Raw genomic sequence first — 57,671 nt, 5'->3', positions numbered from 1 at the left:
ATACAAGTTTCTGTATTTATGTCACCGATAAATGTACACGTTACACGTTATCCAATTAATGGAAAGGTTACCTTTAGTAAATATCATCCAGGTAAATATTTAGTTGCTTGGCATCCCAAGGCTAGTGAAGAAAATGAACGTACTACAGTTGTTGTTGAAAATGAAAGCTTTGGAAAAGTACTCTACAGACAAATTGCAGGAGCATTAGCAAAGCGAATTGTTAACTATGCCAAAACAGATGACATTGCTAAACAAGGTGCTGATTCTGGGTTTATTAAATTTGGGTCTAGAGTTGATTTATTTTTACCTTTAGATGCAGAAATCAAGGTAGCGTTAAATCAAAAAGTACGAGGTGGAGAAAGCATCATTGCAAAGATGAAATGACATCAGAAGAATTAAATAAAGAATTTGAAAACGCAGTTGAGCGTATTAATGCATATACCGAGCCATTCCCGGCAGACTTTTTACTTCGTTTGTACGCTTATTATAAAAAAGCAACTAATAATTACGGAAGGCCAAGTAGTCGCAAGCCGATAATAAATGCATTTAAAACTAATGCACTATTCCAAGTACAAGATATTTCTCAAGACGAAGCAAAGCAAGAATATATTAAACTTGTAGATAATTACTTTTTATATAGAGAGTAAAAAAGCTAATCTCTAATTAATGGCATTGTAGAGCAACGGAGTAAACCTTCTTGTTTGGCAATTTCAGAATATGGAACTTCTTCAACCGTAATACCATTTTTACGCAACCATTTATTTAAACGTGTAAAGTTCTTTTCAGAAATAACAACATGCTCTGATATAGAAAATATATTACTATTCATATCGTACATTTCATCTTTGGTAATCTCAAAAACATTCTCTTTTCCAAAAAAATTAACCAACCATTCGTATTCACTTTCTACTAAAAATCCATTTTTGTGAATAATGGCTTTGTCTTTACCTACTGGTTGAAAGCAACAATCAAGATGCAATGCATTTTCTTTTGGCTCAGTATTGGACTTTCGCAACTCAAATGATTTAACTATTTTATTGGGAAACAGACCTCTAATAGCCTCAACAGCTTTTACATTTGTTCGTGCAGTTATATAATTAGGGTAGTCTTCACCTGAATAAGTACCAATAAAAATATAGTTATTCCAAGGCATGACATCTCCACCTTCGACATGGCATTCTTCTGGTAAAATAATTCTGTTTTCTTTATCAACTTTACCCCATACATGTTCTACGGCTTCGATTTCTCGTTCTCTATCTGGTAAAATATTAGAGACAATAAATTTGTCTTCAATAACAAACGAGATATCTCTAGCAAAGATTTGATTATAGTCTTTAATTACCTTTGGTCTATATACCTCAACATCGTACTTTTTTAAAACTGCGGCTACTGCTTCCATTTCTGGAACCATATCTTTCTCCAATGGGTAAGTGCCTGCTAAAACATGTTGGCGGCTCTTTGGATCGTAGCAATCTTCTACATTTGGTGTTGGTCCATTGCTTTCAGCTGTACCTAAAATAACAGCTCTTAATCTTGATGTTTCGTTTTTAATATTGAGTTTCATACCTAAATTGAAGACATAAAAAAGCTTCATAATTTCTTATGAAGCCTTATAATGAATTATTATCTTTTATTAATTGGTACAAACGGTCTTTCATTTTCTCCAATATATAGTTGGCGAGGTCTTCCAATAGGCTCTTTACGTAAACGCATTTCGCGCCATTGCGCAATCCAACCTGGTAAACGTCCTAATGCAAACATTACAGTAAACATTTCTACAGGGATACCCATTGCTCGGTAAATTATACCTGAATAGAAATCTACATTAGGGTATAGTTTTCTATCAACAAAGTACTGATCTTCTAAGGCTTCTTTTTCAAGACCTTTAGCGATATCTAATATTGGATCTTCTATACCTAAATCACCTAATACTTCGTCTGCAGCTACTTTAATAATTTTTGCTCTCGGATCAAAGTTCTTATATACTCTATGACCAAAGCCCATTAAACGGAACGGATCGCTCTTATCTTTTGCTTTACCCATATACTTTTTAGTATCTCCGCCATCTTCTTTAATAGCTTCTAACATTTCTAATACAGCCTGGTTAGCGCCACCATGTAATGGTCCCCAAAGTGCAGAAATACCTGCAGATAAAGAAGCGAATAAACCTGCATGAGAAGAACCTACAATACGTACAGTAGATGTAGAACAGTTTTGTTCATGGTCTGCGTGTAATATTAATAGCTTATCTAGAGCATTTACTAAAATTGGATTTTGAACATAATCTTCATTAGGTTTTTTGAACATCATATGAAGTACATTCTCTACATAACCTAATTTTCGTGAACCGTAATCTAAAGGCAATCCTTGTTTCTTCCGCATTGTCCATGCTACAAGAACTGGAAATTTACCCATAATTCTCACAATAGCATTATACATGTCTTCTTCAGAATCTACATTGACAGAAGACGGATTAAACGCTGTTAAAGCAGAGGTAAGTGAGGATAAAACTCCCATTGGATGGGCATTTTTAGGAAATGCATCCAATATCTTCTTTACATCATCATCTACAATACAGTTATCTAATATGTCGTTATAAAACTTATCAAGTTGCTCTTGAGTTGGTAAGTTCCCGAAAATTAGCGCATAAGCTACTTCAAGAAAATCTGCTTTCTCAGCCAACTCTTCAATTGAATAACCGCGATATCTTAAAACACCTTCTTCTCCATTTAAAAAGGTAATACCACTCTGACATGAACCAGTGTTCTTATAACCTGGATCAATTGTAGTAACTCCACCTGTAGCAGCTCTTAATGCTTTTACATCAATAGCTACTTCATTTTCGGTTCCTTTTATTATTGGGAATTCGTGCTTTTCTCCGTTAATTTCTAATATCGCTTTATCTGACATATTTATATTGTGATTTTCTGAATTTAAGGTCAACAAAATTACGAAATCTACATCGATTTCGAAAGTGAATTTAGAATCGTTTTAACAATTGATTTATTCTTACTTTCTTTAGTAAATAAAGGTTATTGCCTTATTTGGTAATTGATTTACTAGTCGTAAGTGATATTAAAAACTTACTCTATTCAAAGTACTATTTTAGAAGAGGGTATTATAAGAAAAAACAATAGTCTATAAAAAAAGCCAACACTATTCATTGTTGGCTTTAAACTATAATTTGATAACTACATTATTTTACTTTAAAAGCATTTGTTCCTGGATAATATGCAACCTCACCTAATTCTTCTTCAATACGCAGCAATTGGTTATATTTTGCCATACGATCACTACGTGATGCAGATCCAGTTTTAATCTGGCCAGTATTTAATGCAACAGCCAAATCTGCAATGGTATTATCTTCAGTTTCTCCTGATCTATGAGACATTACAGATGTATATCCAGCATTATGAGCCATATTTACAGCTGCAATTGTTTCGGTTAATGTACCTATTTGATTTACTTTGATTAATATAGAATTGGCAATTCCTTCATTAATTCCTCTTCCTAATCGTTCAACATTAGTAACAAATAAATCATCACCAACTAGCTGAACCTTGTCTCCAATTTTCTCTGTTAAGTACTTCCAGCCTTCCCAATCGTTTTCATCCATGCCATCTTCAATCGAAATAATTGGATATTTGGAGCTTAATTCAGCAAGATAATCTGCTTGTTCTTGGCTAGTTCTTATTTGTCCTGATTCGCCTTCGAAAATAGTATAGTCGTACTTTCCATCCTTATAGAATTCAGCAGAAGCGCAATCTAATGCAATCATCACATCATCACCAAGTTTATAACCTGCATTATCTACTGCTTTAGCAATAGTTTCTAATGCATCTTCTGTTCCGCCTTCAAGATTTGGTGCAAATCCACCTTCATCGCCAACGGCTGTACTTAAATTTCTATCATGAAGTACTTTCTTAAGGTTATGGAAAATTTCAGTTCCCATTTGCATAGCATGTGTGAAGTCTTTAGCCTTAACTGGCATTACCATAAATTCTTGAAATGCTATTGGTGCATCACTATGAGAACCACCATTAATGATGTTCATCATAGGCACTGGTAATGTATTTGCAGAAACACCACCAACATATCTGTATAATGGCATGTTTAATTCATTAGCGGCTGCTTTTGCAACAGCTAAAGACACACCTAATATTGCGTTAGCTCCTAGTTTTGATTTGTTTGGTGTACCATCTAAATCAATCATTAACTTATCGATTGCATTTTGCTCAAAAACAGAAACACCTAGTAACTCTTGAGCGATTATAGCATTGACATTCTCAACAGCGTTCAATACACCTTTCCCCATATAATTATCTCCTCCATCTCTAAGTTCAACGGCTTCGTGTTCTCCTGTTGATGCACCAGATGGTACAGCAGCTCTTCCTAAAACACCATTTTCTGTGATAACGTCGACCTCAACAGTTGGGTTTCCTCTAGAATCTAATATTTGTCTTGCGTGAATGTTAATTATAATGCTCATTACATTAAGTTTTAAATTATAATTTTAAAGTTCAAATTTAGTAAAATTGGCTGTGGATTTCCTTAATAAACACCACTATTACGATTAATAATTACTATAATGTTTTCGTAACGAAAAAATGGCAACGAAATTTAGAATACGTTGCCATTTTTTCAAAATTTAATTAGCTAAATTACTAATGAACTCGTCAAATAAATAGGTTGAATCATTTGGTCCTGGGCTAGCCTCAGGATGATACTGAACTGAGAAGCAGTTTTTATGCTTTAATCGTATTCCTGCAACTGTGTTATCATTAAGATGCACATGCGTTATCTCAACATCAGAGTGAGCTTCAGTTTCTTCTCTATTAATGGCGAAACCATGATTTTGTGAGGTGATTTCTCCTTTTCCTGTTAATAGGTTTTTTACTGGATGGTTGATGCCTCGATGTCCGTTATGCATTTTATAGGTTGAAATTCCGTTTGCTAAGGCTATAACCTGGTGCCCTAAACAGATTCCAAATAATGGCTTGTTTCTTGCAATAATTTCTTTAGCAACTTGCTGTGCTTCAACCAATGGTTCTGGGTCACCTGGTCCATTTGACAAGAAATATCCATCAGGATTAAACGCTTCTAAATCTTCGAACTTAGCGTTATATGGAAAAACCTTTATATAGGCATCTCTTTTAGCGAGATTTCTTAAAATATTCTTTTTTATTCCTATATCTAAAGCCGCTATTTTGTATTTAGCATTTTCATCTCCAAAGAAATAAGGTTCTTTCGTAGATACCTTAGATGCCAGCTCTAAACCATTCATGCTTGGCTGCTCAGCTAATTGCTTCTTTAGTTCTTCAACATTATCAACATCTGTAGAAATAACGGCATTCATTGCACCATTATCTCTGATATAACTTACCAAAGCTCTTGTATCTACATCAGAAATAGCAATGGTATCGTTATCTTCAAAAAAAGTTTCTAAAGACTTATCCGCAGCAGGTCTTGAATATTCAAAACTAAAATTACGGCATATAAGTCCGGCAATCTTAACTGAATCAGATTCTACTTCATCTTGTTTTGTTCCATAGTTACCAATATGAGCATTTGTAGTGACCATTAACTGGCCAAAATAAGACGGGTCAGTAAATATCTCTTGATATCCCGTAGTACCAGTATTAAAACATACTTCTCCAAATGATGTTCCTTCTTTACCAATGGACTTACCATGGAAAATTGTACCGTCTGCTAATAGAATTAGAGCCTTTTTTCTTTGTTTGTATTTCATATAACCTTTAGAATGTATTCCTTTTATTAGGAATGGAGTTTTGCAAAAATCCAAAAAAAAAGGATAAACTTAAAAAGTCTATCCTCTATATTTATTAATCGTTATTAACAACCGATAATCGGTATTTATAACTGGCAAATAATAGTTTTGATATTCTATTTAATAGCAATTCAAAACCTATTTGCCTTTTTAAAATCATAATTTATTCTTCTTCGTTAGTAGCTTTAGTTTCTACTGGTGCAGCCGTTGTAGCTTTCTTTCCACCTCTTCTACTTCTACGAGTTGTTTTCTTAGCAGGTTTACCAGCATTGTATAGCTCGTTGTAATCTACTAACTCAATCATTGCCATATCAGCGTTATCTCCAAGACGATTACCTAATTTGATAATTCTTGTATAACCACCTGGTCTGTCTCCTACTTTTGCCGCAACATCTCTAAATAATTCTGCAACTGCTTCTTTTTGTCTTAACTTAGAAAATACAACACGTCGATTGTGAGTGGTATCTTCTTTAGACTTTGTAATCATAGGCTCAACAAACTGCTTTAAAGCTTTTGCTTTAGCTACAGTAGTATTAATACGCTTGTGCTCAATTAAAGAACATGCCATATTTGCTAACATCGCTTTTCTGTGCGCTGACTTACGACCTAAGTGATTGAATTTTTTTCCGTGTCTCATGACTTTTGTTTTATCATCTTGCTACCAAACCACATGTTTTAGTGGGAGCAAAATATGATTATTAATTTTACGTATTTGAATGAGATTCCTGCCTGAGCAAGAATAAGCATCATTTAATCTTTATCTAATTTATATTTGCTTAAATCCATTCCGAAATTAAGACCTTTAACATTCACAAGCTCTTCAAGCTCAGTTAAAGATTTCTTACCAAAGTTTCTGAATTTCATTAAATCGTTCTTGTTGAAAGATACTAAGTCACCTAAAGTATCTACTTCAGCCGCTTTTAAACAGTTAAGAGCACGAACAGATAAGTCCATATCAACTAACTTAGTTTTAAGTAACTGTCTCATGTGAAGTGATTCTTCATCATAAGTTTCAGTTTGAGCAATTTCATCAGCTTCTAATGTAATACGCTCATCAGAGAATAACATGAAGTGGTGAATTAATATTTTAGCTGCTTCAGTTAATGCATCTTTTGGATGAATTGAACCGTCAGTAATAATTTCGAAAACTAACTTTTCGTAATCCGTCTTTTGCTCAACACGGAAGTTTTCGATACTATACTTTACGTTTTTTATTGGTGTATAAATTGAATCTGTAAAGATAGTTCCCATTGGTGCTGAAGATTTTTTGTTTTCTTCTGCAGGAACGTAACCTCTACCTTTTTCAATTGTAATTTCCATGTTAATGTTAACCTTTGGATCTAAGTTACAGATTACTAAATCTGTATTTAATACTTGGAATCCAGAGATAAACTTTTGGAAATCACCAGCTGTAATTTGCTCTTGACCAGAAATAGATATTGTAACAGTTTCGTTATCTACTTCATCTATTTGACGCTTAAAGTTAACTTGCTTTAAGTTCAAAACCATCTCAGTAACATCTTCTACTACACCAGAAATTGTAGAAAACTCATGATCTACACCTTCTATTCTTACTGAAGTGATTGCAAAACCTTCTAAAGACGATAATAAAACACGTCTTAATGCATTACCAACTGTTAATCCGTAACCTGGCTCTAATGGTCTGAATTCGAATTTTCCTTCGAACTCATTAGAGTCTATCATGATTACTTTATCAGGCTTCTGAAAATTTAATATTGCCATTTTTTTCTTCGTTTTAATTGTTATTTAGTTGCGCGGTTAAAAGTTTGAAGAAGACTTATAAACCCTTTGGCTAAATACCAATAAGATTAATTTATTATTTAGAATAAAGTTCAACGATAAATTGCTCGTTGATTTGCTCTGGAATTTGGATACGTGCAGGAACAGAAACATAAGTACCTTCTTTTGTATCGTTGTTCCAAGTAATCCATTCGTAAACATTGCTAGAATTAGCTAATGAATTTTGAATAGCTTCCAAAGACTTTGATTTTTCTCTTACACCAACAACATCTCCAGCTTTTAATTGGTAAGAAGGAATATTTACCTTTTCACCGTTTACTGTAATGTGTCTATGAGATACTAACTGACGTGCACCACTACGTGTTGGAGCAATACCCATTCTGAAAACCACATTGTCTAAACGAGATTCACATAACTGTAATAATACTTCACCAGTAATACCTTGAGCTGCAGTTGCTCTTTTGAACATGTTTCTGAATTGACGCTCTAAGATTCCATAAGTGTACTTAGCTTTTTGCTTTTCAGCTAACTGAATTGCGTATTCAGATTTCTTTCCACGACGACGGTTGTTACCGTGCTGTCCTGGAGGATAGTTACGTTTTTCGAAGGCTTTATCTTCTCCGAAAATAGCTTGCCCGAATTTACGAGCGATTTTAGTTTTAGGACCAGTATATCTTGCCATTTTTAATTTGTTTTGAGAGTAATAATAGAATTAAGGTCTTAAGCTTATCCTTCTATATCGTTTGTCTCTCGTTGATACTTGTTTTAATTTTTCAGTTTGCAAAAATACATAAAAAGTTAATATCAAACATATTAGATTCGATATTAACTTTTAAATATTTCAATAAATTAAACGCGACGTCTTTTTGGAGGACGACAACCGTTATGTGGTAAAGGTGTAACATCAATGATTTCTGTTACTTCAATACCTGAATTGTGTAGAGATCTTATTGCAGACTCTCTTCCGTTTCCAGGACCTTTTACATATACCTTTACTTTCTTTAACCCAGCTTCTTTTGCAACACCCGCAGCATCTTCAGCAGCTAATTGAGCAGCGTAAGGCGTATTCTTTTTAGAACCTCTAAAGCCCATTTTACCTGCAGATGACCAAGAAATTACGTCACCTTTTTTGTTAGTTAAAGAAATAATGATATTGTTAAATGATGCAGATACGTGAGCTTCTCCAACTGCATCTACAATTACTTTACGTTTTTTTGTACTTGACTTTGCCATGTTTTTTAGTTTCTAGTGTTAGCTTTTAGTTTTGAGAATCCTAAACTTTTACATTTCGAACAGATTCATCTAACCTAATTACTAATGACTACTGTCGTTATTATTTAGTTACTTTCTTTTTGTTAGCAACTGTTTTACGTCTTCCTTTTCTTGTACGAGAGTTGTTTTTAGTACGTTGACCTCTTAATGGAAGTCCAGCTCTATGACGAATACCTCTGTAACAACCTATATCCATTAATCGCTTAATGTTTAATTGTGTTTCAGAACGTAATTCACCTTCGATCTTGTACGATCCTACAGCCTCACGAATAGCTCCGATTTGGTCATCTGTCCAATCTTGTACTTTTATGCCTTCTTCAACTTTAGCGGTTTCTAAAATTTCCTTAGCACGACTTCTACCTATTCCATAGATATAAGTTAAAGAGACTACGCCTCTTTTTTGTTTTGGTATGTCTACACCTGCAATTCTTGCCATATTTGTTTTAGTTTTTATCTCGAGTTTAATCGAGAATTTTTTTAGTTGTTAGAATCCTAAACCTTTCGATTTCGAACAGATTCATTTCAGTCTAATAACTAATACTTTTAGTGTTTTATCCTTGTCTTTGTTTAAATCTTGGATTCTTTTTGTTTATAACATAAAGTCTCCCTTTTCTACGTACCAATTTACAATCGGCACTTCTTTTTTTAACTGATGCTCTTACTTTCATCTGTTTTGGTTTTTAAATACTATTAGTATCTATATGTTATACGAGCCTTAGTTAAATCGTAAGGACTCATTTCTAATTTTACTTTATCTCCTGGTAACAACTTAATGTAGTGCATACGCATTTTGCCAGAAATATGTGCAGTCACAATATGACCGTTTTCTAATTCTACACGAAACATAGCATTAGATAATGCTTCTATAATTGTTCCGTCTTGCTCTATTGCTGCTTGTTTTGCCATTGTATAAATATTATGCTACTGCTTTTCTATTTTTACCTGATTTCATCAAACCGTCATAGTGCTTATTCAACAAGTAAGAGTTTACTTGTTGCATAGTGTCTATTGCAACTCCAACCATAATTAATAGTGATGTACCTCCAAAGAATAATGCCCATCCTTGTTGAACGCCCATTAACTTAACCACAAATGCTGGGAACACAGCGATTAATGCTAAGAAAATAGAACCTGGTAAGGTAATCTGAGACATAATCTTATCTAAATATTCTGAAGTTTCAGTACCCGGACGAATACCAGGAATAAAACCACCACTACGTTTTAAATCATCAGCCATTTTATTCGTTGGAACGGTAATCGCTGTATAGAAATATGTAAATACAATAATTAATAATGCAAATACTAAGTTGTACCAAAATCCGAAGATATCAGAAAAGTTAGCTTGCATCCATTGACCTGCATCCGTATCTTTTAACCATGATGAACCACCAATTAATCCTGGTACAAACATAATAGCTTGTGCAAAAATGATTGGCATTACACCTGAAGCATTAAGCTTAAGTGGTAAAAATTGACGAGATCCAAATACATTTTTCTCGTAACCACCAGAAGCAGTTCTGCGTGCATATTGCACTTGTATTTTACGAACAGCCATTACTAATAATACTGATGCTAAAATGATTAAGAACCAAATAACAAGCTCAATTAATATTAACATAAAACCTCCGTTACCTTCAGTTCTTGACGCCGCATTAAGTAAAAATGATTGTGGCAATGTCGCAATGATACCTACCATAATTAATAATGAAATACCATTACCAATACCTTTGTCAGTAATTTTCTCACCTAACCACATTGCAAAAATACATCCTGTAACTAGGATAACTATTGAAGAGAAATAGAAGATACCACCTGTACCTAATAAGAATGCACTAGAAGGTATTCCTAAACTCGGTAAACTTACAAGGTATCCAGGAGCCTGTACCAAACAAATTGCGATGGTTAACCAACGTGTTATCTGGTTAATTTTCTTACGACCACTTTCACCTTCTTTTTGAAGCTTCTGTAAATAAGGAATTGCAATACCCATTAACTGAACTACAATAGAGGCAGAAATGTAAGGCATAATACCTAATGCAAAAACCGATGCATTTGCAAAAGCACCACCAGTAAAGGCATTTAATAATCCTAAAATACCACCATCTGTTGTTTCTTGTAATCCACCTAATTGTGTCGCATCAATACCTGGTAAAACTACTTGTGCACCAAAACGATATACTAATAGTAACCCTAAGGTTAATATTATTCTATCCTTTAGTTCTGTAATTTTCCAGACGTTTTTTAATGTTTCTATTAATTTCATTCTCTATAATCTTATAAAGTTACAGCTTCACCACCAGCAGCTTCTATAGCAGCTTTTGCTGACGCAGTAAATTTATGAGCCTTAACTGTTAATTTTGCTTTTAATTCTCCACGTCCTAAAATTTTAACTAGCTCATTTTTTCCAGCTAATCTTAATTCTACTAGTGTTTCAAAATCAACAGTACCTTTAATTTTCTTAGCGTCTACTAACTCTTGTAAAGTATCTAAGTTTACACCTTGATACTCCACACGGTTAATGTTAGTAAAGCCAAACTTCGGAACACGACGTTGTAATGGCATTTGACCACCTTCGAATCCTAATTTCTTAGAATAACCAGAACGTGACTTAGCACCTTTGTGACCTCTTGTTGCAGTTCCACCTTTACCAGAACCTTGACCACGACCAACGCGCTTTCCTTGTCTTTTTACTGAACCTTCTGCAGGTTTTAAATTACTTAAATCCATTTTTAAGTTATATTTTTTAAGCTTCTTCTACAGAAACTAAATGTTCAACTTTTTTAACCATACCAAGGATGTTTGGTGTGGCATCGTGCTCTACTACTTGACCGATTTTTTTAAGACCTAAAGCTTCTAAAGTTAGCTTTTGTCTTTTAGTACGGTTAATAGCACTTTTTACTTTTGTTACTTTAATCTTTGCCATCTTATCCTAATGATTATCCGTTAAATACTTTTTCAAGTGATATACCTCTTTCTCTAGCGATAGTGTTAGCATCTCTTAATTGTAATAATGCATCAAAAGTTGCTTTTACTACATTATGAGGATTTGACGATCCTTGAGACTTAGAAAGTACATCATGTACTCCAACTGCTTCGAGTACTGTACGTACAGCACCACCAGCAATAACCCCTGTACCAGGCGCGGCAGGTATAATATTTACTCTTGCACCGCCGTACTTACCTTTTTGTTCGTGAGGTAATGTACCTTTGATAATAGGAATTCTTACTAAGTTTTTCTTTGCGTCTTCTACAGCTTTTGCAATTGCAGTTGCTACATCTTTAGACTTACCTAAACCATGCCCAACAACTCCTGCTTCATCACCTACAACAACTATAGCAGAAAAACCGAATGCTCTACCACCTTTAGTTACTTTTGTAACACGTTGTACGCCTACCAAACGGTCTTTTAATTCTAAACCTCCTGGTTTTACTAGCTCTGCGTTTTTATATTTTTGATACATAATGTCTTAAAATTTAAGTCCTGCTTCTCTAGCACCTTCTGCTAATGATTTTACTCTTCCGTGATATAAATATCCACCTCTATCAAAAGAGATAGTTTCAACACCAGCTTTTAATGCTTTTTCAGCAATTGCTTTACCAACTAAAGCAGCAACTTCGGTTTTATTACCTTTTGTACCACTTATATCTTTATCTCTTGAAGATGCAGCAGCAATAGTTTTACCTGTTACGTCATCTACGATTTGAGCATAAATTTCTTTATTACTTCTAAAAACAGATAATCTTGGTCTAGCTTCAGTACCAGATACAATCTTACGGATTCTGTTTTTTATACGTTGTCTTCTTTCGTTCTTTGTTAATGCCATAATCTTATACTATTAAGCTGACTTACCTGCTTTTCTTCTAATTTCTTCACCAACAAACTTAACTCCTTTTCCTTTGTAAGGCTCTGGCTTACGGAAGCCACGGATTTTTGCTGCTACTTGACCAACAAGTTGCTTGTCGTGTGACGTTAACTTTACAATTGGATTCTTACCTTTTTCAGAAATTGTTTCAATTTTAATTTCTGGAGCAATATCCATTACTATATTGTGTGAAAATCCTAAGGCCAAATCTAATTTTTGTCCTTGGTTAGATGCTCTATAACCTACACCTACCAATTCTAATTCTTTTGTAAAACCTTTAGACACACCCTCAATCATGTTATTGATTAAGGCTCTATACAAACCATGCTTTGATTTGTGATCTTTCTTTTCTGAATGACGCACTAATGTAATTGTAGCGTCTTCAATGTTGATATCAACACCTGAATAATCTTGAGTTAACTCACCTAATTTACCTTTTACAGTGATTACATTGTTGTTAACATCAATTGTTACACCTTCAGGAATTGAAATTGGACTATTACCTATTCTTGACATATCTTCCTGCTTTTTAGTATACGTAACATAATACTTCGCCACCAACATTTTCTCTTTGTGCTTGTTTACCTGTCATTACTCCATGAGAGGTAGAAACAATTGCAATACCTAAACCATTTAAGATTCTTGGCATTTCGTTGGCACCTGCGTACTTACGTAAACCTGGTGTACTAATTCTTTGAATTTTTTTAATGACAGACTCTTTAGTGTCTTTGTTGTACTTAAGTGCAATTTTAATTGTACCCTGTACAGAAGAGTCGTCGAATTTGTAACTTAAAATATATCCTTGGTCGAATAATATTTTAGTTATCTCTTTCTTTAAGTTAGATGCAGGAATCTCAACCACTCGGTGGTTAGCTTTAACTGCATTTCTAACTCGCGTAAGATAATCCGCTATTGGATCTGTATACATAGTTATTAATTTGCGGTAACGGTTTTCAGACACAATTGTCCAAACCTGAGACCAATTTATAATTCTTTAATTTTTACCAGCTTGCTTTTTTAACACCTGGAATTAAACCTTTGTTAGCCATTTCTCTAAACATAACACGAGAAATTCCAAACTGTCTCATGTAACCTTTTGGTCTACCTGTTAGTTTGCATCGGTTGTGTTTACGAATCGGTGAAGCGTTTTTTGGTAACTTTTGTAGTGCTTCGTAATCGCCAGCTTCTTTTAAAGCTTTGCGTTTCTCAGCATATTTAGCAACCATTTTTGCGCGCTTAACCTCACGGGCTTTCATTGATTCTTTTGCCATAATTAGTTCTTTTTAAAAGGTAAACCTAGTTCTGATAATAATGATTTTGCTTCTTTATCAGTTTCAGCTGTTGTAACAAATGTGATATCCATTCCAGAGATTTTATTGATTTTATCAATATCTATTTCTGGAAAGATGATTTGCTCAGTAACACCTAAGTTATAGTTTCCACGGCCATCAAAACCATTAGCTTTGATTCCGCTAAAATCTCTTACTCGTGGTAAAGCTGAAGTGATTAACCTGTCTAAAAACTCGTACATACGCTCACCTCTTAATGTTACTTTAGCGCCAATTGGCATTCCTTTACGTAACTTAAATGTTGCAACGTCTTTTTTAGACATTGTAGGTACAGCTTTTTGACCAGATATTTTTGTTAATTCTTCAACAGCATGGTCTACTAACTTTTTGTCAGCAACAGCAGCACCAACACCTCTAGATATTACAATCTTAGAAAGCGCAGGAACTTGCATTACATTTTTGTATCCGAATTCTTCTGTAAGAGCAGCAACAACTCTGTCCTTATACTCTTGTTTTAATCTTGAAACGTAAGCCATAACTAAATTACTTCATTCGATTTTTTAGAAAATCTCACTTTATTATCTCCATCCATTCTATATCCTACTCGTGTAGTTTCTCCTTTACCAGTTAATAATGATAAATTAGAAATATGAATAGATGCTTCTTTCTCTACAATTCCACCTTGAGGGTTTTGAGCTGATGGTTTCGTGTGTTTCTTAACCATGTTAATTCCCTCAACGATAGCTCTGTCCTTATCTTTTAATACTTTAAGTACTTTACCTTCAGATCCTTTGTTGTCTCCAGCAATTACTTTTACAGTATCTCCAGTTTTTATTTTAAGCTTTGTCATTTTACTACTATCTTAAAGCACCTCTGGTGCTAATGATACAATTTTCATGAATTGTTTATCACGAAGCTCTCTTGCAACAGGTCCAAAAACACGTGTTCCTCTCATTTCTCCTTGAGGATTTAAAAGTACACATGCATTATCATCGAATCTGATGTACGACCCATCTGGGCGTCTTACTTCTTTAGCTGTACGCACAACTACTGCTGTAGATACTGCTCCTTTTTTGATGTTTCCGTTAGGTGTTGCAGACTTTACAGAAACTACAATTTTATCACCTACAGAAGCGTAACGACGCTTTGTTCCACCAAGAACACGGATAGTTAATACTTCTTTTGCTCCGGTATTGTCAGCTACTTTTAATCTTGATTCTTGTTGTACCATAATTACTTAGCTCTTTCTATTATTTCTACCAATCTCCAACATTTAGATTTACTTAAAGGTCTTGTTTCCATGATCTTTACAGTATCTCCAATATTGCAGTCGTTTGTTTCATCGTGCGCAACATATTTCTTTGTTTTTAACACGAACTTTCCATACATAGGGTGTTTTACTTTTTTAACCTCAGATACAACAATTGATTTTTGCATCTTGTTACTTGTAACAACTCCTATACGTTCTTTTCTTAAATTTCTTTTTTCCATCTTTCAGCAGAATACAATTATTGATCGTCTCTTTTAGTTAACTCTGTTGCTAAACGTGCAACTGTACGTCTTACATTACGTAACTGGATAGGATTCTCTAAAGGAGAGATTGCATGAGCCATTTTTAGGTCTGCATAACTCTTTTTAGTTTCACCAAGTTTTTCTTGTAACTCAGCTGTAGATAGCTGTTTAATTTCTGATTGCTTCATAATACTTTTTATTAAGCTTCGTAATCTCTAGCTATGATAAACTTAGTTTTAACAGGAAGTTTTTGGGCTGCTAAACGAAGTGCTTCTTGAGCAACTTCTAATGGCACACCACTTACTTCAAATAATACGCGACCTGGCTTTACTACTGCTGCCCAATATTCTACACCACCTTTACCTTTACCCATACGTACTTCAAGAGGCTTTTTTGTAATAGGTTTGTCTGGAAATATTTTAATCCATAATGAACCTTCTCTTTTCATGTAACGTGTAGCGGCGATACGCGCTGCTTCTATTTGACGTGCAGTTATAAAAGTTGCACCTAGAGCTTTAATACCAAAAGTACCATTTGATAACAAATGACCTCTTCCAGTATTACCCTTCATGCGTCCTTTTTGCTGCTTACGAAATTTTGTTCTTTTAGGCTGTAACATTTTCTTTGTTTACTTTAAAAAATTACTTTCTACGACGTTGGTTACCTTTCTTGTTACCACGTCCACCTTTTCCTTTTTGCTTAGAAAGACCAACTAATGGAGAAAGTTCTCTTTTTCCATAAACTTCACCTTTCATAATCCATACCTTAACACCTAATCTACCGTAAGTAGTATGTGCTTCAACTAAAGCATAGTCTATATCAGCTCTGAATGTCGATAAAGGAATACGTCCTTCTTTGTAGTGCTCAGAACGTGCCATTTCAGCACCATTAAGACGACCACTAATTTGGATTTTGATTCCTTCAGCATTCATGCGCATTGCTGCAGCTATAGCCATTTTTATTGCACGTCTGTACGAAATTCTACTTTCGATTTGACGAGCAACACTTGCTGCAACTAAATATGCATCTAGTTCAGGTCTTTTAATTTCAAAGATGTTCAACTGAACTTCTTTTCCGGTAATTTTCTTAAGCTCTTCTTTTAGCTTGTCTACCTCTTGACCACCTTTACCGATAATGATACCAGGTCTAGCAGTAGTGATAGTAACGGTTACAAGTTTAAGCGTACGCTCAATAATCACTCTTGACACACTTGCTTTAGATAAACGAGCGTGAACATATTTTCTAATCTTATCGTCTTCGGCAAGTTTATCTCCATAATCATTGCCACCGTACCAGTTAGATTCCCATCCTCTGATAATACCTAAACGATTTCCGATTGGATTTGTCTTTTGTCCCATATCTCTATCTTAGCTTTGTGTTTGGTTTAATGCATCTACCACTATTGTTACGTGGTTAGATCTTTTTCTAATTCTATGTGCTCTTCCTTGAGGTGCAGGGCGTAAACGCTTTAACATTGTACCACCATCTACTCTTATTTCTTTTACGAATAAGTTAGCTTCCTCAATATCTGCATCTTCATTTTTAGCTTGCCAGTTTGCGATAGCTGACAATAATAATTTCTCAAGACGACGTGACGCCTCTTTTGGACTAAATCTAAGAATCTGAAGAGCTTTGTCTGCCTTTTCACCTCTTACTAAATCTGCAACTAATCGCATTTTGCGTGGAGATGTAGGACAGTTGTTTAGCTTAGCAAAAGCAACCTGCTTCTTCTCAGCTTTAATAGCATCTGCCATTTGTTTTTTACGACTTCCCATGATTCTTATTTTTTACCTTTATTCTTAGCACCAGCGTGACCACGGAATGATCTTGTTGGTGAAAATTCTCCTAACTTATGACCTACCATATTCTCAGTAATATATACTGGAACAAATTGACGACCATTATGTACAGCAATTGTTTGACCAACAAAATCTGGAGAAATCATAGATGCTCTAGACCATGTTTTGATTACTGTCTTTTTGTTTGAAGCTACATTTTCTGCAACTTTCTTTTCTAACTTATAATGGATGTAAGGTCCTTTTTTTAATGAACGTGCCATACTATCTTAATTATTTCTTTCTACGTTCTACAATGTACTTATTACTCGCTTTTGTCTTAGAACGTGTTCTATAACCTTTAGCAGGTATACCGTTTCTAGACCTTGGGTGTCCACCAGATGATTTACCTTCACCACCACCCATTGGATGATCTACAGGGTTCATTACAACTGGTCTTGTACGAGGACGTCTTCCTAACCATCTACTTCTACCAGCTTTACCTGATACGATTAACTGATGATCTGAGTTAGAGATAACACCAATAGTAGCCATACAGTTTGCAAGAATCATTCTTGTTTCACCAGATGGTAACTTAACTGTTGCAAACTTACCATCTCTTGCCATTAATTGAGCGAAAGCTCCAGCACTACGTGCCATAACAGCACCTTGACCTGGACGTAACTCAATACAAGAGATAATAGTACCTAATGGTATTTGACTTAATGGCATAGCGTTTCCTATTTCAGGAGCTACACCTGTTTCACCAGAAACAACTTTTTGTCCTACTTGTAATCCGTTTTGAGCAACGATGTATCGCTTCTCTCCATCTTGATAATTAAGTAGTGCAATAAATGCTGTTCTGTTTGGATCGTACTCTATTGTTTTAACTTCAGCTGGAATACCAGTTTTGTTTCGTTTAAAATCAATAATACGATACTTCTTCTTATGACCACCACCAATATGGCGCATAGTCATTTTTCCTTGACTGTTTCTACCACCAGACCTCTTTTTCGGAGCTATTAAGCTTTTTTCCGGCTTATCAGTAGTAATGGCGTCAAATCCATTAACTACTCTAAAACGCTGGGCTGATGTAATTGGCTTTAATTTTCTTACTGACATTTTAGTCTAATTACATGTTAGCATATAAATCTATTGTCTCACCTTCCGCCAGTTGTACAATTGCTTTTTTAACAGCATTTGTTTTACCATGTTGAATACCCGTTTTTGTATAACGTGTTCTTCTATCTGGACGGACATTTATAGTACGAACTTTTTCAACAGAAACACCATAAGCAGCTTCTACTGCTTTTTTGATTTCTACCTTGTTCGCCTTTGTACTCACTTCAAACGCATAAGCGTTAAGCACCTCGCTTTGCATGGTTGCTTTTTCAGTGATTATCGGTTTTATTAAGATACTCATCGTTGTTCTATTTACTTAAATTCGATTCAATTCCTTCTAAAGCACCTTCCAAAAGAACAACTTTATTAGCGTTCATAATTTTATAAGTGCTTAATTCTGAGCTTGTTACAACTTCAGAACTTTTCAAATTGCGCGACGACAAATATACATTATTATTCGAGTCACCCAATACAAACAGAGATTTTTTGTTTTCAATCTCTAATGCCTTTAAGACATCTACAAAATTCTTAGTCTTTGCTGTATCGAAATTGAAATCTTCTAATACCACAATTGACTTGTCATTTGCTTTGATGCTTAATGCAGATTTACGAGCTAAACGCTTAACGTTTTTGTTTAACTTAAACCCGTAATTTCTAGGTCTTGGACCAAACATACGTCCACCACCTTTAAATACACCAGATTTGATAGAACCTGCACGAGCTGTACCTGTTCCTTTTTGTTTTTTAATCTTACGTGTACTTCCTGCAATTTCTCCACGCTCTTTAGATTTGTGCGTTCCTTGTCTTTGGTTAGCCAAGTATTGCTTTACATCTAAGTATACAGCATGATTGTTTGGTTCTATAGCAAACACGTCTTTAGAAAGCTCAGCTTTTCTTCCCGTGTCTTTTCCGTTAATATCTAAAACTGCTACTTTCATTACTTCTCAATAATTACGTAAGAGTTTTTGTGACCAGGAACACAACCTTTAACAACTAAAAGATTTTTTTCTGGTACAACTTTGTATACTCTTAAATTTTGAACTTTAATTTTTTCGCCACCCATTCTTCCGGCCATCTTCATTCCTTTGAATACTCTCGCAGGATAAGAAGCTGCACCAATAGAACCTGGAGCTCTTAAACGGTTATGTTGACCATGCGTTGCTTGACCTACACCACCAAAACCGTGACGTTTTACAACACCTTGGAAACCTTTACCTTTTGATGTTCCTGAAACATCAACAAATTCTCCTTCGATAAAGTGATCTACAGTAATTGCATCACCTAATTTGTACTCCGAATCAAAACCTTTGAATTCAACGACTTTGCGTTTTACAGAAGTACCCGCTTTTTTAGCATGACCTAAGTCTGCTTTCGTAGCGCTTTTTTCTGTCGCGTCATCGAAACCAAGTTGTAAGGCACTGTAGCCATCAACTTCTTCGGTTCTGACTTGGGTAACGATACATGGACCTGCTTCGATTACTGTACATGGAATGTTCTTTCCATTTTCATCGAAAATGCTGGTCATACCGATTTTTTTTCCTATTAACCCAGACATATCTATTATTTAATTAATTATTTACTTTTTTTATTTAAAACTCAAGGCTGAAATACGCTTCAGCCTTGAATTGTATTTTTACCGTTTTTCCTTCGCTCGCAGCTCCGGACATGTTTTGTTCAAATTACACTTTGATCTCTACTTCAACTCCACTTGGTAACTCAAGCTTCATTAATGCATCAATTGTCTTAGAAGACGACGAGTAAATGTCTAATAATCTCTTGTAAGAGCTTAATTGAAATTGTTCTCTTGACTTCTTGTTTACGTGTGGTGAACGTAATACAGTGAAAATTTTCTTGTGCGTTGGTAAAGGAATTGGTCCAGTAACAACAGCACCTGTACTTTTTACTGTTTTTACAATCTTATCAGCAGACTTATCTACTAAGTTGTGATCGTATGATTTTAATTTTATTCTAATTTTTTGACTCATTTTCTTAAAATTTTAAGCTTCAACTCCTTTAGCAGCTTTAATCACTTCTTCAGATATATTTGAAGGTGTCTCAGCATAGTGAGAGAATTCCATTGTTGATGTTGCTCTACCTGATGATAATGTACGTAATGATGTTACGTAACCAAACATTTCAGATAGTGGTACATTTGCTCTTACTACTTTAGAACCTGCTCTATCGCTCATGTCATTTACTTGACCACGACGACGGTTAAGGTCACCTACAATATCTCCCATGTTTTCTTCAGGAGTTAACACTTCTAATTTCATTATTGGCTCCATGATTACAGCTTTTGCAGCTTTTGCAGCAGCTTTAAATCCTAACTTAGCAGCCAACTCAAATGATAATTGATCAGAATCCACATCGTGATAAGAACCATCAGTTAAAGTTACTTTCATAGCATCTACTTCGTAACCTGCTAATGGACCATTTATCATTGCTTGTTTGAATCCTTTTTCTACAGATGGAATAAATTCTTTAGGAACGTTACCACCTTTAATCTCAGAAACAAATTCTAATCCTTGCTTTCCTTCTTCAGCTGGCTCAATTGTAAATACAATATCAGCGAATTTACCACGTCCACCAGATTGTTTTTTGTAAACTTCTCTGTGCTCTGCACGTTGTGTAATTGCTTCTTTGTACTCTACTTGAGGTTGTCCTTGGTTTACTTCAACCTTGAACTCACGCTTAAGACGGTCTACAATAATATCTAAGTGAAGCTCACCCATTCCAGAAATAATAGTCTGTCCTGAAGCTTCATCTGTTCTTACAGTAAATGTTGGATCTTCTTCAGCAAGTTTTGCTAATGACATACCTAACTTATCTACATCTGCCTTAGTTTTTGGCTCAACTGCGATACCAATTACTGGATCTGGGAAGTCCATAGATTCTAAAACTATTGGATGCTTCTCATCAGATAAAGTATCACCCGTTTTAATATCCTTGAATCCTACAGCAGCACCAATATCTCCAGCTTCGATGTATTCGATAGCGTTTTGCTTGTTAGAGTGCATTTGGTAGATACGAGAAATACGTTCTTTTTTACCTGAACGATTATTCAATACATATGAACCTGCATCTAAACGACCAGAGTATGCTCTAAAGAATGCTAAACGACCTACGAAAGGATCAGTAGCAATTTTAAATGCTAAAGCAGAAAATGGTTCTTTAGCGTCTGGCTTACGAGAAACCTCTTGTTCAGTATCAGGGTTAGTTCCAACGATAGCATCTTTATCAGTTGGAGAAGGTAAATAACGACATACAGCATCTAATAAGAATTGTACACCTTTATTTTTAAATGCAGAACCTGCTACCATTGGTATGATAGACATGTCCATAACAGCAGCTCTTAAAGCAGCATGCACTTCGTCTTCTGTAATTGAATCCTCATCTTCCATGAATTTCTCAAGAAGATTTTCATCATAACCAGCTACTTCCTCGATAAGGTTAGCTCTTAATTCTGCAGCTTCAGCTTTTAACTCTTCAGGAATTTCGATAACATCGAAAGTTGCTCCTTGAGTTTCATCATGCCATACAATAGCACGGTTTTTTACTAAATCTACAATACCTTTAAAGTCTGCCTCTTCACCAATTGGTAATACAATCGGCACAGCGTTAGACCCTAACATATCTTTTACTTGCTGACATACTGCTAAGAAGTTAGATCCTTGACGGTCCATCTTATTAACAAATCCCATACGAGGAACTTTGTAGTTATCAGCTAATCTCCAGTTAGTTTCAGATTGTGGCTCAACACCATCAACCGCACTAAATAAGAATACTAAACCGTCTAATACACGTAAAGAACGGTTTACCTCTACTGTAAAGTCAACGTGACCTGGAGTATCTATAATATTAAAGTGGTATCCTTTAGCATCTGCAGTTGGCTTACCGTTTTCCGTTGGGAATTGCCATGTACATGTTGTAGCAGCAGAAGTAATTGTAATACCTCTTTCTTGCTCCTGCTCCATCCAGTCCATAGTAGCGGCACCATCATGTACTTCACCAATTTTGTGAGATACACCAGTGTAATAAAGAATACGCTCTGTAGTAGTGGTTTTACCAGCATCAATATGTGCTGCAATACCTATATTTCTTGTATATTTTAAATCTCTTGCCATTATATATTAAAATCTAAAGTGTGAGAATGCTTTGTTTGCTTCTGCCATTTTGTGAGTATCTACTCTTTTCTTAACAGCAGCGCCTTCTTCTTTAGCAGCAGCTAAAATTTCAGCAGCTAATCTTTGTGCCATAGATTTCTCGTTTCTTTTACGAGCGTAACCTATTAACCACTTCATTGCTGTAGAAACTTTACGGTCTGGACGAATTTGCATCGGAATTTGGAATGTAGCACCACCTACACGACGACTACGTACTTCTACGTGAGGCATCACATTAGATAAAGCATCTTTCCATACTTCTAAAGCTGTTTTTTCTTCGTCGTTCTTTTTCTCTTCTACGATATCTATAGCATCATAGAATACTTTAAACGCCACAGACTTCTTTCCGTCCCACATCATATTGTTTACAAAACGCGTAACCAATTGATCGTTAAATCTTGGGTCTGGTAAAAGAGGTCTTTTTTTCGCTTGTCTTTTTCTCATGTCTTCTTCTTAAAGTTTTTTAATTACTTCTTAGGGCGTTTAGCACCATACTTAGATCTTCGTTGTGTTCTTCCAGCTACACCTGCTGTATCTAAAGCTCCACGAACGATGTGATATCTAACACCTGGTAAATCTTTAACCCTTCCACCTCTAACTAATACTATCGAGTGCTCTTGTAAGTTGTGACCTTCTCCACCGATATATGCATTAACCTCGTTTCCGTTTGTTAAACGAACCCTTGCTACCTTACGCATTGCTGAGTTAGGTTTTTTAGGTGTCGTTGTATAAACACGAGTACATACACCACGTCTTTGCGGACACGAATCCAAAGCAGCCGATTTACTCTTCTTAGTTATTTTGGCTCTTCCTTTTCGTACTAATTGTGAAATTGTTGGCATATAATTTTATTATATAAATTTAAAAACCCTCACTTTTGAGGGCTGCAAAGGTAGAAATATATCTTTATAATTCAAATAGTTGATAATTAATTTTACAAAGAAAATTTAATCTTAGATTTCTAGGTATACATTTAGTCTTATTTTTACGTTATCAAAGTTGAAATTCTAGGTTGAATTTATCTATGACGAAACACACTTTTTATTTATTACTATTAGTTTTTGTTTTATCCGTTAACCTGATGATTGGACAATCATTGAAACTTAATGTGTTGGGTGAAACTGAGCAAGCAACAAAACTGATAGATTCAATCGGATACACGACAACTTTTTTAGATTATTTATCTATTGAAACTGAAGTCTATTCCCTAAAAAATAAACTCATAAACCAGGGCTTTATTGACACCAAAATTGAATCGATTGAAAAAGAAAATGATTCGCTTTTTCTCGCCAAACTGTATTTAGGAAAAAGATTGAATATAGTTAGAGTGTTTTTTAATTCTACTTTTGATAAAAGTTTGCTCGACTTTTTTGATATCAAACTTGGTGAAAATTATTTTGAATTAGACATATCCCAATTAGAGAATTTATTAGAAAACTTAAACAGAAGAATCGCAGAACAAGGCGACCCTTTTTCATCGCTAAGGCTTAACAATATAAAGAAAAAGGACGAAACTATAATTGCTGATTTAGTCATAGACGCAAATCAAAAACGTTATATCGACAAGATTGTAGTTAAGGGCTATGAGAAATTTCCTAAATCGTATTTAAGGCATTTTCTAAAACTTAAAACCGCGCAGCAATTCAATCTGGAAGATATAAAAGAAAAAACCGAAGAATTGCAGAACTTAAGGTTTGCTAAAGAAATTAAAGCGCCTGAAGTTTTGTTTACAAACGACTCTACGGTTTTATACTTATATACTGAGAAAACAAAGAGTAATAATTTTGATGGCTTCCTTGGATTTGGAACTAACGAAAACACCAATAGGTTAGATTTTGATGGCTATGTAGATTTGAGATTGGTTAACAATCTAAATTTTGGTGAATCGTTACGGCTATTTTACAAGAGCGATGAGATAGACCAGCAGACTTTTGATGTTAATATTAACGCGCCATTTTTATTTGGTTCACCAATAGGACTAAATGTTGGGCTCAAAATTTTCAGAAAAGATTCTACGTTTTCTACAACTTCGCAGCAAGCAAAACTTAACTATCAAATAAATCCAAATCATAGAATTAGTGCTGGACTAAAAAATATCATTTCAAGTGATTTACTGGATTTAAATTCAACTTTGATTAACGACTATGATTCAAACTTTTATCAGATAGCTTACAACTACACGAAGCCGCAATTTTACGACTTGCTATTTCCTATTAACTTTTATTTTGACCTTAATGCTAACTTTGGAAATAGAACACAAAACAGCAGAAAACAACAGCAAAGTTCTTTTTCTTTAGAAGCATATAAAATATTTAATCTTAATGCTAAAAATAGTGTGTTTTTAAGATTAACAGGTGCATCGCTCACATCAGATGATTATTTAGACAATGAGCTATTCCGTTTTGGAGGTATAAACTCTGTGAGAGGTTTTGAAGAAAACAGTTTAGTCGCTAATCTTTTTGGTGTAATAAATACAGAGTACAGATACAGATTAAGTAATACAATATTTGTGCATTCTGTAATTGACGCTGCTTATTTTGAAAATGAACTCACAGATACAAAAACCAAATTGTTTGGATTTGGGTTTGGGTTGGGCTTACTAAGTAAAGCTGGACTTTTTAGGCTAAATTATTCTAGTGGAAAAGCCGAAAATGTTCCTTTTAGGTTATCAGATTCCAAAATTCACGTAAGTCTCACTGCTACTTTTTAGACTCATAATTATAGGGGAAGAAGTTAAAATCTCAAATAATTGCAAATAAATTATTAGGTTTGCGAAAAAAGCGATGAAATTATGAGGATACGACTACTTTATTTTCTTCTATCATTTCCAATATTTATCATCTCTCAAAACACGCTTGGGACAGTAACAATAGATGAAAATGTTACTGAAGGATATACATTATTTACCATAAATACTGGCACCTATTTAATCGATAATTGTGGACAATTAATAAACTCATGGACGAGTACTTTTACACCAGGTAATGCGGTATATTTATTAGAGGATGGAAGTATTTTACGAGCCGGAAGAACAAACACAACTAACATTGTTTTGGGTGGACAAGGCGGTGTAATTGAAAAATTTGATTGGGAAGGCAATCTGACATGGCAATATTTTTATGACTCTGCTACCGAAAGACAGCATCATGATATTTATCCAATGCCCAATGGCAATGTTTTAATTCTAGCTGCAACAATAATGACTGAGGCAGAAGCTATTCAAGCTGGGAGAGACCCACTAAATCTTTCCAGTCCTAATCTTTATAACGAACAAATCGTTGAAGTAACACCTGTAGGCGCATCAAGTGCTAATATTGTTTGGGAGTGGAACATTAAAGACCATCTTATACAGGATTTTGATGCCACGAAGGACAATTTCGGAGTAGTTTCGGAAAACCCAAATTTATTAGACATCAATTATACCTCTAGTGGAAGTGATTCTTCGAACTGGCTTCATATTAATTCTATTCAATACGATGAAACTTTAGACCAGATTGTTATAAGTAGTAGAAATGTAAGTGAAATATATATTATAGACCACTCTACAACAACAGCTGAAGCGGCAACAGGAAGTGGTGGAACGTATGGTAAAGGCGGTGATATTTTGTATAGATGGGGAAACCCAGAAGCTTACGGTAGGGGCACGACTGCAGACCGTCAGCTTTTTGGACAGCACTTTCCTCATTTTATTAGAAATAGTGTTTCAGACAATGGCAAAATTATTGTTTTTAATAATGGTAATGGGAGGACTCCATCTTTTTCAGAAGTATATGTTTTAAACCCGCCGATTGACAGTCCAGGTGTATATACGCAAAATGCGACTTTGGCCTACGGACCTTCGACCCCAGATTATACTTACACCGATCCTGTTCCAGGTGATTTCTATTCGGCAATAATAAGTGGTGCACAGAGGCTTCCAAATGGTAATACTTTAATAATGGAAGGAACAAAGGGAAGAATTTTTGAAATTAACCCATCGAATACGGTGCTTTGGGAATACTTTATACCGATCGATGGTACTAACGGAAATTCTGTTGACCAAGGTGTGCTACCAACATCTTTCAACAATAATTCCTTTAGAGCAACAAAATATAGCACATCATATAGTGCTTTTGACGGCAGAGATTTAACACCTAGCGCACCATTAGAAAATAATCCAGATATAGGTTCTTGTTTAAGCGTGTTAAGTGACGATACCTTTGAGATTACAAGCGTGGTTATTTCTCCAAACCCAACACGAGATTTCATTAACATAAATACGACTCAAACCATTAATAAAATTGAGTTTTATGATATTAATGGACAAAAAGTTTCAGAACATTTTGACACGTATAGATTAAATATTTCAGCTTTTAATACAGGAATATATTTCGCTAAAATATATAGTGAAGGCAAGGTTATAAGCAAGAAATTTATAAAACAATAACATCAAGAATTAATATCTTTTTAAACCACCATTTAAGGTGGTTTTTTATTTTTACAATATGAAGAACGAAACTACAATATTTGGTATTAGAGCAATAATTGAAGCTATTAATTCTGGTAAAGAAATTGATAAAATTTTTATTCAAAAAGGTTTAAAAGGAGAACTATTTCAGGAATTGGAATACGCCATTAGAAAGGCAAAGATTAATGTATCTTATGTTCCAATCGAAAAATTAAATCGCTTATCCAAAGGAAACCATCAGGGTGCCGTAGCCCAAATATCGCCAGTAGAATTTTATGAAATCGAAAACTTAGTTTTATCAACTATTGAGTCTGGAAAAACACCGTTATTTTTATTATTAGACCAACTGAGTGATGTTCGAAATTTTGGCGCTATTTTACGAACAGCAGAATGTACAGGTGTCTCAGGTGTAATTATTCAGAAAAAAGGTGGAGCGCCAGTAAGTGGTGATACCATTAAAACTAGTGCTGGTGCAGTATTTAAAATTCCGATATGCAAGGTTGACCATATCAAAGATGCTGTTTTTTACATGCAAGCGTCCGGAATTAAAGTAATTGCTGCTACAGAAAAGGCCCAAAATTTAATTTACGATATTTCTTTAAATACGCCTTGTGCAATTATTATGGGCTCAGAAGGAAGAGGTATTAATCCTTCGGTACTCAAAGTAGTCGATGAACGCGCCAAACTACCCATATTAGGGGACATACAATCTTTAAATGTGTCTGTAGCGTGTGGTGCTTTTTTGTATGAAGCCGTGAGACAAAGAAGTTAAAATTATTACTCTTCTTCTTTGTAATTATAATTAATTCTAGGACTTCCATTATCATGGTAATTAGAGTCAGGATTGTCTTCTTCTGGTAAGATTTCAATAAAATTACCATTGTCATCAAAATGCTTCATAAATGGGTCATCATCCTCATTGTAAGATTCTGTTTCCCAAACATATCTTTCAGGTTTTGCAATTTGATTTCTAAAAATTAATGCAAAAATTAATCCAGTAATTAATCCACTCAGATGGCCTTCCCAAGACATATTATCTTTAATAGGGAACACATACCATATCATACTTCCATATAAAAAAATAATAATTAATGATAATGCTATTAGCCGATAATGCTTTGCAAAAATTCCTTTAAAAAAGATGAAACTGACTAACACATATATTAGTCCACTAGCTCCAATATGATTACCAGACTTACCGATAAACCAAGTTAAAAACCCAGAAATTATTAAACCAAATAAAAGTACTCGCCAAGCAATTTTATTATAGAAATAAAACAGAGCCATGGATAACACCAAAAGTGGTATAGAATTATTATATAAATGACTCAGGTCTGAATGTATAAATGGGCTTGTAAAAATCCCTAGAATACCTTCTATTTTTTGGGGATAAATCCCAAGGTGTCTTATTCCAGAATCAATTCTTACTTGATACCAAAATACCAACCAAATTAAAAACACTAATAGCAGTGGATATACGATTACAGTATTAGAATATTTGAATTGTTGCTGGCCCATTGTTCAAATTTAAGAGTTAGATGTCAAAAAACTAACCAACAATTAACAATATGAAATATTGTCAGACCTATTTTGTAATTTTAACTTATGAATACACCATTAGCAGAACGCCTAAGGCCCAACACTCTTGAAGATTATATAAGCCAAAATCATTTGGTAGGGAAAGATGGTGCTCTATATCAACAAATTAAAAGCGGCGTAATTCCGTCACTAATTTTATGGGGACCACCAGGAATTGGAAAAACAACACTAGCAAATATTATAGCTACCGAGTCTGCACGCCCATTTTATAAATTAAGTGCTATCAACTCGGGCGTAAAGGACATTAGAGATGTTATTGAAAAAGCCAAAAAAAGTGGTGGATTATTTACTGCTAAAAATCCTATTTTGTTTATTGATGAGATTCATAGATTTAGTAAATCTCAACAAGATTCTCTTTTAGAAGCTGTTGAAAAAGGTTGGGTTACATTGATTGGTGCTACAACCGAAAACCCAAGTTTCGAAGTTATTCCTGCATTATTATCGCGCTGTCAAGTCTATATCCTTAATTCATTTAGTAAGGAAGATTTAGAAATGTTATTAAATCGTGCTATAAAGGATGACAACATAATTTCGAGAAAGAAAATTGAACTAAAAGAAACTGAAGCTTTACTGCATCTTTCTGGTGGTGACGCCCGGAAACTTCTAAATATATTTGAGCTTATAGTAACATCTTTCAAGAAAGATGAAATTATTATTACTAATGAAATCGTATTAAAACAGGTGCAAAATAATACGGCTCGTTATGACAAAACAGGCGAGCAGCATTACGATATTATTTCGGCTTTTATAAAATCTATTCGTGGCAGTGATCCTAATGCAGCTGTTTATTATTTAGCACGAATGATAGAAGGTGGTGAAGATGTGAAATTTATTGCAAGACGCCTTTTAATCTTAGCAAGTGAGGACATTGGTAATGCAAACCCAACGGCGCTGGTAATTGCAAATAATACCTTTCAAGCTGTATCTGTTATTGGACATCCTGAATCGCGAATAATACTAAGCCAATGTGCCACGTATTTGGCTAGTTCTCCAAAGAGCAATGCTGCTTATGAAGCTATAAATAAAGCACAACAATTAGTTAAAGAAACTGGTGATTTATCTGTGCCTTTGTCTATAAGAAACGCTCCCACAAAGCTTATGAAAGACATTGGTTATGGTAATGATTACAAGTATGCTCATAACTACGACAATAATTTTGCTGAACACGAATTCTTACCAGAAGACATTAGCGGAGTAACACTTTACAATCCAGGTAACAATAGTCGAGAAAATTCACAACGCGAATTTTTGAGACTACGATGGAAAGAAAAATACGGATACTAAAACTTAATGTTTAATTCTTTTTTATCACTGTTTTCTGAATAAAACCACTTGCCGTCTTCTTTAAATACTATGGCATCTTTGCCTTTTACTGTATAGACATTTGGAGCAGCAGTTTTAATCAATACCATAACTATTTTTGGTGAAGCATCTACGAGTTGGTAACCATTATCTAATGGTTGAGCATACAATATATTTTGAGTAGAGGATTTAGGTTTAGAAACTGGTTCCTTTACAACCATAGTTTCTTTTGCAATTATTTCCTTTTCAATTGGTTTTTCCGCTTTAGCAACTAGGACTTCTTTTTCAATTACATCTTCTTTTGGTGCCTCTTCTTGAGGAGCTACAATTTCTTCGGCAACTACGTCTTCAGCTTTCTTTTCAGCTGCTTCTTTCTGCTTTTTTAAGTCTTCAACTTCTTTTTTAAGCTGAGCTAACTCTGCTTTAGCTTTTTCTGCATCTTCTGCTTTCTTTTTTGCCGCTTCCAGTTTGGCTAAAACGTCTTTTTCAGATTCATCAACTGAATTAGTAACTCTTATTGATGGATCATACTCGTATTGCAAAAATTCTACACTCTTAAACGCATCTTTAATTGCTGCTGGATAAGCTTCTTTAAACATCTTAATTTTTGTTTTACCTATATCAGATAAAAAAACTTCATTCCCATAACAATCATTAAGTTGTACCTGTACTTTAATGCTTAGACCACCGGATACTTTTAGGACATTCGCATATAGTGCTAAACATCTATCATCGAACAATTCTTGTGGTAGCTTTTCTTCATCAAAATAAACTTCAAAACCTTCTTTTTTCAATAAATAACGTGTTAATGTGCTTGTTCTGTAAGCATCTTTTCCTTTTAAAAATTCAAATTTCAGGGGCACAACAACATATTTGTATGCATTAATATTTTCTTGAGTAAATCCCTTAAAACCAATACTCAAAATAATTAATAAGATGGCTACTTTTCTCAACATCGATTTTTAATTTATGATATAAATATAACTTATGTTTTTATTAAATAGTCTAAAGGAAATCCATTAATTCTAGTAAAAACGTTATCCGTTTCACTTCTGTATTTGGAATTCGATTAGCATAATCAAAAAAAATGGCTTCCATTCCGACGTTAACAGCGCCTTCAATATCGGCTTCGAGATTATCACCTATCATTAAGCTTTCTTTCGGAAAAGCATCGGCAGCATTAAGCGAATAATTGAAGATTTTAGGGTTAGGTTTCTTAACCCCTACCATTTCAGAATTAGTGACGGTAATAAAATAATCTTTCAAACCAGAGACTTCTAACTTTTTCTCTTGTGCTTCCTTAAAACCATTTGTAATAATATGCAACTGATACTTGTCTTTAAGATAATCTAGTATTTCGAAAGTACCTTCAAACACATGATTGAAAGTGGTTAAATATGTAATATAATCCTCGGAAAGTTTGTCTATAATAGCATCCGACACAGAAACATCTATTGCATCAAAAGCATCTTTTAATCTACCATATCTTAATTTTGCCTTTGTCACTCTTTCTTCTCTATACAATTTCCAATATTGAAAATTAATAGGTTCATACACTGATAAAAATGCTTTTAAATCAATATCTAATCCATTGATTTGAAATATTTTTTCAAAAGTAAATCCTGAATTTTTATCAAAGTCCCAAAGCGTGTGATCTAGGTCAAAGAATATGTGTTTAATGTGTTTCATCAACTGATTTTAAAATAGTATTAAAAAGCACTTTAAATCCCAACCACGTGCCATCATCACTAAATGAGTAGTTATGAAATATCGGACAAAACGTACCATCGACAGCTTTTATAGAATTAATAAATCGTTCTAAACTTTCTTTTTTATCTAGTTGAGATTTATGCTTTAGCAATGCAAAATCCATGCAATGAAACGGATGAATCTGTAATGGTGTTTGTACCTCGTAATCTAAGTCATAGAACAAAAAAGGCGTGCAAGTCCCAGCTCTAAAACCGAGCTCACTTAGGTAGCCCATTGTATAGTCTTTTTTAATTTCTAATTCAATAACGTTTCTGTAGGTAGTCGGCATATTGAGTTTTGAATGTGAATTTCGAATGGCCTCTAAATTTACATTTGTTATCTGCTCTAAACGTTGCTTTTCTTTCTTCAGTAATTCGAGATTATCTAAAGAAAAATAAGATGCTTTTAAACCAATATTACAATAATCTCCTACTGATTTTATTAGTGATACAAACCGTTTTTTATTGGTACTTATATTTTTATCGAAGGTAGAATAATCACCTACTAAAAAGAAAACCGTGAATTTAAAATCAACACTTTTTTGCCTATTTATAAGCCAATTGAATGTGTTAAATGGGTCTTTCTGAAAGCCTAGCAATACAGAAACACGTTGATAGAATTGTCTAAATTTAAACCGAAATACATCGCCTAAAACCCCACCAATTGTTCTCAACAATCCTTTATGACTGTATTTGTAAGCCATAGGAATATCAATTATTGGGTCAACATTGTATTTGCGTATTGGAAATGTGAAATCTGGGAAACGTTCCTGCAAGACAGACTTCAGTTTGTAAGCCCAAACATCAACAATTGGTTGCTTTAAAAACCCTTCTTTTTTAGCTAAACTTTCTGAAGCTAAAAAGCGGCCATAATCGTCATTAACATGGGGTAGATATTCCTCGTATCTACTAAGCAAATAGAAAGATGCTGCAAAAATATCGTAAGGTAAATTACTACGCTCGCCTGTAGCAAAAAACCCTTTGGTATTATCCCAATCATTTACAGAAATATCTATATCAGATAAACCTTGCTCAAAAAGCAATGCATGGCTTCTAACAAATATTTCATTACTCAAGGGTTGTTTCGCATAAGACATCTTAATAGACTTATGCGCAATAAAATCTTCAATCTTAGAAGTAAAAGACACTTCTAATCCTAAAATTCGTTTACAAATATGCTTAAACGTATAGGTTAGTCGTGGTGTGATTTTATGTGTATATACCAGCAACATGATTACAATAGTGCTTCGTCTGCAAAACTAAAATAAGCTTGCTCGGTTATAATTAAATGGTCTAAGACTTTCATATCGAGACTTTGCGTTGCCACTTTCAATTTCTGAGTAATGTTTTTATCAGCTTCACTTGGTCTTAGCGTACCTGATGGATGGTTATGACACAAAATCATCGCAACTGCTCCAACCTCTAACGCTTGCTTAAGTACCAAACGTACATCAACCAAAGTACCAGTAATACTACCTTTACTTAATTGTTGTTTATGTAGTACTTTATTAGAGTTATTAAGATACAGAATCCAAAACTCTTCGTGATGTAACTCCCCAAGTAAAGGTTGCATAATATTATAAACATCTCGGCTGCTTGTAATTTGCTCTTGCTTAGCAGCATCTTCTAATCTTCGCCTTCTTCCAAGTTCTAAAGCTGCAGCAATAGTAATTGCCTTGGCCTCGCCTATTCCTTTAAACGATTGTAATTGTTTTAAAGATAGCTTACCGAGTGTGTTGAGATTATTATTTGCACTTGCCAAAATTCGTTTGCTTAAATCTACAGCACTTTCTTCTCTGCTGCCCGAACCTATAAGTATTGCAATTAACTCTGCATCACTTAATATAGATTTTCCTTTATCTCGCAATTTCTCACGAGGTTGGTCATCTTGGGACCATTGCTTTATTGAGAAGGAATTTGAAATTTCTGACATGCTCTAAAGATAAAAAAATGTAATTTTAAGCATCCAATTAAATCAATAATTATGCAATCTATTTTTGAGGAAACAACTTATAATCAAATCAAGGCAAGAATTAGTAAACTCGATGATAACTCTAAAGCAAATTGGGGCAAAATGAATGTTGGGCAAATGGTATGGCATTGTCAAGGACCACTTAATATTATTTTGGGTAAAAATCACTATGGTATGAAACCAAGCTGGTTTGCTAAGTTGTTTTTTAAAAAATCTCTATACAATGATACACCTTGGAAAAAAGGATTGCCAACCGCTAAGTTTTTAAAAACCAATGAGGGCAAAAATTTAGAAGCTGAAAAAGCAATACTAGAGAATTTAATTGACGAGACTTATGCGCAAAAAGACAAGGTAGAATGGGCACCTCATCCTGCATTTGGTTATTTTACAGCTCAACAATGGGGCCAAATGCAGTACAAACATTTGGACCATCACTTAACGCAATTTGGTGTATAAATGAACTATCCTCCTAAACTACATCAAGACGATAACCTTGATCATATGATTGAGGTGATTAAAACGTATCCTTTAGCTACGGTAATATCTGTAAAGGACAATCAACCGCTTATTACCCATTTACCACTCATTTACGATAATGAAAAGCTAATTGGACATATTGACATTTACAATCCACAAGCTCAGTTATTAAAGGATAATAATGAGGTGACGATTTTATTTTCTGGACCTGAATGCTATATTTCACCTACAGTATATGGTACAACCCAGCTACCAACTTGGAACTATATAAAAGTACATCTTAAAGGTTCTGTAAAAGCAATTGAAAGTAAGGCTGCACTTAAACAGTCTTTAATTACTATGACTGAGTTTTTAGAAGCTCCAGACCATAAATATGTGCTTGAGCCAGATAACCCAAGACTAGATAGAAACCTCAACTATATCGAAATGTTTGAGATTACGATTACCAATTGGGAAGGCAAGTTTAAACTCTCACAAGATAAAAAGCCAAGCGATATAAAGGCTGCTAGAGAGCACCTTATAAAAACCAACCAAGACAGTATAAGAGCATTCTTAGATAAGGTGTTCTAAATACTTAAGTTGTTTAGTAAAATTTATGTGCTTATCTAATTACCACTTTACGTGTCAATTGTCTTCCTCCGTTTTCAATCCTTAATAGATAGATACCTGCGGTAGCATTAAAACTAAGGGCTTCGTTAAAAGTTGAAGTTACATTTCTGTAGACTTTTTCACTTACCTTTCTCCCTCTAATGTCGTACAAAGTTGTTTTTACATTATTAGAGTCAATAGTATCAAAAACAAGGTTTATTATTCCATTAGACGGATTAGGATACAAATTGAAATTCGCAAACGTAAAATCACCAGCTTCTAATGTCTGACCCTGAACTTCAACTGTATAATCTTCAACTTCGGCGTCATGATTATTCTCACAAGATGTAGGATCAGAATTATATTTAGTAGTAACTCTCATTATAGTATTGCCCAACACTGCATTAGACGGAACAGTTATAGAAAAAGGGCTATCACTCGTTGCACCATTAGTTTCACCAAAAGCCGTTCCTAAATCATACTCTTCCCCAGGGTCATCAAAACTACAGTTCTGATTCCAGTCTATCCATACCAAAGTGTGAGTAACAAAATTACCATCAGTATCAACATTTACAGTTATATCATAACTGTTATTTACTACAACTGTGGCCGTTAAATTAGTATAATCACTATACCCTGATGGCTTACCAGATGGATTATTTATACCCGCAAAATTGACTAAAGTCGTACTCGTCTCAAAAATGGTGTTGGCTACAGATGGGCAAGCTGTACAACTTAAAGTAGTAAAACTATATATTGACGAAAAAGAACCTTCGCCACAATTATTTTTTGGTTTCACTCTCCAGTAATAAAGCGTTGTCTGATTGAGTCCAGATACCGAATAACTTGTTGTTGTCACATTAGCAGAACTCACAATAGTTGTAAACGTATTGTCGGTTGCTAATTCTACGTCATATGATGATGCATTAGCATCAGCATCCCATACTAGTGTTGGTGACTGACTTACGCCTGTTGCACCATCAGATGGAGATGTAAGGTTGAGTGCCGAAAAAGTACTATCAAAAACATTAAGGCTCACAATACTAGTTTTTGTTATACTGCCAGAGGTTCCAACCAATTCTATGTTATTATAAGACCCTGTTGCAACACTTCCTGTTCCAGAAATTGTGGCAGTAACATTTGTACCATTTGCAGAAGCTGAAGTAGGACTAAAAACAATACTTGCTCCTGTAGGCAAATTATTAGCTGAGAAATTTGTTGTTCCACTAAATCCTAAGAACGTGTTATAAGTAAAACTATAGACGGCATCATTAGGAGCACATACATCTATTGAAGGATTAGAAACTGTTAAGTCAAATTCTGTTTGTTGAATTGTAAAATTGGTCGAATTAATGGCGTAGAATATATTTCCTTCTGCCTCTACTTTTACACGAGCTGTAGAAGAATTACTACCAATAGATGGAACCGAAATATCGTGAGAACCGTCGTTTGCTACATTTGATGCCAATGTGTAAGGATAAGTAAAACCACCATCAATTGAAAGTAAAATATTAACGTTTGAAGTGTTTATAGCACCGCCATCTGTTCCTGCAACATTCCATGTAACAGTTTGAATTGTTCCGGTGTCCCAAGTCACGTTAGTTGGTTGTGATGTTACTGTAAAAGGTCCAAAATTGTCATCAACAGTAACCGTCATTGTATCGTAATCGCTTTGAGGATTTTGACCAACTCCGTTAGCCTCGGATCTATCTCTAACAATGAGTGCAAAATTTAATGATCTTGAAACGTTTGAAACTGTTTCCCATGATGTATTAGCAACTGTTTCTACTGGATTAGTTTCTGTTAATTGGCCATTAACTACACGTTCTATAATTGGCATATATCGATCAGGATTTGTGCTTGGCGGTCTAGATCTCCAAACGGCTCCAGTAGTTTTATTCGGTCCAAAATTTCCAGAGGTCGTAACACCATTATCAATTTGTTCCCAATTATACGTTAGTATATCTCCAGCATCTGCATCAGTTGCAGAACCTCTTAAAACAAAAGCCGTACCAGCTGGAATTGTATAGTTTGGTCCAGCCTCTGCAACAGGTGGTTCATTGGTTAAAGTTGAACTCTGCCCCTGCCAGCAGGTTCTAGTTTCAAGATTATCCAATACTTGTTGAATACTATAGTAATGGAAATATGGATCTGAATGGTCTTGTACATCATTAGCACCTGTAATACCTGCATAACCCATAATCGTGGTACCACTTCCAGGTTCTGCATTAACACCTGTGCCTTCACTCTGAAAAGACCAAGTATGATTTGCACCCATTTGATGACCTATCTCATGCGGCACGTAATCGATATCAAAAAAGTCATTCATGTAAGGACCACCATCGTTATCTTGCCAAGTGTGCGCAGACCAACCACTTCCTTTACTTCCATCCACACATACACATCCTATACAACCTGCATTTCCACTATTAAACCCTGAAGCAAATAAATGTCCTATATCATAATTTGCTTCTCCAAAATTATTAGTTAAGGTCGTTTGTAATTGCCCATTGTAACTACCACTTGTTGTGTATGGGTCTGTACCTGAATTTGTGTATATAAGTTGAGTACCTGTTACTAAATTAAAAGTTACTGCCATGTCCACTTCGAACACTTCGTTATTTCTATTTAAAGTAGAAACAATTTGAGCTAGAGCGTCTTGTTGAGCATTTCCGTTACCATTATTACCGTCATCCCAAAAATTGGTATACTCTGCAGTTGTAGAAACGGCAATTCTAAATGTTCTTAACATTTGGTCATTAGCATCTCTATGATTGCTTTGATTAAACTTTAAATCATTTATTCTTTCATCAGGTGTAAAGCAATCAAACTCCTTTTCTACAAAATCTTTTGAGCCTCTATTATAAATAATATATTGCGTATTATTTCCTCTTCTAAGAGGTACTAAAAAAGAAGTTGGTTTATCTAGGTAAGACACCATGGTTTGTAAGCCTTGTGGCGTAACGCTAAATCTAATTCGAGAATATGTTTTATCAGTACTGAAACCAACATAGGTCTTTATATCAGGGTATTGAATAGATAGCTCATCTGACAATACAGGTGCTTCAAACACATTGTATTCTTCAAATTTTCCATCAAGATTAGGAAAAGATACCTTTACACCACTTTTTCCTTCACCTCTTCTATTTACGGCTTGTAATTGTGCTTTGAAGCTATTAAAATCTAAGGAATAGAGTTTATACTTACCTTCTTTTAACGATGCAATAGAATTGGCTTTTTCAGACTTTGCATTTTCTGCCCAAATTCTAGATTGGGAATGTCCAGCAGTTAACGTTAGCAATAAAATTGCTACGCATAATAGGGGTTTAGCGTTCATGTTATTATTTTAGGGGTACGTTACAAATATACATTTTTTCCTAAATTTATGTTAAAGCACAGTAAAAGTCACTTTAAATTGGCCGAATAGAGCCTAATTATTACTAGTCGAGAACGTACTTTTTAGGTTAGTCGGATAAGGTATTTTTGACTTGCAATTATATAAAAAGTAATCTATCAATACCAAAACCCTATATATTGTGGAGTCCACTATTTTATTAAAATCCTAAACAATGATTTACTGCCCTTACATTAATGGTATTACTACTTAATCAACGTTTTGACCTCATCAAAATCCAAGCCACCATAATTGCCAGAGCTCATTAACAGCAATGCCTTATTAGTAAAATTTTGAGAGAATAAAAACGCTTTAAAGTCAGCTGGATTGGTATAAATAATTAAATCATCACGCTCAAAAGCATTGGCAATTTGCTCCTGCGTGATTTCATCTAGTTTTTTAATTTCAACAGCATGCGGTGAATAAAATACTACAGCTTTATCCGCAGCGTCCAAAGTACCCTTATATTGTTTTAAAAACTCGGCATTTAAGCTACTATAGGTATGTAACTCTAAACAGGCTAATAATTCTTTGTCTTTGTATTGCGACTTAACGGCTTCGGTAGTTGCTTTGACCTTACTTGGTGAGTGTGCAAAATCTTTATAGGCAACAGAGCTAGTAGATTCAGCTATTTTTTCTAATCGTTTGCTTGCACCTTTAAAGGTTGAAATCGCCTCGTAAAAATCATCCTCATCAATGCCCATATGTTGACAAATCCATTTAGCACCGGCTAAATTGTTAAGATTATGCGCTCCAAATACTTCAATAGGCATTGGGCCTTCTGGTGTTTCAAGAAGCGTTTCGCCATCTTCAACCGAGTATTCAGGAGTTTGGTATGGTAATTTTCGTATTTGGTTTTCTGATGCTTCAACTACACGTTTTACTTCTTCATCTTCTTCATTATAGTTAATACTGCCACCACGCACAATACTATCTACAAAAATGCTAAACTGCTCCACATAATTATCGTAGGTTGGAAACACATTAATATGATCCCAAGCAATACCACTTAACAACGCAATATTTGGTTTGTACAAATGAAATTTTGGGCGTCTATCTATTGGTGAGCTTAAGTACTCATCGCCTTCTAGCACAATAAAATCATTATCGTCAGTAAGCTTTACCATAACATCAAAGCCTTCAAGCTGAGCGCCAACCATATAATCTACATCTCTATCATGGTAATGCATTACATGCAAAATCATGGATGTAATGGTTGTTTTACCATGGCTTCCGCCAATAACAACTCTGGTTTTATCCTTAGATTGCTCGTATAGAAATTCAGGATAACTGTAAATCTTCAAATCGAGTTCTTGTGCCTTAAGTAGCTCAGGATTATCAGCCTTAGCATGCATACCTAAAACAATAGCATCTAACTCCGATGTAATCTTCTCAGGAAACCAACCAAAAGTTTCAGGAAGTAAACCTTTAGCTTCTAAACGGGATTTTGATGGGTCAAAAATAGTGTCGTCACTTCCAGTGACTTTATAGCCTTTATTATGAAGTGCTATTGCCAAATTATGCATAGCTGCTCCACCGATAGCGATAAAATGTACATTCATATAACAAATATCTAGTTACCTGAACGAATATCCAAATGCTTTAATGGCTAATATCTAAACACTATCTATAAATCTGGATTTACAGCTAAGCTATTAAACAACTTTGCTTTGGTATTGAAGAATTTATTCTGAATTTCAATTGCTTTTAATTGTCCTTCAATAAGTTTTGACTCTCTTGAATTAACTAAGAACAAAGAGCTTTCTCCTAATTGAAATTTACGTTCTTCAGCGGTTAGCATTAGTTGATAATCACTTACCATTTGCAGAGTAATTTCATTTTGAGTTACATAAGAATCCAACTCTTGTTTTATGGCGTCTATTTTATTCTGAATATTTACTCTTGTAGCATTGATTTCAAACTCTGTATCGCTCAACTTTATCTTGGCTAATTTAAGATCACCTCGTTCCTTTCTAAGAAAAAGAGGATAACTAAAATTAAGACCACCTTTATAATCGTTTGTATTAAAGGACCTAGAAATATCTGGTGTTTGGGTTAAAAAATTGTATTCCAAATCAATTCGAGGTAACAGCATATTTGCTTTAAGACGTCTCTCAACATTAAGACTTTGGCGTTTAAAATCTAGAGATTGTAGTTTTGGATGCTCATCTATAACCACTGCTTCACTTTGTAAAGCATCTATATTAAATGTAGCATCAACAATTGGCTCTGTATTAACATCTGGGATTACATTAGGTTGTAGTTCCACTGGAATGTTGTTGTCTAACCATAAAAATGTAGAAAGCTGCAATGCTGTTTTTATAAGTTTCACTCTTGATTGCTCTAGACTTAGTTTTCTATTATTTAGCGCAATCCTCGCTTCTGTGGCATCAATTTGTGCATTCTCTCCTAACTCTACACCACGTACAACACCGCGATAACGTAATTCTGCATTAGTTAAAAAGTTCTGAAATAGCTTGAGTTCATTGTAAGCCTTAAGCCAATCGAAATATACTTTTGATGCTTCAAACAAAATAGTATTGACTAATATATCTCTATCTGCTTTAGCCTGCTCTCTGAATAATCGCGCTTGTTTTAACGATGCCATTCTATCATTTATTAGCAAACCTCTAGCAATAGGAATTGAAACTCCAGCAGAATACAAACCACCTTCAGGAATAAAATCTTCAGGGTTTAGAAAATCGCCCGTATTTTCTTCAAAAGATGCTTTTAGCTCTATACCAAACCAGGTCGGCACCTTAAATGTACCATTAAGCTGATCCCAATATTCAGTACCTTTTAATCGCTTTCTATCGTAATCAATATCAATCTTTGGGTCAAAAGCACCTCTAGATTTCATAAGCTTCGCTTGGCTCTCATCAATGACTAATTCTGCCTGCTTTACAATAGGGTGAAACTTCTTTACAAAGCCCAAATATTCATTAAAGCGAAGCACATTCTCCAAGCCTTCGGATTGCGAAAATCCAAAACTTGAGACAAAAAAGAATACTATTATAATAATACTTCGCATGATTATTTCTTTTTCGCTATATCTGAATCTAAAGGTTGGTAATAGTTTGGTGGGAAACCGTTAAGCTGCCTCCAAAGTTCAAACCAAATCGGAACATCCTCTAACAAAGCCATTGTATAAGCACCAGAACCGGCACGCACATCCTTTGGCCATGGATGGTCTTCTGGATCAGGTTTTAATAACACTCTAAACTTTCCGTTAGGGCTAATAAAACGTTCTACAGCAACAACCTCAGCACCATAAGTACCATAAGACACATTAGGCCATCCACTAAAAATTATAGCTGGCCATCCATCGAACTGAACTCTTACTTTTTCACCTTTATGGATTAATGGTAAATCTATTGGCTCTACATAAGTTTCAACGGCTAAATCTACTTGAGCTGGTAAAATGCCCACTAATTCTTCTCCTTCTTTAAAGGTTTGCCCGACACCACCACGTAATACGGTTTGAATAAAACCATCATAAGGTGCAGTTACATACAAAAGACCATTCCGAATCGTATAATTTGATACCTGATTTTCTAATTTTTGCACTTGTGCTTCAGTATCTAGCTGATTTGATAAAGCTGAAAACTTCTCACTTTCTGCTTTAGAAATCTTATCTGCATATTCTGCTCTTATTCGAGAAATTTCGAGCTTTGCATTAATGACTTCGTTTCTGCTCACAAGTAATTTAGCTTCTTGAGATGTTTCTTTAGCTTGCGTTTCTTGCAATTTCACTCTTGCATCTTCAACACGTTTTAATGCCGTAAAGCCATCTTGATATAAGGAGTCTGCACGGTTGTATTTTGTTTGTGCGATAACCATGTTGGTTTGTGCTGCGACCAAATCAATACTATCTGCTTTTACTTTTTGATAAGCTTGAAGTATTTTATTTTGTGCTTGCTCAAGCTTTAATTTTCGTTCGTTAACCAAAGCTGAGATTCTAACGTTTTGAGCTTTCACCTTGCCTTGATACGACTCTACCGAAAATTCTTTTGCTTGTCTTTGTTTCTCTGTTCGTTGTACGAGATTAGGGTCGAAATACTCACTCTTAATTTCAGCTATTTTCATGATAGTATCTCCTTTTCTAACACTATCTCCTTCGCGAACAAACCATTGTTGAATACTTCCAGGTATTGGAGACTGTATAGTTTGTGGACGTTGTTCTGGTGTTAGTGTGGTTACATTTCCTCTTCCAGAAATATTCTGTGTCCAAGGCAAGAACAACATTACAAAGCATACAATAGCAAAGCCTGTTAAAAATCGACGTGATTGCTTAAAATAGTCCTTATTTAAGACTTGCTCTGCAGACTTAAACTTACTTAAATCTACATCTTTATTTAAAGGATTACGAGATATATTTAGCATAACATTAGGCTTTTTCTATTTTACCCCTTTTTAGGTGTATTACTTGCGAACAGCACGTAGACCAGTCTTTATTGAAACTTACCACAATTAATGACCATGGATGTTCTTTATCTGTTAAATACTCGATAATTTTGTTGGCTTCTGGTATTTCAAAATGCTCTAAAGGCTCTTCAAGAATTAATACTTTTGGTTGCTTCAAAATTGCTCTACCCAAAATAATTTTCTTAGCAACCGTAAATGGAATTTGTTTTCCTTCTGGATAAATAACAGTGCTTAATCCAAGCTCTGTTTCTTTTAAATAATCAGTTAAACCAAGAAGGTCCAGAACGTCATTAATTCTTGTGCTTGAAATTGAATCGTCTCCAAGCGTTAAATTTTCTTTTATAGTTCCTTCGAAAGGCGTTTCGTCACTTAAAACCATACCCAAATTACTCCTATAGCTATTAAGGTTTAGGTTACTTATTGCGGTATTATTTAAAAACACGCGCCCTTTAGTTGGTTTTAATATTCCGGATATAATTCTGAGTAAAGTAGATTTTCCTGAGCCGCTTTCGCCTTGAATTAAAATTCTGCTCTTTGAGTCTATTTTAAAAGAAATATCTTCTAATATTGGTAAACTTCGACCAGGAACATCATAGGTTACCGACTCTAATTCTATTTTAAAATCATCATCAATAACTATTGGTTCTCCTGTTTGTGGCTCGATTTCTTTATCAACCACTTGTCCCATTTTCTCTAATGATGTCAGTACATCATAAAAAGACTCTAAGCCTAGAATAAGCCTTTCAACCGAATTGATTACCAATAGAATTATAATTTCTGCTGCGACAAATTGACCAATATTCATTTCTTGATTAAGCACTAATAAACCGCCAATAATTAAAAGCCCTGCAGTAACTAATACTTTGAAACCTATCATCTGAACAACCTGCAGTATCAAAATCTTAAAATGACCTTCTCTAGCTCCTAAATAATCGTTGACCAGTTTGTCATTTTTATCTAGTGCTAATGATGTTTTACCAGAAAGTTTGAAACTCATAATAGACCGCGCAACTTCTTGAATCCAATGCGCTACAATGTATTTCCGTTTAGATTCAACAAGACTGGTATCCATACCACGTTGAATAGTAAACTTAAATACTACATAAATTAATATGATTAATAACACACCGAAAGCAATAAAGAACGGGTGATAAAAGGACAAAAGAATTAAAGCAAATGCAATCTGTAATACAGCTGCAGGCACATCAAGTAACAATTTTGCCAAACCCTTTTGAACGGTTAGTATATCAAAGAATCTATTTGCTAACTCTGGCGGATAATAGTTGTAGAGTTGGTCCATACGTATTTTTGGAAAACGATACGTAAACTCAAACGATGCTCGCATAAAAATGCGCTGTTGAAGGGTTTCAATAATTCGCATTTGCATCAATTGAAGCACACCAACAAAAGCAACACCTAAGGTTACTAAAGTTACTAGAACTATCCAAGATGTACTCATCTGAGCACCTCCTATTAAATTCACAATTGCCTGAATTCCGAGTGGTAAAGTCAAATTAATTAACCCACCAAAAACGGCATAATATATGACCTGAAAAACATCCTTTTTTTCAAGCCTTAATAATCCTAAAAACCGTTGCCACGGCGTTAGAATTGACTTTTCTTGGTTCATCTTTAGTTTGGTTTGATGGCGTTAATAGTTAATTCTTGAAAGAACTTCGTTGGAGTTACGGTATCACAATCTGTAATAGAACTGAAATGATCTTTGAGAAAATGCTGGTGCAATGCACCTTCTATGATGGTGCTAGAAATACTCGATGCATATTTATAATCAGGATTGATGTCTAAAATCATTTCCTTAATTCGTGATACTAATCGCTTGTAAACAACGAAATAACCTTCTTTATTTTCACTATCTACTTCTTTGGTTAAGAAAGACTTTGAGTTTTCATTGATTATAATTTGGTTAAGTGTTACCTCATTAACATGTGTGAAATTATTATCTTCTTTAATGGTTCTTGTTACGACCTCAATAGCTTTTAACAAGCGTTCTGTTTTATCAGACACATTAGAAGTGGAAAACACCAATTGATACTCTATCCATGCCCAATACCACGATGTTAGATATAAAAGAAACTTATGCTTGTTTTCAAAGTATCTATAGATCGAACTTTCATTTGAACCAATCTTAGTACCTAGTTTTTTGAATGTAAAACTGTCGAAGCCAATTTCGGCGATGAGAGAAATTCCATTTCCAATAATTCGCTTTCCTAAATCCGATGATTCTGGATCTTTTAAAAAGATTTTCTCAGGGACAGAAATCTTAATACTTGAAAGTAAATTTTTCATTATTAATTATTTTGATTGCAAATATGATAGTATTACTATTAATTCTAAAATAATTAACAAATATTTAGCTAAGCATCAATTGTTTAGATAGGCATGAAAATTCTAGAAACTGATTGTTATTTTTTGGAAATAATGGCTTTCTCTTGAAGCGCTTGCTTAAAATCAGCCCTGATAGACAATGCTTTATCTATATAACTTAAAGCTTTGTCTTTTTCGTTTTTATGCTTATAGATTTGGGCTAATCTATAGTATGCCCATTCTACAGGCACACCATCAGCAGCTGTATAATTTTTTATGTACTCATAAAGGCATCGTTCACCTTTATTAAGCTGAACATTATAATCTGCAGATACTTTGCCTAATTGGTAATGCAAAGCATTTCTGTTGTGCTTTTTTTGAGAAGATTCAATAGTTGCTATAGCCTTGTTTGGCTGGTTTTGGGACTCATAAAGATTGGATAATTTTTCAAAGCAAGTGAGTGAACCACCAACTTCTACTGCCAATTTATAATACTTTTCGGCTAGCTCTGGTTCGTCATCATATTCATAGATATAACCTTTTGCCAAATACCCATCTACTGTTGATAATGCCTGAAGTTCATTAGCATATTTTATCGATTTCTTTTTACTTCCTCCAACAATTCCAGGCAAAGACATATATAACTCTACCAAAGCCCATCTGGTTTCTATATGTTTTGGATCTAATTCTGCAGCTTTTAAAAAGGCACGTTTTACATCACCAATTAAACCTAAAGCTTTTATCTTGCTCACAGATAAGGCTTTCATTCCTAATGAGCCGCCATATTTATAGTGATAATTGGCATTCATGTTCTCAAGTTCAGTAAGCTTCTTATATTGCTCAATAGCTTCATCCCACTTTTTTTGATGACCATAAGCATCACCTAGCAATTCTATAGCTTCCTTATCTTTTGAATATTGTTGCACATATTCAGACATTAAGACTTCGGCTTTTTTATATTGTTTTTGGTTAATTAATTTCTTGGCTCTTTCTGCAGAAGTTTGAGAAATTGCTAGTATTGGGAAGTACAAAAAAAGAATTAATAACCTCATAGAAATGGCTAAAATACAAATATCAATCTTGTTGTATTGACGTTAATATTTTAAAATGCTTACACCATCTTTAACTTATAAAATCATTAACTTAACTCATCCAAAGAGTAACTTAACTTAAATCCCCTTTTTTTGGAATGCCTTTTGAAGGTACTTTGTTATCAAAATCAATTAAATGAAAAAAGCCGTAATCGTTTTTATGCTTATATGCTTTGCATCTCTAACTAATGCGCAGTCTAAGGACTATGATACTTTGTGGAAAGAAATCACAAAACTTGAGAATCAAGGGTTAATTAAATCTGCTTCTGAAAAGGTTGAAATTATATTTACCAAGGCCAGAAAAGACAACAATACTATTCAAAAGGTAAAATGCCTCATCCACCAGAGCAAATACCTTCAAACATTAGAAGAAGATTCACAATTAAAAATAGTTTCAAACTTTAAAGCTGAGATAGATACCAGCGAATTGGTAACAAAACGCCTTCTTGAAAATTTATTAGCGAATCTATATTGGCAATATTATAATCAAAACCGTTATAAATTTTACGATCGTTCAAAACCACAAGTCAACGTATCTGATGATTTTAGAACTTGGGATTTAGAAACTCTTTTCTTTGAAATACACACATATTATGAGAGGTCACTACAAAATGGACTTCTTTTACAGCAAGAGCCTTTAGAAAATTATGATGCGCTTTTAATTACTCAAAAAAAATCTAAAGACTATAGGCCAACGCTTTTTGATTTTTTAAGCTACAATGCTTTAGAGTTTTATAAGACTAGCGAAAACTCTATAATCCAACCCGCTTATAAATTTAGTATTGACAATCCAGATTTAATTGCTCCTAACGATAGATTTATAAGCCTAAAACTTGCATCCAAAGATTCCGTTAATTTACAACTTAAGGCACTTAAAGTATATCAAAACTTACTGCGTTTTCATCAAAAAGATAAAAGTTCAAAGCCATTTATTTCTGCTAATATATCAAGGCTAGATTTTGTGAAGCAACATGCAACTTTTGATGGTGTTTTAGATGAGTTAACCGAGACCTACAGAAAAGAATTAGAAACCATAGGCAAAAATGAGAATTCAGCACTATACAGTTACGAAATAGCAAACATAAAAGCGGTTAAAGCCTTAAAATATAGAACTCAAGATGAGACTACTTTAACTTATCGATGGCTAAATAAAGATGCATTAGAACTATGCGAGTCTGTGATTTCTAAATACCCAAAAAGTGATGCCGCTGCTAAATGCAAAAATCTAAAAGGAAGAATAGAAAAACCTAGCTTAAGTTTACGTACAGAAAGCTATTTACCAGTAAATAATCCTGCACTTATTTTAGTGAATTACAAAAACTTAGATGCTTTAGATTTTGACATCTATAAAATAAATGCTTCACAAAGAGACAAATTCGGAGAGCTATATAACACTAAAGAAAAGGAGAAGTTCATAAAGCGATTAAAACCCAACACATCTTTTAAAAGTCAATTAAAAAATGAAGGCGATTATCAAGCACATAGTATTGAAGTTGTACTACCAGCACTTGATAATGGTCTATATATCATTGTGGCAAAAACTAATACAGATGTATTTTATGCAACAACTATTCAAGTAACTGATTTAGCGCTATTAGAAACTCAAGAAGACAAACAAGTAACCTACCAAGTTATTAATAGAAATAACGGCCATCCGGTTGTTAATGCTGATGTGAAGTTAAAATACAAAACCTACAGGAACAGAGAAAAGACATTTAGTTCATCGTATACAACAGATAATTATGGCAAGTTCTACTTTAAAAAAGTAAAGGAAAATTACCATGATGTTTATGCCATTATTACATCTGGAAATGATACGGGAATTTTTGGTCGATCTTACATCAATCGTGAATACAACAACAGAGAAAACACAAGTACGCAATACAAGACCTTTGTATTTACAGACCGAAGTATTTATAGACCTGGCCAAACGGTGTACTTTAAAGGTATAGTTACAAAGACTGTAAATAAAAATACATCTATTGTAGCTAATACATCAATTACTGCTGCATTGCATAATGTGAATGGTGAGAAAGTTGCCGAACTTAGTTTCACTACTAATGAATATGGTTCTTTTCATGGTGAATTTATATTGCCTAATACCGGTTTAACAGGTCAGTTTAGTATACAAAGCTACTCTAACATCATAGATAGAGCTTACGAATACATCTCCGTTGAAGAGTACAAACGTCCAAAATTTGAGGCTCAATTTCTTCCTGTTACAGAATCGTATAAGGTTAATGACAGCATAACAGTTAAAGGAAATGCTATTGCCTTTGCTGGAAGTAATATTACAGATGCTAAGGTTGTATATCGCGTAAAACGACAAGTACAATTACCAAGGTGGTATTTTTACAGAAGACCAAGTTTTAATATCGAACCTCAAGAAATTGCATTTGGCGAAACTAAAACGGATGCTTCTGGTAATTTTGAAATCAATTTTAAAGCCTTACCAGACAAAAGTGTATCTAAAGATGATTTACCGGTATTTAATTATGAAGTTACAGCAGACGTTACCGATATTAATGGAGAAACAAGAAGCGTCACTACTCTAGTGAGCGTAGGTTATCACACACTGACGGCTACACTAAATATACCTCAGCGTATTGATAAATCTCAGAAAGAAACAGAACTTCAGATTAACACAACTAACCTTAATGGTGAGTTTGTACCTGCAAAAGGAAAACTTAAAATCTATAAGCTTATCGCGCCAAATACGGTTTTAAGACCACGACCATGGAAAGCACCAGATTATAAGCTATTATCAAAAGAGGAATTCAAAAAAATGTTTCCTCATGAAGCTTATGATGACGAAAGTAATTACAGAAATTGGGATAAAAGTGATGTTGTTTATGAAACAGGTTTTGATACTGAAACTTCAAAGTCTGTCTTATTAAAACGCACCAAAAAATGGGCGTCGGGCAACTATATTATTGAGCTTGAAACCACAGATAAGTTTGGACAAAAGGTTAAAGACCAAGCTTACACATATTTATACAGTGATAAAGACAAAACTGTTGCAGACAATTCATTGTTTAAAATTAGCTTAGATAAACAACAATATGCTATAAACGAAACTGCATTACTAACATTTGGCAGTGCCATGGAAGATGCAAAGCTTACCATAGAGATAGAGAAAAAAGGTGAGATTATTGAAACCCAAATACATCAAATTTCAGATTCAAAACACACAATACAAGTACCTATATATCCTGATGATATTGGTGGGTTTGTAATACATTATAGTTTGGCTGCTTATAACAGTTTAACTTCTAGCAGTATTACTATAAGAGTGCCATATCCTAAAACAGATTTAGAAATCGAAACCAGCACGTTTAGAGATAAATTACAACCTGGACAAGATGAGACTTGGTCATTTAAAGTTAAAGGCCCTAAAGGTGATAAAGTAACCGCTGAGCTTCTGGCAAGTATGTACGATGCCTCTTTAAATGAGTTTAAACCGCACAACTGGTCATTTAATCCAATTTACAAACCTAACTATAGCTCGAAGCATTATAAAAATAACAGGAATAGTTTTGGCGTAATTAATTTTAGACGCCATAATAATTTTGAAAATATACCGCGTTATAATGGGCAGACTTTTGATAGGCTAAATTGGTTTGGGTTATACTTTGGAGATAACATTCGCAGATATGATCAATTAGCATATTCGTTAGCTGAAGAAGACGAATCCCTAGATGAAGTGGTAATAATTGGTTCTGGTATTGATAAAAAATCAAGATCATCCGCTCCAAGCAATGAGTTAGCAGCTTTAGCTGATCCTGAAGAATCTGAATTTAATATAAATGCTAATGTTACAGAATCATTTTCAGGGCAAGTTCCTGGATTAAAAATTTCCAAGGGTGAAAATAGTCCTGGCAAGTCTAAGGCAAACACACTTATTCAAATCCGTAAAAATCTTCAAGAAACGGCCTTTTTCTTTCCTCAGTTACAAACAGATGCAAATGGTAATGTGAGCTTTAATTTTAAAGCTCCCGAAGCATTAACCAAATGGAAATTGCAATTGCTTGCACATACCAAATCTCTAGAAAGTACTGTTTCAGAATATGAAGCAGTAACACAAAAAGAATTGATGGTAATCCCAAATGCACCACGTTTTCTCCGTGAAGGTGATGCCATATCTATAAGTACAAAAATTGCAAATCTTAGTGATAAAGCCTTAACCGGAAAAGCGCAGCTAGTATTAGAAGATGCCATAACTGGAAAAGAGATATCCGAAGAATTATTGGTCGTTGAGCGAGGTCGAAACGACAACACTTCGACTACGCTCAGTGTCCAAGATTTTTCTGTAGATGCAAAAGGAAATACACAAGTCAATTGGACACTTAAAATTCCAGATAATATCCAAGCCGTGCAATATAAAGTCATTGCACAATCTGAAGATTTTAGCGATGGTGAGCAAAATGTATTACCTGTATTATCTAACCGAATGTTAGTTACTGAAACCTTACCAATGTGGGTACGCAGTAATCAAACGAAGACATTTACATTAGATAAGCTCGCTTCGACTTCGATCAGCGACCCAAATTCAACTTTAAAACATCATAAGCTTACTTTAGAGATTACTTCTAATCCGGCATGGTATGCCGTACAAGCATTACCATATTTAATGGAATATCCATACCAGTGTAATGAGCAAACATTCAGTCGTTATTATGCTAATGCATTAGCACAACATATTACTAAGTCTAGTCCAAAAATTGAAGCAGTTTTTAACCAATGGAAGTCGACAGACGCGTTGCTTTCAAACTTAGAAAAAAACGAAGAATTAAAATCATTATTAATTCAAGAAACACCTTGGTTACGTGATGCACAATCTGAAACCGAACAGAAAAAACGCATAGCATTGTTATTCGATTTAAATAAGATGAATAGCGAGTTACAAGCTTCTATTGGTAAGTTAAAAAACAATCAACATTCATCTGGCGCATGGCCATGGTTTAATGGTGGACGTGATAATAGATATATAACCCAACATATCGTTGGTGGGTTTGGACATTTGAAACAATTAAATGTCTCTCTGAGCGCAGTCGAAGAGTCTCAGATGATTGAAAAAGCTATTCGATATTTAGACAAGCAATTTGTAAAAGAATATAAAGATTTAAAACGCTACAATCCAAAAGTTGATTTAAGTAAAGACCATTTGTCTTACACACAACTACATTATATGTATGTGCGTAGTTTCTATCCAGAAATTAAAGCTTCAAAAGAAGTTGGTCGAATTATGGATTATTATAAAGGTCAAATCGAAGACTATTGGTTAAGTCGCTCGTTATATGCAAAAGGATTGATGGCGTTAACAATGCATCGAGCTGAAGAACATACAGTGGCTAGCAAAATATTAAGGTCTCTAAAAGAAACGAGTATTACCTCCGAAGAATTAGGCATGTATTGGAAAGCTAATACTGCATCTTATTATTGGCATCAAGCGCCTATTGAAACTCAATCACTTTTAATAGAAGCGTTTTCTGAAATTGAGAATAATATAGAAACCGTTGATAACTTAAAAATATGGTTGTTGAAAAATAAGCAAACCAATAAATGGGAAACTACAAAAGCTACAGCCGAAGCTGTTTATGCATTATTACTTCAGGGTAGTGAATGGTTGAGTATTACAGATGCTGTTGATGTTAAAGTTGGAGGTAAGTCTATTTCACCTTCAAAACTTGATAATGTAAACATTGAAGCTGGCACAGGTTATTATAAAACCAGCTGGAATGCTAACGAAATATCTCAGGAACAAGCTCAAGTGACATTGACCAAAAAAGGTGAAGGTATTGCTTGGGGTGTATTATATTGGCAGTACTTTGAAGGTCTAGATAAGATCACTTCTGCTAAAACACCTTTGCAATTGCAGAAAAAATTATTCAAAAAAACGAACACTGACCGTGGTGAAGAACTAGCAGAAATAAATACCGATACGCAACTTAAAGTTGGTGATTTGGTGAGAGTTCGTATTGAGCTTCGTAGTGATCGTGATATGGAATTCCTCCATCTTAAAGATATGCGAGCAGCAGGATTTGAACCTGTAAACGTATTGTCTCAATACAAATGGCAAGATGGCTTAGGCTATTACGAAAGCACTAAGGATGCTGCAACAAACTTTTTTATAGACTATTTACCTAAAGGGATTTATATTTTTGAATATGACCTTAGGGTAAATAATGCAGGGGACATGAGCAATGGAATTACTACAATACAGTCTATGTACGCGCCAGAATTTAGTAGCCATTCTGAAGGGATAAGAGTAAATGTAAATTAAAGACTGTGTTAGTTTAGTAAGTGTATTCCGACCACATGTGAGTAAGGTCGAAAAAAATATTTTGTAACTTACAGATTACTAACTAATAAAATTTTACATTATGAATTCAAAAGTATTTATGGTTCTAAGAATCTTGCTTGGAGTATTTATTCTAGTATTTGGAGTAAATAAATTTGCAAATTTTTTACCTATGCCAGAACTAAATCCTGACGCTGGAGCTTATTTTGGCGCACTTGCTAATTCTAAAACCTTAGTTTTAGTCGGAGTAGTTGAAATAGTAGCAGGATTAGCTCTAATTTTGAATAAATATGGTGCTTTACTTACATTAATACTAATGAGTATTTCTGTAAACGCTGTATTATTTCATGCAGTTTTAGACCCAGGTGGTATTGGCGGAGCTGCTGTATTATTAATACTTAATATTGCTGTACTATATGGCTATAAAGACAAATACAGCGCATTACTTAAATAATTCAAAATAATTCTCAAATAAAAAAGAGGCTTTTAAAAAGCCTCTTTTTTATTTCTGTGGTGGATATTTGCTAAAAACTTTTTCTATGAGTTTGGCAAAATTAGCTTCACGTTTCTCAGGAGTATTGCCTATGTAAGAAATTTTAGTAATTGCTTGCCAAAAAACACCACTCTTAGAGTCATCAACAAACTCAAAGCTGATTTCTCTTGTGGTTCTTGAAGCGCCAACAGGAATTCCAATAGAAACGCCACCACCAACATTTCTTCCTGTACCTCCAATACCAACACCAACATTACTATTTGAAGTGTTTGTTACCTCAGCTGATTGAATATCTATATTAAAACTTGGATTTTCAGATTTTTCAAAACCCAAAGATTTAAGTTTATTATCAATTGCTGCCATGATTCGTTTGTTATCTAACTGACTAAAACCTGTATTCATGTCTGTAAAGTAATTGTAGGTTTTATATTCTGAAAAATCAGTATTTTTCTCAAAGTCGTAGTTGACATATGCACCGCAAGAAGTCAGTAACATCAGCAATATAAGTAATCCAGAGCGTTTCATCTTTTTCTTTTAAAGATACTAAAATTTGAAACTGAATCTAAAACTTTAACTTGAAAATAGGGATTGTAATGGTCTAATTCTCTGGTACGTCTGCCAATAATCTCTTAAGCAATAGTCTTTAAAAATACTCTCAAAAGACTTTAGTCATTTAAAATTTTCCAGAGTTTATCTTTTAATTCTTGAATGCCTTGATGTGCAGCCGAAGACATAAACATATAGTCTACCTTTAAACTTTCATCAAGTTCTGCTTTTAGTTCAGCTTTTAATTCATCGTCTAATAGGTCTGACTTTGATACTAATAAAAAGCGTTCTTTATCTAACATTTCGGGATTGTATCGTCTTAGCTCATCTAACAATATTTCGTATTGTTTTGCTATGTCATCGGCATCAGCTGGTACTAAAAATAATAAAATAGAGTTGCGTTCAATATGCCTTAAAAAATAATAGCCAAGCCCTTTACCTTCGGCAGCACCTTCAATAATCCCAGGGATATCTGCCATTACAAACGACTGAAAGTCCCGATACTTTACAATACCTAAATTTGGCTTTAGTGTTGTAAACTCATAATCTGCAATCTTAGGTTTTGCAGATGTCATAACAGAAAGTAGTGTAGACTTACCAGCATTAGGAAAACCTACCAAACCAACATCTGCTAAAACTTTTAACTCTAAAGTTATATTTTTTTCTTCTAATGGAATACCCGGTTGTGCATATCGAGGAGTTTGATTTGTAGAACTTTTGAAATGCCAATTGCCACGACCGCCTTTTCCACCTTCGGCTACAATTTTTTCTTGTTCTTCTTCTGTAATTTCAAAAAGAATAGCATTGGTTTCAGTATCTCTTACAACGGTTCCTAACGGCACTTCAATTACCGCGTCTTCTCCATCAGCTCCAGTGCTTCTGCCTGAGCTACCATGAGCTCCGTGACCCGCTTTTATATGTCTCTTAAATTTAAGGTGAAGTAAAGTCCACAGGTTTGGATTACCTCGAATAATAACATGACCACCACGACCACCGTCACCACCATCAGGACCACCTTTTGCAATATATTTTTCGCGATGTAAATGCGCAGAACCTTTACCTCCGTTACCAGAGGCTACATGCATTTTTACATAATCAACAAAATTTCCTTCAGTCATGTGTTGTCATTCCTGCGAAGGCAGGAATCTCATAATTTGAAGTTATTACTAATTTAGGTTCCTACTGTCGCAGGAATGACTACTCTAAAGTGTATCGATAACTTTACCTAATCGCTCAGTTATCTCCTGAATCTCACCTTCTCCATTTACTACAATATGCTTAGTTTGAGCTGCGTAATAATCTGCAACAACAGCAGTTTCGGCATAATAAACTTTTAAGCGATTTCTGATTACACCTTCATCAGCATCATCTGGTCTTCCACTCGTTTTTCCTCGCTCTACTAAACGTTCAACTAAAATTTCATCTTCCACTTCAAGCTCAATCATAGTATTTATCTGAGAATCTTTTGTGCTCATCAAAACATCTAAAGCCTCAGCTTGAGCATTCGTTCTTGGGAAACCATCAAAAATAAATCCTTTAGCATCGGCATTTTTTTCAACCTCAGCATTAAGCATATCAATGGTAACCTCATCAGGAACTAGCTCGCCTTTATCTATATAAGATTTTGCTAGTGTTCCTAAAGCTGTTTCGTTTTTTATATTGTATCTAAACACATCTCCTGTAGATATGTGTACTAAATTGTATTTATTTTTTAAAAGATTTGCTTGTGTACCTTTTCCTGAACCTGGAGGTCCAAATAATACAATATTCGTCATGTGCTGTGTAGTTTTTAATTGGTAGACAGAAGGTATATCTCTTCCTAAACCATTGTAATCTAATCCATAGCCTACAATGAATTTATTAGGAATCTCCATACCTACATAATGAAGCTTAAAGTCTTTTTTATAAGCATCTGGCTTGTAAAACAATGTAGCAATAAGTAATTGCTTTACATTTTCATTTTTAAATATTCTATGCACCTCTGCAAGTGTATTACCCGAATCGATAATATCTTCGAGTATCACAACTGTTCTGCCTGTTAAATCCTGTGTAAGACCTATAAGACGTTGAATGTCTTCAGTAGACTTAACGCCATCATAAGATGCCAATTTTATAAAAGTGACTTCGCAAGGATGCGGGTACTTTTTTACAAAATCACTAACAAACATAAAAGACCCATTGAGTATACCCACAAATATCGGCATCTCGTCTTTTAAATCTGCTGCAATAGTATCCACCATTTGCTGAACAGTATCCAGAATTTTTTCCTCTGAAATAAATGGCTTAAAGTGTAAATCTTGAAGCTTCACTTTTCTGTGTTAAATTTTAAAAGCCCAAAGATAATCAAATGATTAAGGTTAGCCGATTTTTGGTTTCTAATTTTAGATTATTCTTCCATAATTAGTGTATTTTTGTTCATCAAAATAGGTTTAACATTAATGATTTCCACTTTCGTGGAAAATAAATATGAGCTATTTCTCTTCAGATTTTAAACTCGGAATTTTAGGTGGTGGTCAGCTTGGCAAAATGATGCTTTATGTTGCTCGAAAGTACGATATAGGCACCAAGGTTATAGATTCGAGTGCTGATGCGCCTTCAAGACTAGCATGTAATGAGTTTGTGCAAGGTGATATTTTGGATTACGATACCGTTATAGAATTTGGTAGAAGTGTTGATGTTTTAACTTTCGAAATTGAAAATGTAAATGTCGATGCTCTCGAACAGCTTGAAAACGAAGGTAAAACAGTATATCCAGCATCGAAGACATTAAGAACAATTCAGAATAAAGCAACTCAAAAACTATTTTACACGGATCATAATATCCCAACAGCACCATTCTCGAGATTTGCTTACAGCTCTGAGATTAAAGATGCTATTGATAATGGTGGCTTACATATCCCATTTGTATGGAAAAGTGCTCGTTTTGGTTATGATGGGCAAGGTGTAAAGGTTGTTCGTGAGTTTTCAGATTTAAAACAACTTCCTAATGTAGAGTGCATTGCTGAGGAATTGATTCCTTTTAAAAATGAATTAGCAGTTATTGTAGCTAGAAGTGTTTCTGGAGAAATAAAGACATATCCAACTGTTGAAATGGAGTTTCATCCTGAAGCAAATCAAGTAGAATATGTACTTTGCCCAGCACGTTTACCACAAAAGATAACAGATAAAGCGGAAGCAGTTGCACTTAAAGTTGCAGAGGCTTTCCAACATGTTGGATTATTAGCAGTTGAAATGTTTTTAACTCAAGATGATGAGATATTAGTTAATGAGGTCGCTCCTAGACCACATAATTCTGGTCATTATAGCATTGAAGGAAGTTACACGTGCCAGTTTGAACAACATCTTAGAGCAATACTAGACTTACCTCTAGGGAATACCGATAGTAAAGTTTCTGGTGTTATGGTTAATTTAGTTGGTGCAGAAAACCATACTGGAGATGTGCTGTATAAAAATATAGAAGACATCATGGCTATGGATGGTGTTACGCCACATATTTATGGCAAAAAACAAACACGTCCATTCCGAAAAATGGGCCATGTTACTATCGTAGATAAGGATATTAATAAAGCTAGGGAAATAGCAGAAAATGTAAAACAAACCATTAAAGTAATAAGCAAATAAGTATGAGTAAAGTTGGTGTAATCATGGGTAGCAAAAGCGACTTGCCAGTAATGCAAGACGCGATAGATATTTTAAAAGGTTTTGATATTGAAGTAGACGTAGATATTGTTTCTGCACATCGGACACCTGATAAACTTTTTGATTACGGTAAAAATGCCCATAACAGAGATATTAAAGTCATAATTGCTGGGGCTGGTGGCGCTGCTCATTTACCAGGTATGGTTGCATCATTATCACCTTTACCTGTAATTGGGGTTCCTGTAAAAAGTAGTAATTCTATCGATGGTTGGGATTCTGTACTGTCTATTTTACAAATGCCTGGCGGTGTTCCTGTTGCAACAGTTGCGCTAAATGGTGCTAAAAATGCGGGAATATTAGCTGCACAAATTTTAGGAAGTAGCGACAAATGCATTTTAGACAAAGTTCAAGTCTACAAAGAAGGTTTAAAAGCAAAGGTTATTGATTCTGCAAAAGACCTGTAATTAAGATTTAAATTGAAATATTGCTTATACATTTTTGGTTTACTACTCCTTTTGTCCAATTGTAGTAATAAGAAGGGAATTGACTTACCATTAGAGGAATACAAAAACGAAATTAAAGCCCTAAATAGTAAAGATTACCATACCTATTGGGAGCAACTTCGCAATTTTGACCAGAAGGTAGTAATAGAAGCTAAGAATTATAAAGCCTACGATTCTTTAACACTTGTAACACTTATTAAATCTGCTTTATTTTACGAACTCAAAGGTGATTCAATATTTAAGGCACCTAACACTTATAATGAGATCTTTTTTATT

64 protein-coding genes (2 of these 64 cut by a window edge) are annotated in these 57,671 nt (G+C 34.5%); 13 read left to right on the top strand and 51 right to left on the bottom strand.

Annotated elements, in window-relative coordinates:
* A protein-coding gene (locus ED556_RS13390) for a phosphatidylserine decarboxylase family protein (protein ID WP_296324904.1) crosses the window boundary here: on the top strand, positions 1-384 show its 3' portion. It extends 270 nt beyond the left edge of the window; the window shows 384 of its 654 coding nt (coding positions 271-654); the start codon falls outside the window, past its left edge; its stop codon occupies positions 382-384.
* Positions 381-647 (top strand): acyl-CoA-binding protein, encoded by a 267-nt coding sequence (locus tag ED556_RS13385; protein ID WP_296324901.1) that lies wholly within the window; start codon positions 381-383, stop codon positions 645-647. The genes ED556_RS13390 and ED556_RS13385 overlap by 4 nt, the downstream gene beginning before the upstream one ends.
* Before the next feature lie 5 nt (positions 648-652).
* Here the strand turns inward: ED556_RS13385 and ED556_RS13380 are convergent, their stop codons facing one another.
* The 36 genes from ED556_RS13380 to rpsL all read right to left on the bottom strand — a co-directional run bounded on the left by ED556_RS13380 (position 653) and on the right by rpsL (position 23,387).
* On the bottom strand, positions 653-1,594 hold the full coding sequence (locus ED556_RS13380; protein WP_296324899.1) for an arginine deiminase family protein: 942 nt from the start codon (positions 1,592-1,594) through the stop codon (positions 653-655).
* Positions 1,595-1,623: 29 nt separating this feature from the next.
* Positions 1,624-2,910 carry a citrate synthase gene (locus ED556_RS13375; protein WP_296324896.1) on the bottom strand — a complete coding sequence of 429 codons (1,287 nt, stop codon included), beginning with the start codon at positions 2,908-2,910 and terminating at the stop codon, positions 1,624-1,626.
* A 286-nt stretch (positions 2,911-3,196) separates the two neighbouring features.
* Positions 3,197-4,489 (bottom strand): phosphopyruvate hydratase, encoded by a 1,293-nt coding sequence (gene eno / locus ED556_RS13370; protein ID WP_296324893.1) that lies wholly within the window; start codon positions 4,487-4,489, stop codon positions 3,197-3,199.
* Positions 4,490-4,648: 159 nt separating this feature from the next.
* A complete protein-coding gene (carA, locus tag ED556_RS13365) occupies positions 4,649-5,749 on the bottom strand; it encodes a glutamine-hydrolyzing carbamoyl-phosphate synthase small subunit (RefSeq protein WP_296324890.1) in 1,101 nt (366 codons plus the stop codon).
* 202 nt (positions 5,750-5,951) lie between these two features.
* Positions 5,952-6,425, bottom strand: coding sequence for a 50S ribosomal protein L17 (gene rplQ, locus ED556_RS13360; protein WP_296324887.1), 474 nt, complete (start codon positions 6,423-6,425; stop codon positions 5,952-5,954).
* A gap of 113 nt (positions 6,426-6,538) precedes the next feature.
* A complete protein-coding gene (locus ED556_RS13355) occupies positions 6,539-7,531 on the bottom strand; it encodes a DNA-directed RNA polymerase subunit alpha (RefSeq protein ID WP_296324884.1) in 993 nt (330 codons plus the stop codon).
* 94 nt (positions 7,532-7,625) lie between these two features.
* Positions 7,626-8,231: a 30S ribosomal protein S4 gene (gene rpsD, locus ED556_RS13350; RefSeq protein ID WP_296324880.1), complete on the bottom strand. Its 606-nt coding sequence runs from the start codon at positions 8,229-8,231 to the stop codon at positions 7,626-7,628.
* 167 nt (positions 8,232-8,398) lie between these two features.
* Positions 8,399-8,782 (bottom strand): 30S ribosomal protein S11, encoded by a 384-nt coding sequence (rpsK, locus tag ED556_RS13345; RefSeq protein WP_296324879.1) that lies wholly within the window; start codon positions 8,780-8,782, stop codon positions 8,399-8,401.
* Between the two features lie 100 nt (positions 8,783-8,882).
* The gene (gene rpsM / locus ED556_RS13340) at positions 8,883-9,257 is read right to left on the bottom strand and encodes a 30S ribosomal protein S13 (protein WP_296324877.1); all 375 of its coding nucleotides are present in this window, start codon (positions 9,255-9,257) and stop codon (positions 8,883-8,885) included.
* Positions 9,258-9,372: 115 nt separating this feature from the next.
* Positions 9,373-9,489, bottom strand: a complete 117-nt coding sequence (ykgO, locus tag ED556_RS13335; protein WP_008269159.1) for a type B 50S ribosomal protein L36 — start codon at positions 9,487-9,489, stop codon at positions 9,373-9,375.
* Positions 9,490-9,511: 22 nt separating this feature from the next.
* Positions 9,512-9,727: a translation initiation factor IF-1 gene (gene infA / locus ED556_RS13330; protein WP_007094967.1), complete on the bottom strand. Its 216-nt coding sequence runs from the start codon at positions 9,725-9,727 to the stop codon at positions 9,512-9,514.
* Between the two features lie 10 nt (positions 9,728-9,737).
* Complete coding sequence (secY, locus tag ED556_RS13325) at positions 9,738-11,084, bottom strand: preprotein translocase subunit SecY (RefSeq protein ID WP_296324873.1); 1,347 nt, start codon at positions 11,082-11,084, stop codon at positions 9,738-9,740.
* An 11-nt stretch (positions 11,085-11,095) separates the two neighbouring features.
* Positions 11,096-11,548 (bottom strand): 50S ribosomal protein L15, encoded by a 453-nt coding sequence (gene rplO, locus ED556_RS13320; RefSeq protein ID WP_296324871.1) that lies wholly within the window; start codon positions 11,546-11,548, stop codon positions 11,096-11,098.
* 16 nt (positions 11,549-11,564) lie between these two features.
* The gene (rpmD, locus tag ED556_RS13315) at positions 11,565-11,744 is read right to left on the bottom strand and encodes a 50S ribosomal protein L30 (protein ID WP_114300031.1); all 180 of its coding nucleotides are present in this window, start codon (positions 11,742-11,744) and stop codon (positions 11,565-11,567) included.
* Positions 11,745-11,757: 13 nt separating this feature from the next.
* Positions 11,758-12,282, bottom strand: a complete 525-nt coding sequence (gene rpsE, locus ED556_RS13310) for a 30S ribosomal protein S5 (RefSeq protein WP_296324867.1) — start codon at positions 12,280-12,282, stop codon at positions 11,758-11,760.
* Positions 12,283-12,288: 6 nt separating this feature from the next.
* The gene (rplR, locus tag ED556_RS13305; protein WP_296324864.1) at positions 12,289-12,645 is read right to left on the bottom strand and encodes a 50S ribosomal protein L18; all 357 of its coding nucleotides are present in this window, start codon (positions 12,643-12,645) and stop codon (positions 12,289-12,291) included.
* 12 nt (positions 12,646-12,657) lie between these two features.
* Entirely contained in the window at positions 12,658-13,200 is a 543-nt protein-coding gene (gene rplF, locus ED556_RS13300; protein WP_296324862.1) for a 50S ribosomal protein L6, read from the bottom strand.
* Positions 13,201-13,213: 13 nt separating this feature from the next.
* On the bottom strand, positions 13,214-13,612 hold the full coding sequence (gene rpsH / locus ED556_RS13295) for a 30S ribosomal protein S8 (protein ID WP_296324860.1): 399 nt from the start codon (positions 13,610-13,612) through the stop codon (positions 13,214-13,216).
* Between the two features lie 73 nt (positions 13,613-13,685).
* Positions 13,686-13,955, bottom strand: a complete 270-nt coding sequence (rpsN, locus tag ED556_RS13290) for a 30S ribosomal protein S14 (RefSeq protein ID WP_188375182.1) — start codon at positions 13,953-13,955, stop codon at positions 13,686-13,688.
* A gap of 2 nt (positions 13,956-13,957) precedes the next feature.
* Positions 13,958-14,509 (bottom strand): 50S ribosomal protein L5, encoded by a 552-nt coding sequence (gene rplE, locus ED556_RS13285; protein ID WP_296324852.1) that lies wholly within the window; start codon positions 14,507-14,509, stop codon positions 13,958-13,960.
* A 2-nt stretch (positions 14,510-14,511) separates the two neighbouring features.
* Entirely contained in the window at positions 14,512-14,823 is a 312-nt protein-coding gene (gene rplX, locus ED556_RS13280) for a 50S ribosomal protein L24 (protein WP_296324850.1), read from the bottom strand.
* A gap of 12 nt (positions 14,824-14,835) precedes the next feature.
* Positions 14,836-15,204: a 50S ribosomal protein L14 gene (gene rplN, locus ED556_RS13275; protein WP_296324848.1), complete on the bottom strand. Its 369-nt coding sequence runs from the start codon at positions 15,202-15,204 to the stop codon at positions 14,836-14,838.
* 2 nt (positions 15,205-15,206) lie between these two features.
* A complete protein-coding gene (gene rpsQ / locus ED556_RS13270; RefSeq protein ID WP_073085362.1) occupies positions 15,207-15,464 on the bottom strand; it encodes a 30S ribosomal protein S17 in 258 nt (85 codons plus the stop codon).
* A gap of 17 nt (positions 15,465-15,481) precedes the next feature.
* A complete protein-coding gene (rpmC, locus tag ED556_RS13265; RefSeq protein WP_296324840.1) occupies positions 15,482-15,673 on the bottom strand; it encodes a 50S ribosomal protein L29 in 192 nt (63 codons plus the stop codon).
* An 11-nt stretch (positions 15,674-15,684) separates the two neighbouring features.
* On the bottom strand, positions 15,685-16,104 hold the full coding sequence (rplP, locus tag ED556_RS13260) for a 50S ribosomal protein L16 (RefSeq protein ID WP_296324837.1): 420 nt from the start codon (positions 16,102-16,104) through the stop codon (positions 15,685-15,687).
* A gap of 22 nt (positions 16,105-16,126) precedes the next feature.
* On the bottom strand, positions 16,127-16,843 hold the full coding sequence (gene rpsC / locus ED556_RS13255; RefSeq protein WP_296324834.1) for a 30S ribosomal protein S3: 717 nt from the start codon (positions 16,841-16,843) through the stop codon (positions 16,127-16,129).
* A gap of 9 nt (positions 16,844-16,852) precedes the next feature.
* Positions 16,853-17,260, bottom strand: a complete 408-nt coding sequence (rplV, locus tag ED556_RS13250) for a 50S ribosomal protein L22 (RefSeq protein WP_296324831.1) — start codon at positions 17,258-17,260, stop codon at positions 16,853-16,855.
* 5 nt (positions 17,261-17,265) lie between these two features.
* Positions 17,266-17,544: a 30S ribosomal protein S19 gene (rpsS, locus tag ED556_RS13245; protein ID WP_111685493.1), complete on the bottom strand. Its 279-nt coding sequence runs from the start codon at positions 17,542-17,544 to the stop codon at positions 17,266-17,268.
* A 10-nt stretch (positions 17,545-17,554) separates the two neighbouring features.
* Positions 17,555-18,382 carry a 50S ribosomal protein L2 gene (rplB, locus tag ED556_RS13240; protein WP_296324822.1) on the bottom strand — a complete coding sequence of 276 codons (828 nt, stop codon included), beginning with the start codon at positions 18,380-18,382 and terminating at the stop codon, positions 17,555-17,557.
* Positions 18,383-18,392: 10 nt separating this feature from the next.
* The gene (gene rplW, locus ED556_RS13235) at positions 18,393-18,683 is read right to left on the bottom strand and encodes a 50S ribosomal protein L23 (protein ID WP_294073523.1); all 291 of its coding nucleotides are present in this window, start codon (positions 18,681-18,683) and stop codon (positions 18,393-18,395) included.
* 7 nt (positions 18,684-18,690) lie between these two features.
* On the bottom strand, positions 18,691-19,320 hold the full coding sequence (gene rplD, locus ED556_RS13230) for a 50S ribosomal protein L4 (protein WP_296324816.1): 630 nt from the start codon (positions 19,318-19,320) through the stop codon (positions 18,691-18,693).
* A complete protein-coding gene (gene rplC / locus ED556_RS13225; RefSeq protein WP_296324813.1) occupies positions 19,320-19,937 on the bottom strand; it encodes a 50S ribosomal protein L3 in 618 nt (205 codons plus the stop codon). The genes rplD and rplC overlap by 1 nt, the downstream gene beginning before the upstream one ends.
* 124 nt (positions 19,938-20,061) lie before the next feature.
* Positions 20,062-20,367 (bottom strand): 30S ribosomal protein S10, encoded by a 306-nt coding sequence (rpsJ, locus tag ED556_RS13220; RefSeq protein ID WP_007650482.1) that lies wholly within the window; start codon positions 20,365-20,367, stop codon positions 20,062-20,064.
* A 12-nt stretch (positions 20,368-20,379) separates the two neighbouring features.
* On the bottom strand, positions 20,380-22,506 hold the full coding sequence (gene fusA / locus ED556_RS13215) for an elongation factor G (RefSeq protein ID WP_296324810.1): 2,127 nt from the start codon (positions 22,504-22,506) through the stop codon (positions 20,380-20,382).
* Positions 22,507-22,512: 6 nt separating this feature from the next.
* The gene (rpsG, locus tag ED556_RS13210) at positions 22,513-22,989 is read right to left on the bottom strand and encodes a 30S ribosomal protein S7 (protein ID WP_296324808.1); all 477 of its coding nucleotides are present in this window, start codon (positions 22,987-22,989) and stop codon (positions 22,513-22,515) included.
* Positions 22,990-23,012: 23 nt separating this feature from the next.
* A complete protein-coding gene (gene rpsL, locus ED556_RS13205) occupies positions 23,013-23,387 on the bottom strand; it encodes a 30S ribosomal protein S12 (RefSeq protein WP_008269190.1) in 375 nt (124 codons plus the stop codon).
* Between the two features lie 239 nt (positions 23,388-23,626).
* On the opposite strand from rpsL, the gene ED556_RS13200 reads away from it, so the two are divergent.
* The 3 genes from ED556_RS13200 (at position 23,627) to rlmB (ending at position 27,764) form a co-directional block, all read left to right on the top strand.
* Positions 23,627-25,255, top strand: a complete 1,629-nt coding sequence (locus tag ED556_RS13200; RefSeq protein WP_296324803.1) for a POTRA domain-containing protein — start codon at positions 23,627-23,629, stop codon at positions 25,253-25,255.
* An 81-nt stretch (positions 25,256-25,336) separates the two neighbouring features.
* The gene (locus tag ED556_RS13195) at positions 25,337-26,971 is read left to right on the top strand and encodes an aryl-sulfate sulfotransferase (protein ID WP_296324802.1); all 1,635 of its coding nucleotides are present in this window, start codon (positions 25,337-25,339) and stop codon (positions 26,969-26,971) included.
* A gap of 58 nt (positions 26,972-27,029) precedes the next feature.
* Complete coding sequence (rlmB, locus tag ED556_RS13190; protein WP_296324799.1) at positions 27,030-27,764, top strand: 23S rRNA (guanosine(2251)-2'-O)-methyltransferase RlmB; 735 nt, start codon at positions 27,030-27,032, stop codon at positions 27,762-27,764.
* Between the two features lie 5 nt (positions 27,765-27,769).
* Here the strand turns inward: rlmB and ED556_RS13185 are convergent, their stop codons facing one another.
* Positions 27,770-28,510, bottom strand: a complete 741-nt coding sequence (locus ED556_RS13185; RefSeq protein WP_296324796.1) for a rhomboid family intramembrane serine protease — start codon at positions 28,508-28,510, stop codon at positions 27,770-27,772.
* An 87-nt stretch (positions 28,511-28,597) separates the two neighbouring features.
* On the opposite strand from ED556_RS13185, the gene ED556_RS13180 reads away from it, so the two are divergent.
* Positions 28,598-29,875 (top strand): replication-associated recombination protein A, encoded by a 1,278-nt coding sequence (locus tag ED556_RS13180; RefSeq protein ID WP_296324793.1) that lies wholly within the window; start codon positions 28,598-28,600, stop codon positions 29,873-29,875.
* Here the strand turns inward: ED556_RS13180 and ED556_RS13175 are convergent.
* The 4 genes from ED556_RS13175 to radC are packed head-to-tail and all read right to left on the bottom strand — an operon-like array spanning position 29,872 to position 33,574.
* A complete protein-coding gene (locus tag ED556_RS13175; RefSeq protein ID WP_296324791.1) occupies positions 29,872-30,849 on the bottom strand; it encodes a hypothetical protein in 978 nt (325 codons plus the stop codon). The two genes, ED556_RS13180 and ED556_RS13175, sit on opposite strands and share 4 nt — an antisense overlap.
* A 49-nt stretch (positions 30,850-30,898) precedes the next feature.
* On the bottom strand, positions 30,899-31,582 hold the full coding sequence (locus ED556_RS13170; RefSeq protein WP_296324788.1) for a YjjG family noncanonical pyrimidine nucleotidase: 684 nt from the start codon (positions 31,580-31,582) through the stop codon (positions 30,899-30,901).
* Entirely contained in the window at positions 31,569-32,873 is a 1,305-nt protein-coding gene (locus ED556_RS13165; RefSeq protein ID WP_296324785.1) for a polysaccharide deacetylase family protein, read from the bottom strand. Before ED556_RS13165 ends, ED556_RS13170 begins: the two co-directional genes overlap by 14 nt.
* A gap of 2 nt (positions 32,874-32,875) precedes the next feature.
* Entirely contained in the window at positions 32,876-33,574 is a 699-nt protein-coding gene (radC, locus tag ED556_RS13160) for a DNA repair protein RadC (RefSeq protein ID WP_296324782.1), read from the bottom strand.
* Between the two features lie 51 nt (positions 33,575-33,625).
* Here radC and ED556_RS13155 point away from each other — a divergent pair, with 51 nt between their 5' ends.
* Both ED556_RS13155 and ED556_RS13150 read left to right on the top strand, forming a co-directional pair.
* Positions 33,626-34,069 (top strand): DUF1569 domain-containing protein, encoded by a 444-nt coding sequence (locus tag ED556_RS13155; protein ID WP_296324779.1) that lies wholly within the window; start codon positions 33,626-33,628, stop codon positions 34,067-34,069.
* The gene (locus ED556_RS13150; protein ID WP_296324776.1) at positions 34,070-34,660 is read left to right on the top strand and encodes an FMN-binding negative transcriptional regulator; all 591 of its coding nucleotides are present in this window, start codon (positions 34,070-34,072) and stop codon (positions 34,658-34,660) included.
* 31 nt (positions 34,661-34,691) lie between these two features.
* On the opposite strand, the gene ED556_RS13145 is transcribed toward ED556_RS13150, so the two are convergent.
* The 7 genes from ED556_RS13145 to ED556_RS13115 form a co-directional block, all read right to left on the bottom strand.
* Entirely contained in the window at positions 34,692-38,015 is a 3,324-nt protein-coding gene (locus ED556_RS13145; RefSeq protein WP_296324774.1) for a reprolysin-like metallopeptidase, read from the bottom strand.
* A gap of 263 nt (positions 38,016-38,278) precedes the next feature.
* Positions 38,279-39,634, bottom strand: a complete 1,356-nt coding sequence (locus tag ED556_RS13140) for a Mur ligase family protein (RefSeq protein ID WP_296324771.1) — start codon at positions 39,632-39,634, stop codon at positions 38,279-38,281.
* A gap of 65 nt (positions 39,635-39,699) precedes the next feature.
* Positions 39,700-41,103 carry a TolC family protein gene (locus ED556_RS13135; RefSeq protein WP_296324768.1) on the bottom strand — a complete coding sequence of 468 codons (1,404 nt, stop codon included), beginning with the start codon at positions 41,101-41,103 and terminating at the stop codon, positions 39,700-39,702.
* Positions 41,104-41,105: 2 nt separating this feature from the next.
* On the bottom strand, positions 41,106-42,455 hold the full coding sequence (locus tag ED556_RS13130) for an HlyD family efflux transporter periplasmic adaptor subunit (RefSeq protein WP_296324765.1): 1,350 nt from the start codon (positions 42,453-42,455) through the stop codon (positions 41,106-41,108).
* A gap of 4 nt (positions 42,456-42,459) precedes the next feature.
* Entirely contained in the window at positions 42,460-44,127 is a 1,668-nt protein-coding gene (locus ED556_RS13125; RefSeq protein WP_296324762.1) for an ATP-binding cassette domain-containing protein, read from the bottom strand.
* Between the two features lie 2 nt (positions 44,128-44,129).
* Positions 44,130-44,804: a TetR/AcrR family transcriptional regulator gene (locus ED556_RS13120; protein ID WP_296324760.1), complete on the bottom strand. Its 675-nt coding sequence runs from the start codon at positions 44,802-44,804 to the stop codon at positions 44,130-44,132.
* A 116-nt stretch (positions 44,805-44,920) separates the two neighbouring features.
* Positions 44,921-45,874 (bottom strand): tetratricopeptide repeat protein, encoded by a 954-nt coding sequence (locus ED556_RS13115; RefSeq protein ID WP_296324759.1) that lies wholly within the window; start codon positions 45,872-45,874, stop codon positions 44,921-44,923.
* A gap of 175 nt (positions 45,875-46,049) precedes the next feature.
* On the opposite strand from ED556_RS13115, the gene ED556_RS13110 reads away from it, so the two are divergent.
* Positions 46,050-52,196: an alpha-2-macroglobulin family protein gene (locus ED556_RS13110; RefSeq protein ID WP_296324757.1), complete on the top strand. Its 6,147-nt coding sequence runs from the start codon at positions 46,050-46,052 to the stop codon at positions 52,194-52,196.
* 100 nt (positions 52,197-52,296) lie between these two features.
* Positions 52,297-52,668, top strand: coding sequence for a DoxX family membrane protein (locus ED556_RS13105; protein ID WP_296324755.1), 372 nt, complete (start codon positions 52,297-52,299; stop codon positions 52,666-52,668).
* A 48-nt stretch (positions 52,669-52,716) separates the two neighbouring features.
* Here ED556_RS13105 and ED556_RS13100 read toward each other — a convergent pair whose 3' ends face one another.
* From ED556_RS13100 to ED556_RS13090, 3 genes are all read right to left on the bottom strand, one after another.
* Complete coding sequence (locus ED556_RS13100) at positions 52,717-53,232, bottom strand: DUF4136 domain-containing protein (RefSeq protein WP_296324749.1); 516 nt, start codon at positions 53,230-53,232, stop codon at positions 52,717-52,719.
* Positions 53,233-53,372: 140 nt separating this feature from the next.
* Complete coding sequence (gene obgE / locus ED556_RS13095) at positions 53,373-54,371, bottom strand: GTPase ObgE (RefSeq protein WP_296324746.1); 999 nt, start codon at positions 54,369-54,371, stop codon at positions 53,373-53,375.
* Positions 54,372-54,455: 84 nt separating this feature from the next.
* A complete protein-coding gene (locus ED556_RS13090; protein ID WP_296324705.1) occupies positions 54,456-55,562 on the bottom strand; it encodes an adenylate kinase in 1,107 nt (368 codons plus the stop codon).
* Positions 55,563-55,719: 157 nt separating this feature from the next.
* Between ED556_RS13090 and ED556_RS13085 the strand changes: the two genes are divergently transcribed.
* The 3 genes in view from ED556_RS13085 to ED556_RS13075 are tightly spaced (at most 12 nt apart) and all read left to right on the top strand, a layout consistent with a single transcriptional unit that may run on beyond the window.
* Positions 55,720-56,874: a 5-(carboxyamino)imidazole ribonucleotide synthase gene (locus ED556_RS13085; RefSeq protein WP_296324703.1), complete on the top strand. Its 1,155-nt coding sequence runs from the start codon at positions 55,720-55,722 to the stop codon at positions 56,872-56,874.
* 2 nt (positions 56,875-56,876) lie between these two features.
* Positions 56,877-57,356 (top strand): 5-(carboxyamino)imidazole ribonucleotide mutase, encoded by a 480-nt coding sequence (gene purE, locus ED556_RS13080; protein WP_296324701.1) that lies wholly within the window; start codon positions 56,877-56,879, stop codon positions 57,354-57,356.
* 12 nt (positions 57,357-57,368) lie between these two features.
* Positions 57,369-57,671, top strand: partial view of a hypothetical protein gene (locus ED556_RS13075; protein WP_296324698.1) — the 5' portion only. Its footprint extends 540 nt past the window's final position; 303 of the gene's 843 nt are visible here — the first part of the coding sequence; the start codon lies at positions 57,369-57,371; its stop codon lies beyond the right edge, outside the window.

Source organism: Winogradskyella sp. (assembly GCF_003712105.1).
GTDB lineage: Bacteria > Bacteroidota > Bacteroidia > Flavobacteriales > Flavobacteriaceae > Winogradskyella.
Note: the sequence above shows the minus strand (reverse complement) of the source record. Positions and strands in the feature narration are given on the sequence as shown.

Excerpts from the sequence above, each read along its gene's own strand:
- ED556_RS13355 (WP_296324884.1), bottom strand. The coding sequence starts at position 7,531 with ATGGCAATATTAAATTTTCAGAAGCCTGATAAAGTAATCATGATAGAC.
- ED556_RS13140 (WP_296324771.1), bottom strand. The coding sequence starts at position 39,634 with ATGAATGTACATTTTATCGCTATCGGTGGAGCAGCTATGCATAATTTG.
- rpsN (WP_188375182.1), bottom strand. The coding sequence starts at position 13,955 with ATGGCAAAAGAATCAATGAAAGCCCGTGAGGTTAAGCGCGCAAAAATG.
- ED556_RS13150 (WP_296324776.1), top strand. The coding sequence starts at position 34,070 with ATGAACTATCCTCCTAAACTACATCAAGACGATAACCTTGATCATATG.
- rpmD (WP_114300031.1), bottom strand. The coding sequence starts at position 11,744 with ATGGCAAAGATTAAAGTAACAAAAGTAAAAAGTGCTATTAACCGTACT.
- rplC (WP_296324813.1), bottom strand. The coding sequence starts at position 19,937 with ATGTCTGGGTTAATAGGAAAAAAAATCGGTATGACCAGCATTTTCGAT.
- ED556_RS13175 (WP_296324791.1), bottom strand. The coding sequence starts at position 30,849 with ATGTTGAGAAAAGTAGCCATCTTATTAATTATTTTGAGTATTGGTTTT.
- rplB (WP_296324822.1), bottom strand. The coding sequence starts at position 18,382 with ATGTCAGTAAGAAAATTAAAGCCAATTACATCAGCCCAGCGTTTTAGA.
- rpsK (WP_296324879.1), bottom strand. The coding sequence starts at position 8,782 with ATGGCAAAGTCAAGTACAAAAAAACGTAAAGTAATTGTAGATGCAGTT.
- rpsD (WP_296324880.1), bottom strand. The coding sequence starts at position 8,231 with ATGGCAAGATATACTGGTCCTAAAACTAAAATCGCTCGTAAATTCGGG.
- ED556_RS13115 (WP_296324759.1), bottom strand. The coding sequence starts at position 45,874 with ATGAGGTTATTAATTCTTTTTTTGTACTTCCCAATACTAGCAATTTCT.
- ED556_RS13110 (WP_296324757.1), top strand. The coding sequence starts at position 46,050 with ATGAAAAAAGCCGTAATCGTTTTTATGCTTATATGCTTTGCATCTCTA.
- ykgO (WP_008269159.1), bottom strand. The coding sequence starts at position 9,489 with ATGAAAGTAAGAGCATCAGTTAAAAAAAGAAGTGCCGATTGTAAATTG.
- rplD (WP_296324816.1), bottom strand. The coding sequence starts at position 19,320 with ATGAAAGTAGCAGTTTTAGATATTAACGGAAAAGACACGGGAAGAAAA.
- ED556_RS13130 (WP_296324765.1), bottom strand. The coding sequence starts at position 42,455 with ATGCTAAATATATCTCGTAATCCTTTAAATAAAGATGTAGATTTAAGT.
- ED556_RS13195 (WP_296324802.1), top strand. The coding sequence starts at position 25,337 with ATGAGGATACGACTACTTTATTTTCTTCTATCATTTCCAATATTTATC.
- rpsG (WP_296324808.1), bottom strand. The coding sequence starts at position 22,989 with ATGAGAAAAAGACAAGCGAAAAAAAGACCTCTTTTACCAGACCCAAGA.
- infA (WP_007094967.1), bottom strand. The coding sequence starts at position 9,727 with ATGGCAAAACAAGCAGCAATAGAGCAAGACGGAACAATTATAGAAGCA.
- obgE (WP_296324746.1), bottom strand. The coding sequence starts at position 54,371 with ATGACTGAAGGAAATTTTGTTGATTATGTAAAAATGCATGTAGCCTCT.
- ED556_RS13105 (WP_296324755.1), top strand. The coding sequence starts at position 52,297 with ATGAATTCAAAAGTATTTATGGTTCTAAGAATCTTGCTTGGAGTATTT.
- ED556_RS13085 (WP_296324703.1), top strand. The coding sequence starts at position 55,720 with ATGAGCTATTTCTCTTCAGATTTTAAACTCGGAATTTTAGGTGGTGGT.
- rpsL (WP_008269190.1), bottom strand. The coding sequence starts at position 23,387 with ATGCCAACAATTTCACAATTAGTACGAAAAGGAAGAGCCAAAATAACT.
- ED556_RS13170 (WP_296324788.1), bottom strand. The coding sequence starts at position 31,582 with ATGAAACACATTAAACACATATTCTTTGACCTAGATCACACGCTTTGG.
- rplX (WP_296324850.1), bottom strand. The coding sequence starts at position 14,823 with ATGACAAAGCTTAAAATAAAAACTGGAGATACTGTAAAAGTAATTGCT.
- rplF (WP_296324862.1), bottom strand. The coding sequence starts at position 13,200 with ATGTCAAGAATAGGTAATAGTCCAATTTCAATTCCTGAAGGTGTAACA.
- rplE (WP_296324852.1), bottom strand. The coding sequence starts at position 14,509 with ATGGCTTACGTTTCAAGATTAAAACAAGAGTATAAGGACAGAGTTGTT.
- ED556_RS13100 (WP_296324749.1), bottom strand. The coding sequence starts at position 53,232 with ATGAAACGCTCTGGATTACTTATATTGCTGATGTTACTGACTTCTTGC.
- rpsH (WP_296324860.1), bottom strand. The coding sequence starts at position 13,612 with ATGTATACAGATCCAATAGCGGATTATCTTACGCGAGTTAGAAATGCA.
- radC (WP_296324782.1), bottom strand. The coding sequence starts at position 33,574 with ATGTCAGAAATTTCAAATTCCTTCTCAATAAAGCAATGGTCCCAAGAT.
- ED556_RS13200 (WP_296324803.1), top strand. The coding sequence starts at position 23,627 with ATGATTGGACAATCATTGAAACTTAATGTGTTGGGTGAAACTGAGCAA.
- rlmB (WP_296324799.1), top strand. The coding sequence starts at position 27,030 with ATGAAGAACGAAACTACAATATTTGGTATTAGAGCAATAATTGAAGCT.
- ED556_RS13120 (WP_296324760.1), bottom strand. The coding sequence starts at position 44,804 with ATGAAAAATTTACTTTCAAGTATTAAGATTTCTGTCCCTGAGAAAATC.
- ED556_RS13165 (WP_296324785.1), bottom strand. The coding sequence starts at position 32,873 with ATGTTGCTGGTATATACACATAAAATCACACCACGACTAACCTATACG.
- ED556_RS13385 (WP_296324901.1), top strand. The coding sequence starts at position 381 with ATGACATCAGAAGAATTAAATAAAGAATTTGAAAACGCAGTTGAGCGT.
- secY (WP_296324873.1), bottom strand. The coding sequence starts at position 11,084 with ATGAAATTAATAGAAACATTAAAAAACGTCTGGAAAATTACAGAACTA.
- ED556_RS13155 (WP_296324779.1), top strand. The coding sequence starts at position 33,626 with ATGCAATCTATTTTTGAGGAAACAACTTATAATCAAATCAAGGCAAGA.
- rplV (WP_296324831.1), bottom strand. The coding sequence starts at position 17,260 with ATGGGAAGTCGTAAAAAACAAATGGCAGATGCTATTAAAGCTGAGAAG.
- rpsE (WP_296324867.1), bottom strand. The coding sequence starts at position 12,282 with ATGTATCAAAAATATAAAAACGCAGAGCTAGTAAAACCAGGAGGTTTA.
- ED556_RS13145 (WP_296324774.1), bottom strand. The coding sequence starts at position 38,015 with ATGAACGCTAAACCCCTATTATGCGTAGCAATTTTATTGCTAACGTTA.
- ED556_RS13135 (WP_296324768.1), bottom strand. The coding sequence starts at position 41,103 with ATGCGAAGTATTATTATAATAGTATTCTTTTTTGTCTCAAGTTTTGGA.
- fusA (WP_296324810.1), bottom strand. The coding sequence starts at position 22,506 with ATGGCAAGAGATTTAAAATATACAAGAAATATAGGTATTGCAGCACAT.
- rpsS (WP_111685493.1), bottom strand. The coding sequence starts at position 17,544 with ATGGCACGTTCATTAAAAAAAGGACCTTACATCCATTATAAGTTAGAA.
- rpmC (WP_296324840.1), bottom strand. The coding sequence starts at position 15,673 with ATGAAGCAATCAGAAATTAAACAGCTATCTACAGCTGAGTTACAAGAA.
- carA (WP_296324890.1), bottom strand. The coding sequence starts at position 5,749 with ATGAAATACAAACAAAGAAAAAAGGCTCTAATTCTATTAGCAGACGGT.
- rpsC (WP_296324834.1), bottom strand. The coding sequence starts at position 16,843 with ATGGGACAAAAGACAAATCCAATCGGAAATCGTTTAGGTATTATCAGA.
- rpsQ (WP_073085362.1), bottom strand. The coding sequence starts at position 15,464 with ATGGAAAAAAGAAATTTAAGAAAAGAACGTATAGGAGTTGTTACAAGT.
- ED556_RS13125 (WP_296324762.1), bottom strand. The coding sequence starts at position 44,127 with ATGAACCAAGAAAAGTCAATTCTAACGCCGTGGCAACGGTTTTTAGGA.
- eno (WP_296324893.1), bottom strand. The coding sequence starts at position 4,489 with ATGAGCATTATAATTAACATTCACGCAAGACAAATATTAGATTCTAGA.
- rpsJ (WP_007650482.1), bottom strand. The coding sequence starts at position 20,367 with ATGAGTCAAAAAATTAGAATAAAATTAAAATCATACGATCACAACTTA.
- ED556_RS13375 (WP_296324896.1), bottom strand. The coding sequence starts at position 2,910 with ATGTCAGATAAAGCGATATTAGAAATTAACGGAGAAAAGCACGAATTC.
- rpsM (WP_296324877.1), bottom strand. The coding sequence starts at position 9,257 with ATGGCAAGAATTGCAGGTGTAGACATACCAAAACAAAAAAGAGGCGTA.
- purE (WP_296324701.1), top strand. The coding sequence starts at position 56,877 with ATGAGTAAAGTTGGTGTAATCATGGGTAGCAAAAGCGACTTGCCAGTA.
- rplO (WP_296324871.1), bottom strand. The coding sequence starts at position 11,548 with ATGGATTTAAGTAATTTAAAACCTGCAGAAGGTTCAGTAAAAAGACAA.
- rplQ (WP_296324887.1), bottom strand. The coding sequence starts at position 6,425 with ATGAGACACGGAAAAAAATTCAATCACTTAGGTCGTAAGTCAGCGCAC.
- rplW (WP_294073523.1), bottom strand. The coding sequence starts at position 18,683 with ATGAGTATCTTAATAAAACCGATAATCACTGAAAAAGCAACCATGCAA.
- rplN (WP_296324848.1), bottom strand. The coding sequence starts at position 15,204 with ATGGTACAACAAGAATCAAGATTAAAAGTAGCTGACAATACCGGAGCA.
- rplR (WP_296324864.1), bottom strand. The coding sequence starts at position 12,645 with ATGGCATTAACAAAGAACGAAAGAAGACAACGTATAAAAAACAGAATC.
- ED556_RS13185 (WP_296324796.1), bottom strand. The coding sequence starts at position 28,510 with ATGGGCCAGCAACAATTCAAATATTCTAATACTGTAATCGTATATCCA.
- ED556_RS13380 (WP_296324899.1), bottom strand. The coding sequence starts at position 1,594 with ATGAAGCTTTTTTATGTCTTCAATTTAGGTATGAAACTCAATATTAAA.
- rplP (WP_296324837.1), bottom strand. The coding sequence starts at position 16,104 with ATGTTACAGCCTAAAAGAACAAAATTTCGTAAGCAGCAAAAAGGACGC.
- ED556_RS13180 (WP_296324793.1), top strand. The coding sequence starts at position 28,598 with ATGAATACACCATTAGCAGAACGCCTAAGGCCCAACACTCTTGAAGAT.